The organism is Salegentibacter flavus (assembly GCF_900115145.1).
In the GTDB taxonomy this organism is placed as follows: Bacteria; Bacteroidota; Bacteroidia; order Flavobacteriales; family Flavobacteriaceae; genus Salegentibacter; species Salegentibacter flavus.
On the sequence record NZ_FOVL01000023.1, the window covers coordinates 1 to 54,864 of the forward strand.

Sequence of the window (54,864 nt, forward strand, 5' to 3'; positions counted from 1 at the left end):
AAGCGCCTACTACTCAGCGAAAAAGGAATTACCCATCGTAAGCGAAGGTGCTGGGATGTAGAGGCCGTTTTTGGGAATATTAAGCAAAATATGGGCTTCAAAAGGTTTATGCTTCGGGGAATGGATAAAATAACTACCGAAATGGGGCTTATAGCAATGGCCCATAACCTAAAGAAGTTTAGTATAGCCTAAGGGAAAAGATACTACTCCTTTTTTTCATTCTTAAAAAAACAGGAAAAACTGACCAGAGCCTACAGATCAAATAACACAAAAGAAAAAAACCGCCCAAAAATTACTTTTTAGACGGCCTCTTTTTTTATGTCTGTTTTTCAGGATCTATCCTTCAAAATCACCTTCGTCCATATCTCCGTTCCCACCATTCCTTCGCCTTTCCTGATCTCTTTTTTGCTGATTAAATCTGTAAATAAGCGATACTGTGAAATTCTGGCCCTGTCTCCATTGAAACTCACTATACCTGTCGTAAGTATCGGTAGAAGTATAAGATTCGCGCTTCCTTGAGTCAAGTAAATCTCTTACGTTTACTGATAGTGTGGCATTTTCGTTAAAAATGTCCTTACTTAAAGCAAGGTCAATAGATAATAATCCTTCTCTTCTACCTTGTATACCTTCAGATGCACCACGATAAAAGGCATTGGTTTGCCAGTCTATTTTAGCCGGTAAGGTTACTTTAGAGCTGAAACGAGCAAACCAACTGGTATTTTCGGCACCATAATCCTTTCCATTAAATTCACCTTCTGTCTCAAATTTAAAAAAGTTAAAACTACCGTTTAATCTCAACCAGCGGGCAGGATTATAAAGCAATCCTAATTCGGCTCCGGTTCTTTTATTGTTTGCCAGGTTCACAGGAATTGTCCTTATCACGTTCGTGCCTTCAATATTTTCTTCTATCCTTTCAAAAGACTCGGTTTCGTGCTGGTAATATACAGATGAAGTTAGTGTTAATTTCTCCCATCTTTTCAGGTAACCAAGGTCAAATGCATTGGAATAGGCTGGTTCTAAATTGGGATTTCCCTGAAATACATTGTTATTACTACTACGGGAAGGAAAAGGATTTATAAACCAACCTCTTGGGCGGTTTATCCTCCTGTTATAGCCTATGGTGATATTTTCTTCTTCGGCCAGTTCATAAATGAAGTTCACGGTAGGGAACAGGCCTAAGTAATTATTATCAAAATCGGTGTCTATTGGGAATCCAAATACTTCTTCCAGCTCAGCCTCGGTAAGTTCGCTATCAATTTCACCTTTTAGCTGAGTGTTTTCTAATCTCAGTCCTAGAAGGAAAGAAAATTGACCGAATTTTGATCCGTATTGAGTATAAAGTGCATTTACATTTTCAGTATAATCGAATACATTGGTAAGGTTTTCATTAAGTTCTAAATTTCCGGTTTCCGGATTTTCCTGGAAAAGCCTGTAATCGGTGATTTCATTCTCAAAGTTTCCTCGGTAACCGGCCTCGAATTGCGAGTCTTCTCCAAAAGGACGGACATAATCTGCCTGAATAAGGTACTCTTTCTGGTCTTCTGTGGTATTGATATCCTCCCCAATTAATTGTAGTTCCCGGTTTTCAATATTGTAATCTTCCTTTTCACCGATGGTGGTGAACTGAGTTTCTTTATCGGTTTCAAATTGAAAATCGGCAGTAAGTTTATGGCCCTTATCATCAAAATTATTTATGTAATTTAATGAAAACTGCCAGCTGTCATCATTTTCGGTTTGTTTTTCCTCCCGGGTTGTTCCTAAAACCTGGGTGCTGTTAATGTAGTTATCGGTAACATTTGTGGTGAGATCTTCATCCTCCCCGTAGCGATAAAAAACACTACCAGTTATAGAAGATTTTTCGGTAAGGAAATACTCCATTCCAACATTGGTGTTGAAGTTTCTATTTAGACGATCCATATCCCGGTCTTCTACAATCCTGTCAAATTCTACCCCACTGTTTTCATTATATCTGGTATCAAAAAAACCTCCCCCAGGCGCATCAAAATATCTGAAACCTGTGGTGGTAAAAAGATTGAATTTTTCGGTACGGTAATTAACATTTGCTGAAATACCGGCATTTTCGGGAGTTCCTGCATTTAAGCTTAGGGAGCCGTTAAAGCCTAAAGTTTCTTTTTGTCTTAGGATTATATTGAGGATACCTGCAGTTCCTTCAGCATCATACCGGGCAGAAGGGGAAGTAATCACTTCAACCCGCTCAATGGCATCAGCCGGTAACTGGTTCAGGACATTTGTATCACCAAAACCTGCCATGGCAGAAGGTTTACCATTAATAAGAATTCTTACGTTCTCATTCCCCCTTAGACTTATGCCTCCGTCAATATCTACAGTTACCGAAGGCACATTATTAAGGGCGTCACTTACTGTACCACCTGCCGTGGTGAGGTCTTTACCAATATTATATATTTTTTTATCCAACCTAACATCTACCTGGGTGGTTTCAGCGCGAACAACAACCTCGTCCAGATTTGAGGAGGAAATACCTAATTGGATTGTTCCCAGATCGAGGTCTGAATCTATCTTGCGATTATTGAAACGTTTGGGCTCGTAAGAAATGAATTCTATGAGAATATTATAAGTGCCTTCAGCGACTTCAATCGAGAATTTTCCGTCAACATCGGTCACCCCACCGTTAATGTCTGAAGGGTCATTCGTATTTACAATGGAGATGGTTGCATATTCCAAAGGAACTTCAAGATCGTTATCAATAACGGTCCCGGAAATAGTATGTTCAGAATTTCGTTGAGAATAGCCCTGGATACTCAGGCTTAAAAATAATAAAAGCGCTGTAAGCGACATTAAATTTTTGGAGGTCATAGAAAATTTTTGTTCTATGACTTATAAATTTCCAAATGGTTTAATGAAACACTGGTTAAACTTGCGTTAAACACTACATCTAGACCTTTAGTATTAGTGAACCATAAAGTTTAGGCCTGGGAATCAGTTTTATGCCTTTCGGGTTAAATTTTTATTGACTTTAATATATTTTTCGAACTGATCGTCTGTTAGAAACTTCCTGAGTTTCTTGTGTTCGTTGCGCTGTATGGCCTGAAGTTTTCTAATTAGGGAATCTTCATTTATGCCCGAGTTGAGTACCTCGTTTTTCCTGATGGTATAGGCGATGATTACATCCTCCATTAATAAAGTTTGCTCGTGGTCCAGGTTTAGTTCCTGCTTCCAGGTGTAGGCCAGTTCCCGGGCTATATCTTCTAATTCCGCTCTGTTTTTTTTATGAATATAGATTTGCGCATACACAAAACCGATTACCATTAATCCGGCAACGCCAATAATTGCAATTCTTTCTTGTAATTTCATTTCAGATCAGTTTATACTTAATAATAGATGCTTATTTAAAGCAACTTGTCAATCTCTTCGACAGGCCGGCCTATAACCGCCTCTGTTTCAGTTTCTACTATAGGTCTTTCAATTAATTTTGGGTTTTTAGCCATTACCGTAATTAATTCTCTGTCGCTTAGATCTTTATTTTTATAATTTTCTTTCCAGATCTTTTCGTTTTTTCTGACCAAAAGAATAGGAGCAATATTTAGTTTTTCTATAAGAGACAATAGCTCCTCTTCCGATAGCTCATCTTTTAAATATTCCCTTATTTTATATTCCTTTCCTGAAGCCTCCACTTTTTGCAGGCCTTCACGGGATTTTTTACATCTGGTATTGTGATAAATGGTAATCATTATAACTGATTTTTCTGATATTAAAATAAACAATTAATTTTAAAATAAAAACAGCCTCCACATTTCTATCAATCTATGTTCCGTTGGCCCATCATCATTAGGTAAGCCTTGAGAAAAGCATTGATTCCTCCGTTCATAACATCCTCTACATTACCGGTTTCTTCCCCGGTTCTAACATCTTTCACCAATTTATATGGGTGCATTACATAATTTCTTATCTGTGAACCCCATTCTATCTTCATCTTGGAATCTTCAATTTCCCGTCTTTGAGCTTGTTGCTTCTGAAGTTCAATCTCATATAACTGACTCTTTAAAAGCTGCATAGCTTTGGTTTTATTCTCCAGCTGTGAGCGGGTTTCAGAATTTTCAACAACAATTCCGGTGGGGGCGTGGCGCAGTCTTACTGCCGTTTCCACTTTGTTTACATTTTGCCCTCCGGCACCCGATGATCGCATGGTTTCCCAGGATATTTCGGATGGATTGATGTCTATTTCAATGCTATCATCAGCCAGCGGGTAAACATAGACTGATGCAAAAGAAGTGTGGCGTTTCGCATTACTATCAAACGGGGAAATACGCACCAACCTGTGGACGCCGTTTTCTCCTTTCAGCCAGCCAAAAGCGAACTCACCTTCAATCTCTAAAGTGACTGTTTTTATGCCTGCAACATCTCCTGCCTGGTAGTTTAGCTCCTTGATTTTGTAACCGCGTTTTTCGGCCCACATAAGGTACATACGCATCAGCATCTCTGCCCAATCGCAACTCTCGGTGCCTCCGGCCCCGGCTGTTATTTGCAGTACCGCGCTCAGTTTGTCTCCCTCTTCAGAAAGCATATTTTTGAACTCCAGATCCTCAATCAGATCGAGTGCCTGGGAATTCTTTTCCTCAACATCTTCAGCAGAAGCTTCATCTTCCTGGTAGAACTCATAGATTACTTCCAGATCGTCCACGAGGGTTTCGGCCTTCTTATAATCCTTTACCCATTTTTTCTCGGCGTTGAGTTCCTGCATAATAAGTTCAGCCTTTTTTGGATCATTCCAAAAATCGGGGGCAAAGGTTTTTTCTTCAAGATTAGTGATTTCTATTTGCTTGGCATCAATGTCAAAGATACCTCCTTAACGCACCAAGGCGCTCCCTAAGATCTTTAACCTGTTCTGTTGAGATCATGTAGTAATAATTTTAGCGTAAAAATAGAATTAAAGGCAGCTACAGGAAAGTATTTAACGATAATTTTATAGTTTTAGCTTTCCAAAAAATAATCCATATGCACCGACTTCTCATTACTTTGTTGTTCCTCAGTATCTCACAATTTGGCATTGGCCAGTTTTTATCAGAAAAAGAAAATTTAGAATCTTATGAAGGCTTTTTTGAATTTCATTATAATGAAAAGGAAGATGAGATTTATCTCGAAGTAGACAAGTTAGATACCGAATTTTTATACACCCATTTTCTCACCAGCGGAATAGGCTCCAATGATGTTGGCCTGGACCGTGGAAAACTGGGTGGAGGAGTGGTGGTTAAATTTGTGAAAGCGGGGAATAAAATTCTGCTTATTCAACCCAATCAAAAATATCGTGCAGAAACCGAAAATTCTCCTGAAAGAAAAAGTGTGGAGCAGGCCTTTGCCCAATCGGTGATCTTTGGTTTTGAGATCAAAGAGCAAAATGATGGGGTTTATATTATTGATTTTACCCCATTTTTAATGCAGGATGCTTACGGCGTTGCAGATCGATTAAAAAAAGGAGAATATGGCACCTTTAAGCTGGAAAAAAGCAAAAGCGCGCTTTCTATGGAGCACACAAAAGCTTTTCCTGAAAATGTGGAATTTGAAGCCTTGCTCACTTTTGAAGGGGAACCCAAAGGAAGAACCCTGCAAACAGTGGTTCCCGATTCTAAAAACATAAGTGTAGTGCAGCATCACTCTTTTGTGAAACTTCCCGATGAAGGCTATCAAAAAAGGATTTTTGATCCCAGAAGCGGGGCTATACACATTTCTTATCTGGATTATGCCAGCCCGGTTTATGAGCCCATTGAAAAACGCTTTGCTATAAGACATCGGTTGAAAAAAAAGGATCCTCACGCAGAAACCAGCGAGGCTGAAGAACCTATTGTCTATTACCTTGATCCCGGAACCCCGGAACCTGTAAGATCTGCCTTGTTAGACGGAGCAAAATGGTGGAATGAAGCTTTTGAAGAGATAGGTTATAAAAATGCATTTCAGGTTAAGATGCTTCCTGAAGATGCCGATCCCCTGGATGTTCGTTATAATGTTATCCAGTGGGTGCATCGATCTACCCGTGGCTGGAGTTATGGTGCGAGCGTGGTAGACCCAAGAACGGGAGAGATTATTAAAGGTCATGTAAGTCTGGGAAGTCTACGTATTCGCCAGGATTTTATGATTGCCCAGGCCCTTATGAACCGGCCTTTTGCCGAAAACGACCAGAATCATCAGAAGATGATGGAAATGGCTCTTGCCAGAATCCGCCAGCTCTCGGCCCATGAGATTGGACATACCATTGGTTTCACTCATAATTTTGCCGCCAGCTTATCGGGAAGAGTTTCGGTGATGGATTACCCGCATCCTCAATTCAGTTTAAAAAATGGAGAAATTGATTTTAGCAATGCTTATTCAACCGGAATGGGAGAGTGGGATAAGATCACTGTAAAATATTCCTATGCCGATATTCCGGAAAACACATCAGAAAGAGAATTCCTGAATTCGGTTATTGCTGAAGCCCATAATAAAGGTATCCAGTTTATTTCTGATGCCGATGCCCGGGCACAGGGTGGAGCCCATGTAAGAGCTCATTTATGGGATAATGGTAAAGATGCGGTGGAAGAGCTTGAGAAGGTTTTGGAGATCAGGAAAAAGGCGATTCAGAATTTTTCTGAAGATAATATTCGTACCGATGAACCTTATTCTGTCCTGGAAGATGTATTTGTACCGCTTTATTTCTTTCATAGATATCAAACTGAAGCTGCCGTGAAGCTGATTGGCGGAATGGATTATAATTATGCTGTAAAAGGTGGAAGTGAGAAAGTTTGGGAAACCTTGAATCCTGATGCCCAGAAAAAAGCCCTGGATGGAATTTTAAATACGCTTGAAGCTGAAACTCTTAGCATTCCTGAGTCTAAATTAGGTCTATTTCCGCCACGGGCATTTGGTTTTAACCGAAGCCGGGAATCCTTTAAAAGCAATACGGGAGTTGCTTTTGATGTTTTGGGGGCACCGGTTACTGCTGCAGAAATGAGCCTTGGTCTTTTATTACATCCGGAAAGAACAGCCAGACTCGTTCAGCAAAAAGCAGTGGATAAAAACCAATTAGGATTACGGGATGTGCTGGAAGAACTTATTTCCGGAACTATTAAATCTTCTCATCGGGATAATTACCTTAAAACCGTGCAGGAGGCCATAAATTACACTGTCTTTGAGCATTTGCTCTCATCAACAGTGAATAAGAAAGCCACTCCACAGGTAAAAGCGATAACAAATTCGGTAATAGATGATTTGGAAAACTGGCTTTCTAAACGGGAAACTGCTATGGAGAAACAAATGCTCCGGGAGATTAAGCAATTCAGAGAAAATCCAGAAGATTTCAAAATAGAAAGTACAACGCCTAAAATTCCTGATGGAAGCCCTATTGGGAGTTTTCAGTGTTTTAGTAATGAAATTTGATTGAATTGATAATAGGATTTCCGTCTGCACGGAAATGGCGAAAATGAAATGTATAAAAAGATTTCCGCCTTCGCGGAAATGACAATGGAATAATTATGAAAGAAATAGATCTAAGAAGTGACACGGTTACAAGACCAACCAGCGGGATGTTAAAAGCAATTATGAGTGCCGAAGTTGGTGATGATGTTTATAAGGAAGACCCAACGGTAAATGCCCTGGAAGAAAAACTGGCAAAAATGTTCGGGATGGATGAGGCTTTGTTTTTTCCTACCGGAAGTATGGCTAATCAGGCCGCAATAAAATTACATACCCAACCAGCAGAGCAGTTAATCTGCGATAAATGGGCGCATGTTTTTAACTATGAAGGCGGTGGGGCGTCTTTTAACAGCGGTGTTTCCTGTAAACTTGTTGACGGAGACCGCGGCATGATAACAGCGGCACAGATAGAGGAAAATATCAATCCCCCCGATTTTTATCATAGTCCGCTTACAAGTCTGGTTTGTTTGGAAAACACCACGAATAAAGGTGGCGGTGCCTGTTACGACCTGGAGGAGATCAAAGAGATTCGGAAGCTTTGCAACAAGCATGGTTTAGGACTTCATTTGGATGGCGCCCGACTTTTTAACGCGCTCGTAGCAAAAAATGAAGATCCTAAAGATTATGGGAAGTTGTTTGATACCATTTCAGTTTGTTTGTCAAAGGGGCTGGGAACTCCCATGGGTTCAGTACTTATTGGTAATAAAGAATTAATGAAAGGCGCTATGCGCGTTAGGAAAGTGCTTGGTGGCGGAATGCGCCAGGTTGGTTTTATGGCTGCTGCAGGTGTGTATGCTCTGGATCATCATATAGACCGCTTGGCTATAGATCATAAAAGGGCTTCAGAAATTGGTAAAACCCTGGATGGCCAGAATTATGTGAAGCTGGTGGAAGAGGTAGAAACCAATATCGTGATCTTTTACCTTCGGGATGGTTCAAAGGAAGAGGACTTTATGAAAGAGCTTCAGAGAGAAAATATTCGCATAAGTAATATGGGGCAGGGAAAACTTAGAATTGTCACTCACCTTGACTATTCCGAAGAAATGCATAAGAAGTTTCTTGGAGTTCTCGAGCAGATGGAACTATAGCAATCAAAAAGCCCCCGCAAATTAGCGGGGGCTTTTTTTATTAATTTAAAGAATATTTATTTAAACATATCCAGACCCGGGATATCCGGCATACCGTCTTTTGCCACGGCAGCGAGTTCGGCTTCGTTCATTTCAGAAGCGCGTTCAATCGCCTTATTTAAAGTGAGCACAAGATAATCTTCCAGTTGCTCCTTATCTTCCAATAATTCATCGGCAATGCTGATATTTTTTATTTCCCTTGCCGCGGTAATGGTAATTTGTAATAAACCATCGCTTGATTTCTCCTCAAAACTTACTGTTTTAAGTCGCTCTTTGGTTGCTTCAACTTTCTCCTGGGTTTCCTTGATCTTATTCATCATACCCATCATATCTCCAAACATAAATTCTGATTTTAATTTTTTTTATCCACAAATTTACTAAATTACCACCTTAACAGCTTAATATGAAAACATTATTATTTATTTTATTTGGAAGCCTTACATTTGCCACCGCCCAAAACAATAGTGAATTGAAACAGGAAATTTTGCCTCCCAAGGCTAAGAAAATAGCCGAGAAACTGGAATTTCATGGAGATGTAAGGATAGATGATTATTACTGGATGAACAACAGGGAAAATCCTGATGTGATTGACTATCTGAAACGTGAAAATGAATATAACGAGAAGATGACGGCCCACACCAAAGAGTTTCAGGAGAAACTTTTTGAGGAGATGAAATCCAGAATTAAGGAAGATGATAAGTCGGTGCCATATAAGTTAAATGGCTATTGGTATTTAACTCGTTTTGAAAAAGGTTATGATTACCCGATTTATTCCCGAAAGAAAGAAAGCCTTGACGCTCCTGAAGAGGTGATGTTCAATGTAAATGAGATGGCCGAAGGTCATGATTATTACAGTCTTGGAGGACTTAATGTGAGTGAGGATAATAAACTCGTCGCATTTGGAGTAGATACCGTTAGCCGAAGAAAATATACCATCCAGGTTAAAAATCTGGAAACCGGCGAAATCCTATCAGATAAAATAGATAATACCACCGGAGGCTCTACCTGGGCCAGCGACAATAAAACACTTTTTTATACCAAAAAAGACGACCAGACACTTAGGTCTTTCAGAATCTATAAACACGTTTTAGGTACCGATGCTTCTGAAGATGAATTGGTTTATGAAGAGGAGGACGAAACCTTCAATACTTATGTCTATAAGTCAAAATCCTGGGATTATATAATTATTGGTTCAGGCAGTACCTTAACTACGGAATATCGTGTTCTAAAAGCTGACGATCCTAATGGGGATTTTCAAGTTATCCAGGATCGGGAACGGGGAATGGAATATAGTATCTCTCATTTCGGAGACCATTTTTATATCCTCACCAATAAAAATGATGCCACCAATTTTAAATTGATGAAAACTCCGATAGATGCTACTTCCAGTGAAAACTGGACCGATGTAATCCCACACCGGGAAGATTTTCTTCTGGAAGACATCGACATCTTTAAGGAATATCTCGTGGTGAGTGAACGCAATAACGGGCTTAATAAAATAAGAATAATAAGATGGGATGGAGACAAGGAATATTATATTCCTTTTGATAATGAAACCTACACGGCATATACGTCTATAAATCCATCGTTTGATACCGAGATATTAAGGTATACTTATAATTCGCTTACAACTCCAACATCGGTGATAGATTTCAATATGAAAACCGGAGAAAAGACCGTTCTTAAAGAACAGGAGGTTTTAGGCGGAAAATTCGATAAAGACAATTATACTTCTGAAAGAATTTGGGCTACGGCTGCTGATGGCACAAAAGTGCCGGTTTCTTTGGTATATAGGAAAGGCCTGGAGAAAAACGGTGAAAATCCTGTGCTTCAGTATGCTTATGGTTCTTATGGTTCTACAATAGATCCTTACTTTTCTTCTGTTCGGTTAAGCTTACTTGACAGGGGTTTCATTTATGCTATCGCTCACATTAGAGGAGGAGAGTACCTTGGCCGTAACTGGTATGAGGAAGGAAAACTCTTTAGAAAAAAGAACACCTTTACCGATTTTATTGATGTTTCAAAATATTTAATCGAGGAGAATTACACTTCCAGTGATCATTTATATGCTATGGGTGGTTCTGCTGGCGGGTTATTGATGGGTGCTGTTGTGAATATGGCACCTGAACTTTATAACGGAGTGATCGCTGCAGTACCATTTGTTGATGTGGTAACCACGATGCTGGATGACAGTATCCCGCTTACTACCGGGGAATATGACGAATGGGGGAATCCCAATAATTTAGAATATTACGAGTATATGAAATCTTACTCTCCCTATGATAATGTGAAGGCACAGGACTATCCAAATATGCTGGTTACCACCGGACTTCACGATTCTCAGGTACAATATTGGGAGCCGGCAAAATGGGTGGCTAAATTGCGGGATCTGAAAACAGATAATAATAAGTTGTTGTTCCATACCAATATGGAAGCAGGTCACGGGGGAGCTTCCGGAAGATTTGAAGCTCTGAAAGAAGTCGCAGAAGAGTATGCTTTTCTTTTGGATTTAGAAGGAATAACCGAATAATTAAAAAATTTGCCTTAACTTTGACCGGTTTGCAATCTGAACTTTTTCAATTTTGAAAAATCAGTAAATTAATTTTGTAAAGAACTTCATTTATGAAAGAAGAATTGCAAGTTTATGATAACGTGTTACAATTAATAGGTAATACGCCCCTCATTCAACTTAAGAAAATCACACAAGGAATTAAAGGCGATATTTTCGCTAAAGTAGAAGGCTTTAATCCTGGACACTCCACCAAAGATCGCATCGCCTTATATATTATCGAGGAAGCCGAAAGAAAAGGCATTTTAAAACCGGGTGATACTATTATTGAAACCACTTCAGGGAATACCGGTTTTAGTATTGCAATGGTAAGCATCATTAAGGGATATGAATGTATTTTGGCAGTTAGCTCAAAATCTTCTAACGATAAGATCGATATGCTTAGAACCATGGGGGCTAAGGTTTATGTCTGTCCGGCTAACGTAGCTGCAGACGATCCGAGGTCTTATTACCAGGTCGCTCACAGACTTCACCAGGAGATTAAAGATTCGGTTTATATCAATCAGTACTTCAATGAACTGAATATGGATGCTCACTTTAGCAGTACCGGCCCTGAGATATGGAAACAAACAGAAGGAAAAATTACTCATCTTATAGCCTGCAGCGGTACAGGAGGTACAATTTCCGGAACCGCGCGTTATCTGAAGGAACAAAACCCCGAGGTTAAGGTAATTGGAATTGATGCCTATGGATCAGTGCTTAAAAAGTACCACGAAACCAGAGAATTTGATGCTGAGGAGATCTATCCTTACCGCATTGAAGGACTAGGGAAAAACCTTATTCCAACTGCTACAGACTTCGATGCTATCGATAAATTTGTTAAGGTTACCGATGAGGAAAGTGCCCACACTGCACGGGAACTTGCAAAAACCGAAGGCTTATTTGTTGGCTATACCAGCGGTGCTGCAATGCAGGGACTAAAACAACTTGCCCATGAAGGTGAATTTGATGAGAACAGTAAAGTAGTGCTTATCTTTCCTGATCACGGTTCAAGGTATATGAGCAAGATCTACAACGATAAGTGGATGAACGAGCAAGGCTTTTTTGATACGCAAAATGAAGCTGCTGCTCAGGAAATTGAATTCATAAAGTAATATTTTGATTACATACAGCACAAATATCAAGGCATCCCGGAGCACGGGATGCCTTTGTTTTTATGTTAAATAAGGTCCAAAAAATAACTTTGTACAGTTGATTCTATTTTAAGTATTTTTGCGGCTAGTTAAAAAAACATCAATGAAAGACTTATTTGATAAAATTTATAAAGATAAAGGACCATTAGGAAAATGGGCAGAGCAGGCTGAAGGCTATTTTGTTTTCCCAAAGTTGGAAGGCCCAATTTCCAATAGAATGAAGTTTAGAGGAAAAGATGTTATTACCTGGAGTATAAACGATTATTTAGGGCTATCTAATCACCCTGAAGTTCGAAAGGTTGATGCTGAGGCTGCCGCCGAATATGGTTCTGCATATCCTATGGGTGCCAGAATGATGAGTGGGCATACCAGCCTGCACGAGCGCCTGGAGGATGAGCTAGCTTCCTTTGTCCATAAACAGTCTGCCTATCTTCTTAATTTTGGTTATCAGGGAATGGTTTCTACCATCGATGCCCTTGTTTCTAAATCAGATGTTATTGTATACGATGTAGATGCACACGCCTGCATTATAGATGGGGTAAGACTGCATCTTGGGCAGCGATTTACCTACAAGCATAACGATATGGAAAGTATCGAAAAGAACCTTCAACGCGCCACCAAAATAGCTGAGCAAACCGGAGGAGGAATTTTGCTTATTTCAGAAGGTGTTTTTGGAATGCGTGGGGAGCAAGGAAGGCTTAAGGAATTAGTTGAACTGAAGAAAAAATATAATTTCAGATTATTTGTAGATGATGCTCACGGTTTTGGAACCTTGGGGAAAACCGGTGCAGGAGCTGGTGAAGAGCAAGGCGTACAAGATGAAATAGATGTTTATTTTGCTACTTTCGCCAAAGCTATGGCCAGTACAGGTGCATTTATTGCTGCCGATAAAGAAATAATAGATTATTTAAAATATAACCTGCGTTCGCAGATGTTCGCCAAATCTCTACAAATGCAACTCGTGGTTGGAGCATTGAAACGTTTGGATATGCTGCGCACTATGCCCGAACTTAAAGAAAAGCTTTGGGAAAATGTAAATGCCCTTCAAAATGGCCTAAAAGACCGCGGTTTTGATATTGGAACAACTCAAAGTTGTGTTACTCCAGTATATCTTGAAGGAAGTATTCCTGAGGCAATGGCCCTGGTTAAAGATCTTAGGGAAAATCATGGGGTGTTCTGCTCAATTGTAGTGTATCCGGTAATTCCTAAAGGAATGATTCTTTTAAGAATGATTCCTACAGCAAGTCATACTCTTCAGGATATTGAAGAGACTTTAGTAGCCTTTACTGCGATAAGGGAGCGGCTTGAAAATGGCACTTACAAAAGATTATCTGCTTCAGTTGAGGCTGCTATGGCCAGAAAATAAAAAGAGTTTAAATATTTCAACAAAAAAGGTGGCTGATCTCAGCCACCTTTTTTGTTTATTCCCGGTGATTTTTCTCATCTAATTTTCTTCATTGCTTTCGTCTTTTTCAATGAATTCGCCTTCTTCATACCGCCATCTGCTTTCTCCATCTTCTTCGATATATTCCTCATCTTTATGCATATCAATTCTATAAGATATTCCTGCTGCTACCTGCCAGCGGGAAGGGGTATCTTTAACATTGATTAGTCCCGATATATCCAGCTGAAAATCTTTTCCGATGAGATAGGCAGCGCCGCCTCTAAACAAGTCATCGGCGTAGATATCACTTACCAACCCTTGGTATTCGCCAAACACTGCAAATTTTGGAGTAATCGCGTGAGTTAGGGTGGCCATGCCCGCATAAGTAGGATATTCTTCAGTGAATTTGTCGGCAATTATATTAATTACTAAAACCCAACGGCCCCAATTATTTTGGGTAATAATAGCCGCCTTGGGGCTTATAAAAGACTCTCCCTCGAACATATAAGGATTATCCCACCAAGAGAAATTTGCGCCAGCATAAACTGAAATAGCAGGAACTAATGTTTTCCATCTAAAACCCTGGTTTGCCTTCCAGCTGTATAAGTTGGGCTTATCTTCTTCTAAGCTTCGGTATGGATCAAAAAGCAGGAATTTGGCACCAATTGTATTTTGTTTGAAATTAGCTCGCTCAAATTCTTCTTCTACTGCTCCCCTGGAGAGTAAGGTTTTTTCCTGCTGAAAAGCCCCGAAAAAGTTCAACTCCAGGATCTCGGTTAGAAATCCGAATCTAAGCCCGTAACTTGCACCCAGGATATCGGTATCTGTATAAAAAAGAGAATGATTATCGTTACCCATAAACCCACCAGCTTCCAATTGAAGGACATTTTTGCCTACAGCAAAGGCCCCTTGAGATTCCCCAGGCCTGTTGGAATTGATGGTCTCGGTATATTGGGCCCTGGTTTGAAAAATTACAGATAAGATAAAAAGAAAAGAGACCGTTGTTTTTAGCATAGCAATTGTCTTTATTAAATCAAATATAGGAGAATTTATTATTAATTTAGGATTGAAAACCTCGCGTTTGTTACGCCTAATTTTTATTTTTGCAAAAAGTAATTAAATGTTTGAAGCTTCTTTTACAGGTGTTCTGAAAACGATATTAATAATCCTGTTAGTATACTTCGGGTTTAAATTATTAATTCGTTGGTTTGGTCCATTGATCCTTAAATACTTTATGCGGAAGGTGGGCAAACAATTTGAGCAGCAATTCAATCAGCAGCAACCTTATAATTCTCAGAAAAAAGAGCCCAAGGTTAGTGTAGATAAAAAATCTAAGGAAAAGCCCAGATCCAACAAAAAAGTAGGAGAATACATCGATTACGAAGAAATTGATTAATTTCGAGCCTACTAAATTATTTTTTGATGGCTCAGTACAAGCGGTATCTTCCTCATATTCTTGTTTTATTTAGTTTCATTGTAATTTCCCTGTTATATTTCAGCCCTGTTCTTCAGGGTAAAATGATCTTTCAGAGCGATATCGTACAATATACGGGGATGGCCAAAGAGCAGAATGACTTCAGAGCTCAAACGGGCGAAGAACCCTATTGGACCAATGCCGCTTTTGGCGGAATGCCTACTTATCAACTGGGAGCTAATTACCCTCATAATTATGTGAAAAAGCTGGACTCTGTGCTGCGCTTTCTCCCGAGACCGGCAGATTACCTTTTCCTATATTTTCTGGGTTTTTACATCCTCTTACTTTGCTTGAAACTCGATTTTAGGCTTGCTTTCCTGGGAGCTCTTGCCTTTGGATTTTCAACGTATCTTATTATAATACTCGGCGTGGGGCATAATGCCAAGGCTCACGCTATTGCCTATATGCCAATGGTGCTGGGCGGAATAATCTTAACCTTCAGGCAAAAATTCTGGCTTGGAGGAATTTTACTGGCCATCTCTATGGCGCTTGAAATTGGTGCAAACCATTTCCAGATGACTTATTATTTGTTGCTACTCGTTATCGTACTCGGCATTGCTTACCTGGTTGATGCTTATAGAAAAGGCTTGGTTCCGCAGTATTTTAAGGCACTTGGAGTTATGGTTATCGCTGTAATTCTGGCCATAGGAGCCAATGCAACTAATCTACTGGCAACGCAGGAATACACCCAGTTTAGCACGAGAGGGGATACTGGCCTCACTATTGAACCCAATGGATCTGAGAAAGGTGGTAGTGGCCTTGATTATAACTATATAACTGAATACAGTTACGGCATTGTTGAAACTTTCAACTTGTTTATCCCAAGGTTTATGGGAGGCTCCAATGCTGAAAAACTTGATGAAGATTCAAACATTTACCAGGCAATAATGGAACTTGGAGCCTCCCCGGCCCAGGCTGCCGATTTTGTTAAAAACGCGCCCACATACTGGGGCGATCAACCCTTTGTAGGAGCCCCGGCATACATTGGAGCTACAGTTTTATTCTTTTTCGTTTTTGCTCTCTTTTTAATAAGAGGCCGACTAAAATGGTGGATAGTAGGCGGAAGTATTCTGGCCTTGTTGTTATCCTGGGGTAAGAACTTCGGATTTTTAACCGAATTTTTCATCGATTATGTGCCACTCTACAATAAATTCAGGGCAGTATCATCAATTCAGGTTATCATTGAATTATGTGTCCCTGTTTTAGCGGTAGTAGGACTTTCACGCTTATTCTCTAAAGAAACTTCAGCAGATAAAAAAGAATTTGCACTTAAATGGGCAGGGATAATAACCGGAGGTTTGGCCCTGGTTTTTCTCCTGTTTAAATCGGTGCTTTTTGATTTTAGCGGTGGTTCTGATGCTGCATTAAGACAACAACTCGGGATGGATTTTGTGCGGGCACTAAAAGAAGACCGGAAAGCTATTTTTACTGCCGATGCTCTCCGAAGCCTTATCCTGGTTGGATTGTGTGTTTCCCTTATTTGGTTTTATCTTAAAGGAAAACTACGGGAAAATCTGCTTGTTGGGGCCTTTGCAATCTTAATTTTATTCGATCTGGTTGGCGTAGACCGTCGCTATGTAAATAATGATGACTTTGTGAATGCCAGGCAAATGGAACAGCCATTTCAGCCAACCCAGGCCGATGAACAAATCCTTCAAGATGAATCGCATTACAGGGTGTTTGATGTGAGCGGCAGTCCATTTAACACCGGAAGAACTTCTTATTTCCATAACAGTATTGGTGGCTACCACGCGGCCAAACCGGGACGTATGCAGGATCTTTTTGACTTCTATATTTCCCAGAACAATATGGATATTTTGAATATGCTGAATGTGAAATATTTCATAGTTCCTTCTGAAGATGGAACCCCACAGACTCAGCAAAATCCAGGGGCTTATGGGAATGCATGGCTGGTGAATGAACTTGAATATGTTGTTAATGCTGATAAGGAAATTCTGGAATTGGAAAAAACAGACCTTCAAAATACTGCAATTACAGACGAAAAATTCAGGGATATAGTTTCCGGTAAAACCGAATGGAATGCCAACGGGGAAATAAGTTTGATTAGCGCGTCGCCTAATGAAATGATTTATGAATTCGAATCGGATAGCGAACAGCTGGCGATTTTTTCAGAGATGTATTATAAACCGGGTTGGCAGGCTTATATAGATGGTGAAACAGTAGAACACTTTAGGGTAAACTATGTTTTGCGGGCTTTGGAAATTCCAGCCGGAGAGCACGAAATTACATTTAGGTTTGAACCTGAAGTCGTAAATACAGGAAGTAGTATTGCTCTTGCGAGTTCTATAGTTCTTGTTTTGGCAATTCTGGGAGGTATATTTTACGGGATTCGCCGTAAGGAATAACAGATATGAAAAAGGTGCTCATCATAACATATTACTGGCCTCCGGCCGGTGGTCCCGGGGTACAACGCTGGTTGAAATTCGTGAAATATCTCAGGGAGTTTGAAATTGAACCCGTTCTTTTTATTCCAAAAAACCCTACCTATCCTATAACCGATAAAAATCTGAAAAGGGAGGTTCCCGAAAACCTTCAAATTATAAAACGAAAAATATTCGAACCTTATAGTCTTGCAGGTTTGTTTTCAAAAAAGGAAACAGAAACTATAAGTTCAGGCATAATTGCCGAAGAACAAAACCAGGGTTTGTTGCAAAGCCTGATGTTATATATAAGAGGAAATTTCTTCATTCCTGATGCTAGAAAATTCTGGATAAAGCCTTCGGTCAGGTACTTGAAAAATTTTCTGAAAACGGAAGATATCGATACGGTGGTTACCACCGGGCCACCACATAGCCTTCATCTTATCGGTCTGAATTTAAAAAAGGAATTGCCAATTCAATGGATCGCCGATTTCAGGGACCCCTGGACCCAGATTGGATATCACTCTAAATTGAAGCTCAGTAAAAATGCTCAGAACAAACATGAATTATTTGAGCGGAAGGTTTTAAATACTGCTGATAAGATTATAGTGACCAGCCATACCACTAAAGCCGAATTTGAAAGCAAAACCAAAAAACCGGTTTTCCTTATCACCAATGGATATGATGAAGTGAATTTTTCAGAAACTATCGTCCTCGATGAAAAATTCAGTTTTTCACATATTGGATCCCTTCTTTCCGGGAGAAACCCGAAATTTCTCTGGGAAAGTTTTCGGGAATTGATAGCAGAAGATGCAGAGTTTAAGAAATACTTTCAGCTTCGTCTGGTAGGCAAGGTGAGCCCTGAAGTGCTGAGAAGTATAAAGGAAAATAAACTGGAAGAGTATTTGGAATTGATACCTTATGTGAGTCACCGGGAAGCCTTGAAATTGCAGCGAAAAAGTCAGGTGTTACTGTTGTTGGAGATGAATAGTATAGAAACACGGGGCATCATCCCTGGGAAAATATTTGAATATTTGAATGCGAAAAGACCTATCCTGGCTATTGGACCGGAAAAATGGGATGTTCAGAAAATTCTGGAGGAAACAGGAGCAGGGGAGTGCTTTGAATATTCAGAGAAAGAAGCGGTGAAAGTTCAGCTTAAAAAACTTTTTTCAGATTTCAAAAATGGAAAATTAAATTCGGAACCACAGAATATAGCGCAATATAGCCGCCAAATGCTAACCGGTAAATTGGTTAACTTGCTAAGGTAAAATCACGCTATGGGTGTAATTTTAAATCAATCTTTTAAAAACCTGGTCACTACCTATGCTGGTTTTGGGATTGGAGCCATCAATACCCTTTTTCTCTTTACTTATTTTCTCGAACAGGAATATTATGGTCTTGTAAGTTTCCTGCTTTCGGCCGCTAATTTGATTTGGCCGTTTATGGCTTTTGGGGTGCATAGTACCTTAGTGAAATTCTTTAGTTTTTATAAAACGCAGGAGGAGAAAGATCGGCTGCTCAACCTGGTGTTATTCCTGCCTTTAGTGGTTTCTGCTTTTTTAGGGATTCTTGGGGTTATGGGCTACGATCTTCTGCTGAATTATTTTTCTGACGGCAACACTCTGGTTAAACCCTATATCGGGCTTATATTTCTCATTGCGGTGGCTACAGCCTACTTTGAGGTTTTCTTTGCCTGGTCTAAGGTTCATTTTCGGAGTGTCTTCGGAAATGTGATGAAGGAAGTTTTTCACCGAATTTGCATCAGCCTGCTGCTCTTAGCGGTCTATTTTGAGGTTTTAAGTGTTCATTGGTTCATCTATGGGATTGCCTTTGTTTTTGTGATCAGAAGCCTGGTAATGGCCGTGTATGCCTTCAGCCTGTACAGACCGAAGATAAATTTTCTATTTCCTGAAAACCTTTCCAGTGTCTTGAAGTATACCTCCCTTATTCTCATTGCAGCCTCTGTGGCTATGGTCTTGCTGGACCTGGACAAGGTGATGATTGAATATTACCTGCCTATAGAAAATGTGGCCATCTACGGAATAATGGTCTACATTGCTACGGTGATTTCTGTGCCACAAAAGGCAATGAATCAGATAACTCACCCGATGACGGCAGAAATGCTGAATTTAAAGGATATAGAAGGCTTGGGAAATCTATATAAGAAAACCTCGATAAATCTTCTTATAGTTAGCGGCTTGATCTTTATTCTGATAATTAGTAATGTGCAACAGCTCTATGAACTGATTCCTGAAGAATATGAACTGAGTATCCTGGTAGTTTTGCTTATTTCTCTGGTTAAGCTTTATGATAACTTTCTTGGAAACAATAACAGTATCTTATTCAACTCAGATTATTACCGCATTGTGCTTGCCATTGGAGTTTTTCTGGCAGTTTTGGCTTTTGTTTTTAATATTATTTTTATACCGCTTTATGGGATTGAAGGCGCAGCGATTGCAAGTTTCCTGGCCTTTGGGATCTATAACACCTCGAAAATTTACCTTGTTTATACCAAATTCCGGTTGGTGCCTTTTGTTTCAAAAACCTGGTTGGTAATGGCCTTTACAGTCGTGTTTAGTTTAAGCTTCTATTATTGGGAGTTTCCTTTTCATCCTTTAATAAACATAGCCCTCAAGTCTCTGCTGATCATAGGGCTCTTTTTAATATTTGCATATAAAATGAATTTTTCTCCTGAAATAAGAAATTTAATTGAAAGATTTGTAAGGAGAAAAAGCACATAAAAAGAGAAACCCCCAGGACACTTGTGATGTCCAAAGGGGTTTCCAACTAACCAACCAAAAAATTTAAATTATGAACTTTTAACCTCTACCATTCACATTTCGTGCCGAAGTGTTATTTCGGGTGGAAGTTTTTCCTCTTACGGCACCTGAGCGTGTGTTTCTCTGAGTCTTAACCGCTGCCGGTTTTCTAGAAGCCGGGGCACTGCTTTGAACTCTTGTATTTGATCTTCCTGAAGATCTTGCACTCGTGTTTCTGTTAGTCGGGGTAGACTTTGTTACATTACTTCTTCTTTGCTGAGTTGCCTGCTTTTTAACAGTGGTTTTTCTCTGCGTACTTTGCTGAGCTCTGGCATTCCTGGTATTCTTTACCTGCGCAGTTCTAGCCCGTGTTCTGCTACTTGTGGCCTGGGTGTTTGCTCTTGTTCTTGTTGGCGCTTTAGTAGCTCTGGTATCAGAACTTCTACTGGTGTTCCCACGGATCGCTTTTCCAGCAGAATTACTGCTTGACTGTCTTCTGGAGATCACAGCTTTTTCATTACTGGAAGCATTAGCTCTGGTACTGCTTTGAGCACTTCTTCGGGTGTTATTTTGGCTGGATCTGCGTGTATTTATTTTTTGTAAATCCCTTTTATCAGAAGTTCTTCTTCCGTTATTGTAGGAAACTACTTTCTGGTCAGGACGATAAAAATTCTTATTTACGTAGGTATTATAGTTGTTTGTATAATATGTGTTGTGTTGCACATAGGTTAATCGGTTTGGCTGATAGTAAGCCCTGTACGGTCTATTGAATACGATGCTTACGTGACTGTATGGCCTGCTGTAATACCTGTGCCATGGTCTGTATACGTATTGTCTGTTATAATGATTAATATATCCTGAAAAATGAGCAAACTGGTTAAACCTGTTGTACCTAACATATAAGTTTCCAACACGGGCCACTCTTCCGTTGCGGTTATAGTCGATCAATACATCTCCAGCCTGGATTATTCTTCCGTAGTAATCATAATAGATTGGAACATTCTCCACCTGGATAACCGCTCCATAATCATCATATTGAATATAGGGATCATAATTATAACCGGAGTTATAACTGATATTTACATTTGGAGTTGAGATGTTGACCACATTCGTTCTTCTGAAATTTGGGTTATAGTAGAAGTCGAATTCTCCATTAGGATAAATGGCAAATTCAACACCGTCTTCGATGAAGATAAATGAATCTGTATAGGCATTCCTGCGAAGATCTGAAGCTTCCGAGGCGGAAACTGAAATTCCGAAGAAAAGCAGACTAAAGATGAGGACAATATTTTTCATTTGTAAGGTTTTAAGTTCTGAAACCCTTATGATAGGAGTGGGTTACGACTTTAAAGTTACAAACTACGTGCCAAAGTCCGGAAAGCCCTGTTAGGCGCTGCTAGTGGGCTTGTTAATATTTGTTGCAAAACAACCAAATATTTTGATTTTCAATATTTTAAGTTGGTTTGGTGGAATCTATAATTTTTCCTTGAGGTACTTAGCGGTGTAAGATTTCTTGTTTTCAGCAACCTCTTCCGGTGTGCCGAAGGCAACAAGATGGCCTCCGTTTTCTCCTCCCTCGGGGCCAAGGTCGATCACATAATCGGCGCATTTAACCAGGTCCATATTGTGTTCAATTACGATCACAGAATGCCCTTTTTTAATCAGGGCGTTGAATGACTTAAGCAACTTTTTAATATCGTGAAAATGCAATCCCGTGGTAGGCTCATCAAAGATAAACAGGGCCTTTTCTTTGGTGTTTCCTTTTACCAGAAAAGAAGCCAGTTTAATACGCTGTGCTTCCCCTCCGGAAAGAGTAGAGGAGCTCTGGCCTAATTGCACATAGCCGAGGCCTACATCTTGTAAAGGTTTTAATTTTCTGACTATTTTTTCTTGCTTGTGCTCGTGAAAAAACTCTGTAGCATCATCAATGGTCATTTTCAAAACATCATCTATGTTCTTATCGGCAAATGTTACCTCCAGGACTTCTTTTTTAAAGCGTTTTCCGTTGCAGGCTTCACACTCCAGGTGCACATCAGCCATAAACTGCATCTCTATGGTAACTTCCCCTTCTCCTTTACAAACCTCACAGCGGCCTCCATCCACATTAAATGAAAAATATTTTGGGGTATAGTCCCTTATCTTAGACAATTTCTGATTCGAAAATAAGTTTCTAATGTCGTCGTAAGCTTTTATATAGGTTACAGGGTTGGAGCGGGAACTTCGGCCAATGGGATTCTGGTCAACAAATTCAATGCTGCCCAGGTTATCAAAATCTCCTTCTATTGCCGTAAACTGACCTGCTTTCTCTCCATAACCTCCAATTTTCTTTTGGGCAGCAGGATAAAGGATCTTCTTAACAAGCGTGCTTTTTCCACTTCCGGAAACCCCGGTTATCGCAGTGAAAACACCTAGCGGGAAGGTAACATCTATATTTTTAAGATTATTCTCTCTGGCTCCGGTGATTTTTATGTTTCTCTTGGTTTTACGCCTTTCTTCTGGCAATTCTATCTTTTCGGTGCCATTAAGATATTGTGCCGTAAGGGAGGTGGACTTTAAAATATCTTTCATTTTACCTACCGCAACAACTTCACCGCCATTCGTTCCGGCTTCGGGACCAATGTCTATAATTTCATCGGCAGCGTTCATTATGTCTTCATCATGCTCTACAACGATGACGGTATTACCTAAATCACGAAGATTTTTTAAAACCTCTATTAGATTTTCAGTGTCTTTCGGGTGCAAGCCTATTGAAGGTTCATCCAGTATATACATCGATCCTACGAGACTACTCCCAAGGGATGTTGCCAGGTTTATTCGCTGGGATTCTCCTCCCGATAAGGTATTGGATTTCCGGTTTAGGGTGAGATAATCCAGGCCTACCTGGGAGAGAAAGTCCAGGCGGTTTCTTATTTCGGTTAATAACCTTTTAGCGATTTGAGTATCATATTCATTTAGCTCCAGGTCATTGAAAAACGCTCTTACCTTATGCAAGGGTTTTTCTACAAGATCGGTGATGCTATGGCCGCCTATCTTTACATATTCAGCTTCAGGCCTAAGTCTTTTACCTTTACAGGCGCTGCATTTGGTCTTACCCCGATAGCGGCTTAGCATTACCCTGTTCTGGATTTTATAAGCCTTACTCTCCAGGAATTCGAAGAACTCGTTAATACCTTCAAAATATTCATTCCCCGTCCAGACCAGTTCTTTTTGTTCTTCTGAAAGTTCAAACCAGGGCTTGTGTATAGGAAAATCAAATTTATGAGAGTTATTTACCAACTGATTGCGGTACCAGCTCATACTTTCACCTCGCCATGGATATATAGCATTTTCATATACAGAGAGGCCGGTGTTTGGAATAACCAGGTCTTCATCAATCCCTATTACATCTCCGTAACCTTCGCATTTTGAACAAGCCCCGTAGGGGTTATTAAAACTGAAAAGATGAACATTTGGCTCTGGAAAGCTTATTCCATCCAATTCAAACTTATTACTGAAGTGACGTAATTCATTATCGCTTAATTTTTGAATATAGAGTTCGCCTTTACCTTCAAAGAAGGCCGCATCGGTAGCATCTGCCAGCCGATTATAAAAATCTTCCTCGTCTTTGGTTATTATTCGGTCAACCACAAGAAAAGTTTCCGAAGCATCTGCATGTGCCAGATCAGCTTCATCAATTCGTCTTACCTCATCTTTAATCTTTACTCTACTGTATCCCTGCTGGGCCAGTACTTTTATCTTTTCCTCCAGGGATCTGCCATTTTCCAGATGAATAGGGGAGAGCAGGAGGAGTTTTTCACCTTCTGCAAAAGACTTTACATAGTTAACCACATCGGTAACCGTATCTTTTTTGACTTCATTTCCAGAAACAGGGGAATAGGTCCTTCCGATGCGGGCAAAAAGAAGTTTTAGATAATCATAAATTTCGGTGGAAGTACCTACGGTAGACCGTGGGTTGGTAGAATTAACTTTCTGTTCTATGGCTATGGCCGGGGCTATTCCTTTTATATAATCTACTTTTGGTTTATTAAGCCTTCCCAGAAATTGACGGGCATATGAAGATAGGCTCTCCACATACCTGCGTTGACCTTCGGCATACAAAGTATCGAAAGCGAGACTGGATTTCCCTGAACCTGAAAGACCGGTTATAACTACCAGTTTATTCCGGGGAATTACTACATTGATATCTTTTAGATTGTGCAGTTTTGCACCTTTAATGATAATATTCTTTTTGGGATCAACCTTCTCTACGTCAATATTCATGCTATGTTGTATGGTCTTGAAATGCAAATGTACTCAATAAGCAGCAGGAGAAAAAGCCCCTTATTTCTTATAGTAATGTTAAAATATTAAGCTTTTGTTTGCGATTGTCGAATTTATCTTGCTATATTTGAGCCACGGTTTAACTCAAAATTATCTTGCCTATTGCATAAAGTTACTTTTAAAACTAAATAACCTAAATCTCAGGTTGCCCCTACCATCCTGAACAAAAGTAACTAATATGGAAAACCTTAAAGTAAGCGATGCTATTCTCGTGCGGGAATATCTTGGTGGAAATGAAAATGCACTCTCTAAATTAATTTCCAGGCATCAACACCGAATTTACAGTTTTATTTATTCTAAAGTATTTGATAAAGATGTTGCTGAAGACGTTTTTCAGGATACCTTTATTAAAGTGATCAATACTCTCAAAAAAGGGAAGTATAACGAAGAAGGTAAGTTTTTACCCTGGGTTATGCGGATTGCCCATAATTTGGTCATAGATCATTTTAGGAAAAATAAGCGTATGCCAAAGTTCGAAAATAAAGGCGATTTTAATATTTTTTCGGTCTTAAGCGATTCAAACCTAAATGCAGAAACGCAGTTAATCAAAGAACAAATAGAATTCGATGTACAGGAGCTTATTAAAGAACTTCCTGAAGATCAGCTTGAAGTTTTAACTATGCGGATCTATAAGGATATGAGTTTCAAAGAGATATCAGAACGTACCGGCGTTAGCATAAATACTGCCCTGGGAAGAATGCGTTACGCTTTAATCAATCTCAGGAAAATAATCGATAAGCATAACTTAATTTTAACAAATTAATCTATACTATTCCCCTTTTCATTGCGTTATCTATTTAAACCAATGCAAAATTTATAAAATGGGGAACTTTTACACAAAAAACACCTCTAAAGAGGAAAAATTGAATGATTTAAAACCTAAAAAGGAAACCTTAAATTTTCTTTTAAACTACTCAAGAGCTTTGAATATTACTAAATATCAAAGCATGAAGTTCGAGACCTTTCTTAATTAATATAATTGAGAAGTGATGTTTAAAGACCTGTCTTTAGCCTGCAGGTCTTTTTTTTATCCTATATTCTTCAAATACTACTTTATCAGACTTTTTCTGCCAATGGTTTTGGTGATAATATCTTTATCTAAATCCCAGCCCCGGGCTGGGGAATACTGCCGTCCATACCAGATGATCTGAAGATGAAGTTTGTTCCAAAGATCTTTTGGGAAAAGTCTTTTGGCATCTTTCTCTGTTTGTGTTACGTTTTTACCATTGCTAAGGTTCCAGCGGTACATGAGCCTTTGAATGTGGGTGTCTACCGGAAATGCCGGAATATTAAAGGCCTGAGACATTACTACGCTAGCTGTTTTATGTCCAACGGCAGGCAATTCTTCCAGGGCTTCAAAATCGGCAGGGACCTGCCCTTTATGTTTCTCGATAAGTATTTCTGAAAGACCGTGAATTCCCTTAGATTTCATTGGAGAAAGCCCTATAGGTTTTATAATCTCCCTGATCTCCTCCACGCTCAGTTTAATCATATCATAAGGATTGTCGGCTATTTTGAAAAGTTCGGGAGTGATTTGGTTCACTTTCACATCAGTGCTTTGAGCTGAAAGCAAAACGGCGATCAATAAAGTGTAAGGATCTTTGTGATCTAATGGAATTGGAACCTGGGGATAAATATCATTTAAGGTATCTATAACAAATTGTACCTTTTCTTGTTTGTTCATATTGCTTAATTTTACACAAAAGTAATAATTATGACAACATTGGAAGCGGGCGACAAAGCCCCCGATTTTAAAGCCGAAGATCAAGACGGTAATATTGTGCAACTTTCAGATTTTGAAGGAAAGAAACTCGTGCTTTTCTTCTATCCAAAAGCCAGTACACCCGGCTGTACTGCCGAAGCCTGTAACCTGAGAGACAACTGGGAACAGTTTCAGAAAAAGGGTTATACGGTGCTTGGAGTGAGTGCTGATTCTAAAAAACGGCAATCAAATTTTAAAAATAAATATGACTTCCCTTTTCCATTGCTTGCCGATGAGGATAAAGAAGTGATAAACGCCTATGGTGTTTGGGGCCCCAAAAAATTTATGGGAAAAGAATATGATGGGATCCACCGTACTACCTTTATAATTGACGAAGAAGGGAAAATTGAAGATGTGATCAAAAAGGTGAAAACCAAAGAACACACTGCCCAGATTCTCTAAACAGAAATAACTGTCTGGAAAGCCCAAATTTTATCTTTTTCCAGACAGTTACTTTTTAATTTTTGATAAGCTTAGCTGTTTTTAGGGTAGCAAGACTGTCACAGTTCTCGATCTGAAGCTCGAGGGTTTCAGAATTTATTTTTTCAGAAACGAGGTAAATATTACAGGGTTCAGCATCGGTATTACTTCTGCCAAAATCAACATCTCCTGTTTCCAGGATTTGGGAAACCTTAGCGGTATCAAGATTATTAGCTTCAAAATAGCTTAAAACTTCAGGGGAATATGCCCTGGATTTTGTGCGGATATTTTTTAAAACTCTGTCGGTTGGGGTATAATCACAGGAGGCTCTCTTTCCGCCCAGGAAAAAGATTAACAGAATGATGCCAAAAAACAAGCCCACAGAGAAGTAACCTATACGGTGAATTAATTTCATTGAAGATGTCTACTTGAAAATCTAGTTATAAGATTTGATGATTTATATTTTTAGAAATTCAGCCTAAAAAATGAGCAAATTGATATCTCTGTAAGAAAGATCAAACCAATCTGCAATAGATTTATTGGTCAAAATTCCGTGGTAAAAGTACAAACCATTTCTTAAACCTTTGTCAAATCTCAGCGTGTTTTCCAATCCGCCTTCATCTGCTATATGTAGCAGGTAAGGAGTGAAGATGTTGCTGATGGAAAGCGATGAAGTTCTGGCGTAACGGGAAGGAATATTAGGAACGCAATAATGTATTATATCGTGTTTGGTGAAAATAGGTTGATCGTGGGATGTTATTTCGCTGGTTTCCACACATCCCCCCATATCTATGCTAACATCTATAATTACGGCGCCTCGTTTCATAGTTTGCACCATATCGTCGGTAATAAGCACGGGAGATCGGTTTTTTCCTCTCACGGCTCCAATCAAAACATCACAACGTTTTATGGCCTTGCTTAAGTTTTTAGGCTGAATCGTAGAAGTATAAAATGTATTGCCGAGATTAGACTGTATACTCCTGAGTTTGGTGAGCGAGCTATCAAATACCTTGACGCTGGCCCCAAGGCCTATAGAAGAACGTGTGGCAAATTCACCCACAGTGCCCGCTCCCAATATCACAACTTCGATAGGAGGCACACCACTAATGTTTCCAAACATCAACCCGTTACCTTTTACATGATTACTCATTATTTCTGAAGCGATCAGGACAGAGGCCGTACCGGCAATTTCACTCATTGCTCTTACAATGGGATAACTGCCATCATCATCCCGAATGAACTCGAAAGCGAGGGCGGTAATTCGTTTTTCTGCCAGCTTCTGAAAGTATTGCTTGCATTGTGTTTTAAGCTGAAGCGCCGAAATTAATATCGTTTGAGGATTGATGAGTTCCAACTCCTCCATGGAAGCTGGTTCAACTTTTAAAATGGTAGGACAGGAGAACACCTTTTTGGTGTCTTTGGTGATCTCGGCGCCGGCCTCAGAATAATCCTTATCGCTGAACCGGGCCCATTGACCTGCACCCGACTCTATCATCACCCGATGACCATGTGCCGTAATAGCTGCTACCGCATCAGGACTTAAACATATGCGTTTTTCCTGGTATGAAGTTTCCTTTGGTAGCCCAATAAAAAGCTTTCCCTTGTTCTTGAAAATTTCCAGGGTTTCTTCCTGCGGAATGAGTTGTTCTTTGGTAAAAGGGGAGACCTGTTTTCCCATATTAAGACTTGTGAAACTTTAAGGAATTAAAATACAACTATTTTGGAGAATAGCTACAATCAAAGTTTCTGGTAGTAGTCTTCCTGAAAATACTCTTCATAATTGTCATTACGAAATTCGTGCAGATCCCGGCGATCCCTTTCTGAAATGGGGGAAACTACAGAGACATCAGTTTCTTCCAGCTCGCTTAGATCGATGCCGTAGATCCGGTCAAAGATTTTAATCCGAATTAGATAAACAATTGAAAGAATAACTATAAAGAAAGGTGCTAAATAGATTAGCTGGTTGGTGTCCATTGGATCCTGAATATTATAAAAGTCATCATATACTGTGCTTATTAATTGATAAGTATACATTGAAACTGGTACTAAAATAACGTGGTACCACCAATGTTTACAAGTGAAAAACCAGATCAACAATAAATATAAAGGTACAATTTTACCTAAATAGGTCCAGGCTGCAGCTAAGACACTTTCGTAGTAAAGACTCTCATAGGTAAAAAAAGAAGTTTCCCAAACGGAACCGTTTGGGAAAATTTCATATAGGTAAAATAAATATGGTGAAAATGCTATTGAAAGGGCAATAAGACTACCCGTTAGTAGGAACTTTGATGGCTGAGCGGTCGATCGCTTGTCTTTTGATGTCATCCGTATTATCGTTATCAGTGGTGGAAGTTACAAAAAAACTGGCTCCAAAGATTGCTGCTCCGAATAATAATGCTTTAATTTTCATAATGTATAGGTTTAGTAGTTGTTATTTCGTTTTGATTTCTGAAACAAACCTATAACATTATAAAGCACTAAAAATTAATACATTAATTGTACTTTTGCCGCCTTTTTCGGAATAAAAAACTGTAATTAATGAATTAAAATTACTATTTAGCAGTAAGTCGAAAGCCCTTATTTCATCGGTTTAAAATAAAAAATTGCTATTTCAGCTTTTAATTACCCCTGGATTTGTAAAAAAAATCTTACAACGTCTTTTGGGCAGAAAATCTAGGTCTTTAAGATTTCATTAACAAATATTTAACACTCTTAAATTTTCATCTTTTATTTTCAGCTCTATTTTTTGCCATTCCGGCTCCAGTAAATTCTCTATTTTTTGTGGCCATTCTATTAATTTCCAACCTGGGCTTTCAAAATAATCTTCAATTCCCATATCCAGGGCTTCATTTTCATCTTCAATGCGATAAAAATCGAAATGATAAATAGGACCTTCTGTGCTACTATATTCATTTACCAATGAAAAAGTTGGGCTCGACGCCAAATCTTCACTTCCAAGTGCTTTTACTAAAGCCCTAATCAGGGTAGTTTTGCCCGCTCCCATTTCCCCGTAAAATAAAAGAGTCTTGTTTTTAGCGTTCTTCAGAATATAATCAACCGCCAGGTCAATTTCATTTAGATTATAGGTTAGGGGCATAAAACCTGAACTTTTATTATTCACAAAGATAAGTAAAAACTTATAAAGCCATACAAACGGCTGATAGACACAGGATTTAATAAGTTATTTTGGGGTCATCACCACAAAAGGTATCACCATTTCTTCCAGGGATACTCCCCCGTGCTGGTAGGTATTGCGGTAATAGCTTACATAATGGTTGAAATTGTTTGGATATGCAAAGAACAGATCTCCCTTTGCGAAAATAAAAGAGCTACTCATATTTAAAGTAGGCAAATGAATGCTCTTGGGATTTTTGGCCGCCAACACATCTTTTTCTTCATAGGTGAGACTTTTACCAGTTTTATACCTTAAATTAAGACTGGTGTTTTTGTCTCCTATAACTTTAGAAGGATGTTTTACATTTATAGTTCCATGGTCAGTAGTGAGGATAAGTTTAAAACCTAACTGTTGTGCTTGTTGGATGATCTCTAATAATGGAGAATTTTTAAACCAGCTGTGGGTAAGCGAGCGGTAGGATTTATCGTTAGATGCCAGCTCTTTTATAACTTCCATTTCGGTTTTTGAATGTGAAAGCATATCTACAAAATTGTAAACCACTACGGTGAGATCATTATTCTTTTGGGTTTTGAAATTCTCCACCAGTTTCCTTCCAGCTTTTAAGCTAGTGATCTTATGATATTCGTGTTTTATGTTTAAGCCAAGACGCTTAAGCTGTTCCCTTAGGAATTCAGCTTCGTAGTTATTTTTGCCACCTTCGTCGGTATCGTTTTTCCAATACTTCGGAAAGAGTTTCTCCATTTCACTCGGCATAAGCCCTGAAAACATCGCGTTCCGGGCATATTGCGTTGCAGTAGGAAGAATACTGTAGAAAGGGGATTCTTCTGTCTTTTTATAATATGTACTTACAACGGGTTCAAAGGCTTTCCATTGATCATATCTTAGATTGTCTACCACCACCAAAAGCGTAGGTTGGTCTTTCGAAATTTCGGGAACTATCTTTTCCTTGAAAATTGTGTGAGACATTACCGGGGCATCGGCTTTTTTCTCGAACCAACCGGGGTAATTCTTATCTATGAATTTACAGAACTGCGTATTGGCTTCCTGCTTTTGTGATTCAAGGATCTCAAACATCCCACTGTCTTCAATAGTTTCTAATTGAAGTTCCCAGTAAATAAGGCGTTGGTATAATTCTGCCCATTCCTCGTAGGAATTTACCTGAGCCATATCCATCGCGATCTTCCTGAACTCCTGCTGATAATTAGAAGTTGTTTTTTCTGAAATAAGTCTCGAGTGATCCAGGTTTTTCTTTATACTTAGCAGGATCTGGTTTGGGTTCACGGGTTTTATAAGATAATCGGCGATCTTGGAGCCTATAGCTTCCTCCATAATAAATTCTTCTTCACTCTTGGTGATCATAACGATAGGGAGGTTTTCTCTTTTCTCTTTGATTTCGGCTAAGGTTTCAAGGCCGGTAAGTCCAGGCATATTTTCGTCAAGAAAAACAATATCAAAATTCTCCTGTTCAATTTGCTCTAAAGCTTCAGTACCACTCTTGCTGGTAGTAACATCGTAATTTTTATTCTCCAAAAAAAGGATATGCGGCTTTAGTAAATCGATCTCATCATCTACCCACAATATTTTGATGTTATTCATATATGTATATTTGTTTTAAATTAAAGAAAATAAGGCTTGGCATCTCAACACAAACTAAAAATATTAAACGACCCAATTTACGGATTTATTACCATCCCGAGTCAGCAGATCTTTAACCTTATCGAGCATCCATATTTTCAAAGATTACGCCGTATTTCGCAAATGGGGCTTTCTTATCTGGTTTATCCCGGGGCCCATCATACACGATTTCATCACGCTCTGGGTTGTGTACACCTAATGCAAAAAGCGGTGAGAATTCTTCGGTATAAAGGAGTTATGATTTCCGAAGCCGAAGAAGAAGCCTTGCAAATTGCTATTCTTTTGCATGATATTGGCCACGGCCCATTTTCTCATGCTATGGAGCATAGTATCGTTGAGGGCATTGATCACGAAAGTATATCATTGCTTTTTATGGAGGAAATCAACCGGGAATTTAACCAAAGTTTAACGCTGGCCATCCAGATCTTTAAGGGTGATTATGAAAGAAAGTTTTTGAATCAGCTGGTATCGAGTCAGCTGGATATGGACCGTCTTGATTATCTTAAAAGGGATAGCTTTTATACCGGTGCTGCTGAGGGTAATATTAACAGCGAACGTCTTATAACCATGCTTAATGTTGTGAACGGCGAACTAGTAGTGGAAGAGAAGGGGATCTATTCAGTAGAAAAATTCCTGGTGGCACGCCGACTCATGTACTGGCAGGTTTATTTACATAAAACCAGCCTGGTTGCTGAGCAATTGCTAATAAGGGTTTTAAAAAGGGCTAAGGAACTCATTGAAGAAGGGACAAAGTTACATGCCAGCAAGGCCCTGATGTTTTTCCTAAATAATAAAGTAACCCGGGATAATTTCGATAAAGATACCCTGGATGTTTTTTCACGTCTTGATGATTATGATATTGTAATGGCGATGAAGGAATGGATAGAATGTGATGATTTTGTTCTAAGCAACCTTTGCACGATGATCATTAACCGCGATCTGCTTAAGGTAAAAATCAAAAAGAAAAAACCTTCATCTGAGAAACTGGCTCGGCACCGGGAAAAACTTCAGAAGAAATATAATATTTCAGAAAAAGAGGCGAATTACTTTGTATTTAGGGGTGAGATCGCAAATCTGGCATATAAGACTGAAAAGAACAATATTAATATTCTCCATAAAAATGGGAAAACCAGCGATGTTGCTAAGGTTTCTGATCAGCTAAACCTGGAAGCGCTCTCTAAAACGGTGGTGAAATATTATATCTGCTACCCCAAGCCCAAACATTAAACCATTTTTTTTACTTTTGCCAGAATGAAATTTACCGCATCACAAATAGCAGAGATACTGGAGGGAAAGATCGTAGGCGATCCCGAAGCCGAAGTATCTGAACTTGCCAAGATCGAAGAAGGTGCTAAAGGAGCATTGACATTTTTAAGCAATCCAAAATATAATTCCTATATATATACTACTAAAGCTTCCATTACCATCGTAAATGAAGACTTTAAACCCGAACAGCCAATACACACAACCCTGATAAAAGTAAAGGATGCCTATAAAGCTTTCTCCAAGTTGCTGGAGTATTACAATCAGGTTAAGTTGAATAAATCCGGAATTGAGCAACCCAGTTTCATCTCTGAAGATGTGAAATACGGGGAAGATATCTACCTGGGAGCTTTCTCTTATGTGGGGAAGAAAGTGGAAATAGGTAATAACGTAAAGATTTATCCAAACGTTTATTTAGGAGACAATGTAAAGATTGGAGATAATGTTATTCTTTTTTCAGGAGTAAAAATTTATTCAGACTGTACTGTTGGAAATAATTGTGTTATCCATAGTGGGGTGATTGTAGGAGCCGATGGATTTGGTTTTAGCCCTGAAGAGGATGGGAAATACGCCAAAGTTCCCCAGATTGGAAATGTAATTATAGAAGATGATGTGGAGATTGGAGCCGGCACCACAATAGATAGGGCTACCCTGGGATCAACAATAATCAGGAAAGGCGTGAAACTGGATAACCAAATTCAGATTGCGCATAACGTAGAGATTGGAGAGCATACAGCTATTGCTGCACAAACAGGTATTGCCGGTTCTACAAAGATTGGTAAGAATTGTCTAATTGGTGGGCAGGTAGGTATTGCCGGTCATTTATATATAGGAGACCGGGTAAGAATCCAGGCCCAGTCTGGAATTGGCCGAAATCTGAAAGATGGTGAAACTTTACAGGGGAGCCCGGCAATTGGTTATAACGATTACTATAAATCTTATATACATTTTAAAAATTTGCCCAAAATAGTTGACACCATTGAGCAACTAAGGAAAAAAAATGAAAATAATGGCTGAAAAAGTTTCTAAGCAAACCACCATAAAGGAAAAAGTTTCCCTTGAAGGCGTAGGTCTCCACACCGGCCAGTCGGTAACTATTACTTTTAAACCTGCCCCGGAAAATACCGGATATGTCTTTAAAAGAATTGACCTTGACGGGGAACCAGAAGTTGAAGCAGATATTGCTTATGTGGTAAATACTCAACGCGGAACCAACCTTGAAAAGAACGGGGTATCTATTCAAACTTCAGAACACGTACTCGCTGCCTGTGTTGGACTGGAGATAGATAACCTAATAATGGAGCTTGATGCTTCTGAACCTCCAATAATGGACGGGTCGTCTAAATTTTTCGTCGAAGCTCTTGAGAAAGCAGGTATTGGAGAACTGGATGCCGAACGTGAGGAATATGAAGTCGATGAGGTAATATGTTATCATGATGATGAATCAGGAAGTGAGATTATTGTAATGCCTGCAGAAGAATACCAGGTTACTGCTATGGTAGATTTTGGCACCAAAGTTCTGGGAACCCAAAATGCCTCCATCAACCATCTTTCTGAATTTAAAGCTGAAATCGCCAATGCCAGGACCTTTAGCTTTCTTCATGAACTGGAAGCTCTTCTTGATCACGGATTGATCAAAGGAGGAGATCTAAACAATGCCATTGTTTATGTAGATAAGGAAATTGGTGAGGAAACGATGAAAAAACTCCGTGTGGCTTTTGACCGTAAAGAAATGTCGGTTAAGCCAAACGGAATCCTTGATAACCTTACTTTGCACTATCCCAATGAAGCTGCAAGGCATAAACTCCTTGATGTACTGGGAGATCTTGCTCTTATAGGGACCAGGATAAAAGGTAAAGTGATCGCCAATAAACCGGGCCATTATGTAAACACTCAGTTTGCAAAAAAGATGGCAAAGATCATCAAAGCAGCAAAAAGAAATAATGTTCCTAAGATAAATCCTGATATTAAGCCTTTGATGGACGTTAACGATATTATGAATATTTTGCCTCACAGGGCTCCGTTTCTTTTGGTAGATAAAATTTATACCTGCACTGATACCTGTGTAATAGGAATGAAAAATGTCACGATGAATGAACCTTTCTTTGTAGGGCATTTTCCCGGGAAACCTGTAATGCCGGGGGTACTTCAGGTAGAGGCTATGGCACAAACCGGAGGTATTCTTGCCTTAAGATCGGTTCCCGATCCTGAAAATTATCTTACCTATTTTATGAAAATAGATAATGTTAGGTTCAAACGACAGGTGGTACCCGGAGATACTTTAATTTTTAAACTCGAATTATTAGCGCCAATCCGTAGGGGAATCTGCCAGATGCAGGGCTATGCCTACGTAAATGGAAAATTAGCAACCGAAGCGGTTCTTATGGCGCAAATTGTAAAATCAAAATAAATATTATGAACCAACCTCTAGCATATGTGCATCCCGGAGCTAAGATTGCCAAGAATGTGGTAATCGAACCTTTTACAACAATTCATAATGATGTTATAATTGGAGAGGGCACCTGGATTGGTTCTAATGTAACTATAATGGAAGGTGCCCGCATTGGAAAAAATTGTAGTATTTTTCCGGGTGCTGTGATTTCTGCAATTCCGCAGGATAAGAAATTTGATGATGAAGACACCCTAACTGTCATTGGCAATAATACCACTATAAGGGAGTGTGTTACCATTAACCGTGGTACAACAGATCGTATGAAAACAGTGGTTGGTAATAATTGCTGGATTATGGCATATTGCCATATTGCTCACGATTGTATTGTAGGTGATAACTGTATTTTTTCTAATAACAGTACTCTTGCAGGACATATTAGCGTTGGAGATTACGTAATCCTGGCTGGAATGGCGGCAATCCAGCAATTCTGCAGCATTGGTAACCACGCATTTGTTACCGGGGGATCCATGGTTAGAAAAGATGTTCCACCATTCGTAAAAGCAGGAAGGGAACCCTTATCTTATGTTGGGATTAATTCCATAGGGCTGAGACGAAGAGGATTCAGCACCGAAAAAATCAGGGAAATTCAGGATATTTACCGGATCCTGTATCAGAAAAATTATAATAATTCTCAGGCTGTGGCGATTATTGAAGCTGAAATGGAGGCCACTGCCGAGCGGGATGAGATACTTCAATTCATTAAAAATTCACAACGGGGTATCATGAAAGGGTACGTCGGATCAAACTAATAAATTAGAATTATGGCAAATACCAGCGACATCAGAAACGGATTGTGTATTAAATATAATCACGATATTTTTAAAATTATTGAATTCCTTCACGTAAAGCCTGGGAAAGGTCCGGCTTTTGTTCGTACCAAACTAAAAAGTGTAACTACGGGAAAGGTGATTGAAAATACTTTTTCAGCAGGACATAAAATAGACGATGTAAGGGTGGAAACTCATAAATTCCAGTTCCTTTATAATGATGGGGAATTTTATCATTTTATGAATGTTGAAGACTATACTCAAATCCGGCTTCTTGAATCGGCACTGGACCAGCCTAAACTTTTAAAAGAAGGCGAAGTAGTTACGGTAATCATCAATACTGAAGATAATATGCCGCTTTCAGTAGAAATGCCTGCCAGTGTGGTTTTGGAAGTAACTCATACCGAGCCTGGAGTAAAAGGAAATACAGCTACCAACGCGACAAAACCGGCAACTGTTGAAACCGGAGCCGAGGTGAATGTTCCTCTCTTTATTAACGAAGGGGATAAGATTAGGATAGAAACCGAAAAGGGTACTTACAAGGAAAGAATTAAAGAATAAACTTAATTTTCAGATAAAAAACCAGGACTATTTGCCTGGTTTTTTCCTTTTAAACAATCTAAGATGAAATTCCCTCAAGAGCATAGTTTACAACAAATTGCCACGATCCTTGATTGTGAATTTGTGGGTGCTGAAGATTTTCCGGTAACCGGAATGAACGAGATCCACATCGTTACTCCAGGGGATATCGTCTTTGTAGACCATCCAAAATACTACGATAAGGCGCTAAATTCTGCGGCATCTGTGGTTTTGATCAATAAAAAAGTGGAAGCTCCCGAAGGAAAGGCTTTGCTGATTTCAGATGATCCTTTTCGCGATTTCAATAAGCTTACCCGGTATTTTAAACCTTTTGAAAAAGCTCCTAATTTAATTTCCGATTCTGCAAAGATTGGAGAAGGGTCCATTATTCAGCCTAACACATTTGTAGGGAATAATGTGCTAATAGGAAAAAACTGCCTTATCCATGCTAATGTGAGTATTTATGACAATACAGTTATTGGGGATAATGTGACAATTCACTCGGGAAGCGTTCTGGGAAGCGATGCCTTTTATTATAAGAACAGGCCGGAGGGCTTTGATAAACTCCTTTCGGGAGGCCGTGTGGTGATTGAGAATAATGTAGATATTGGTGCCAATTGCACAATAGATAAAGGTGTTACCGGCGATACCACTATTAGGGAAGGCACTAAGCTCGATAACCTTATCCAGGTAGGCCACGACACCGTAATAGGAAAAAAATGTCTTATCGCTTCCCAGGTTGGGATCGCGGGAGCTGTTGTTATTGAAGATGAAGTAACTATTTGGGGACAGGCTGGTTTCCGCAGTGGAATTATCGTTAAAAAAGGAGGTGTGATGATGGGCAAGGCCGGGATCACCAAATCCACCAAAGAGAATACTGTTTATACCGGAAATCCGGCAATGGAAGCCAGAGCTAAATTAAAAGAGTTGGCGCTTATAAGACAATTGCCTAAATTACTCCAGAAATTAAAATAGACTATTATGGGTTTAAGCGGAAAAGAAATTGTTGAGAATTTTTATACTTCCGATTTTTACCAGGATGAAAAGGTCCTGAGAGAATTCCTTCATCCACAGGTTGAGCTGTCGTGGTATGGAACCACCGGACTTAAAAAGCTGAATCTTGATGAGATTTCGGCCATAAGTCTTGAATTAGCGCAATCTTTCGAATCGCTAAGAGCTGAGGTTGAAACTGTGATTTCAGAGAAGGGGAAAACTGCCATTCATTTCACTTACCACGTTAGAACCATAGAAAACCCGGAAGAGGAAATGCCCCTGGCCCATTTTATGGCTATCTGGGAATTGAAAGACGATAAACTCTACCGTGGAATTCAAATAAGTCAGCTTGGGGAAGAAGTGAACGAACAACCCTGGTTATAAAATTTCTTATAGAGGATGGGTTTAGTGGAATCCATTGATAAACCTGACAATTAACTTCCAAAAAACTTTAGGTTTTATTATTAAAAACCTACTTTTGTTATCGCAAAAAATAAAATATTTATGAGCGTTTTAGTCAATAAAAATTCAAAGATAATCGTGCAGGGATTTACCGGAAGTGAAGGTACTTTCCACGCCGAACAAATGATAGAGTACGGAACCAATGTGGTAGGAGGAGTAACTCCTGGAAAAGGCGGGCAAAAACACCTTGCCCGACCAGTTTTCAATACCGTATCTGATGCCGTGAAGGAAACCGGAGCAGATGTTTCTCTTATTTTCGTGCCACCAGCTTTCGCAGCCGACGCGATTATGGAAGCTGCAGACGCCGGAATAAAAGTTATTATTACTATTACCGAAGGAATTCCCGTTGCCGACATGGTGAAGGCTTCAAACTATATTAAGGATAAAGATGCCAGACTGGTTGGTCCTAACTGTCCGGGTGTGATCACTCCGGGTGAAGCTAAGGTTGGGATTATGCCAGGTTTCGTTTTCAAAAAAGGAAGCGTTGGAATTGTATCTAAATCTGGAACTCTTACTTATGAAGCAGCAGACCAGGTTGTAAAACAAGATCTTGGAATTACTACCGCTATTGGAATTGGAGGAGATCCTATTATTGGGACCACCACTAAGGAGGCCGTGGAATTATTGATGAATGATGATGAAACCGAAATTATTGTAATGATCGGAGAGATCGGTGGTCAGCTTGAAGCTGATGCCGCTCAGTGGGTTAAGGAAAACGGTAACAAAAAACCAGTAATTGGTTTTATCGCCGGCGAAACTGCACCAGCAGGCCGTACTATGGGTCACGCCGGAGCTATTGTTGGAGGTAGTGAAGATACCGCCCAGGCCAAGAAAAAAATCCTTAGAGAGAATGGAATTCACGTTGTAGATTCTCCTGCTGAAATTGGTAAAAAAGTAGCAGAAGTTCTTAAAGGATAAGACTTCGTATTTTAGCATAAATAAATCCTTCTGTTTCTCCTGAATTAGGATGAGCGCAGAAGGATTTTTTAATGGAAAATATTTAAGCTTTTTGCTTTTATTATATTTGGAGAAATAAAACAACCAATCTTTTTATATATGAAATGAGCATAACGCGGATACGTTGCAATTACCGATGAACCCGCCTGCCGGCAGGCAGGGATATGCGAATTACATATGTCCAATGAAAAACAATAAAAACTTACATATGAAACTCTTAGAAGGAAAAAACGCGATTATTACCGGAGGTAGCCGTGGAATAGGAAAAGGGATCGCCCAGGTTTTCGCTGAACACGGTGCGAACGTGGCTTTTACTTATAATTCCTCTGCTGAATCGGCTAATGAACTGGCCAAAGAACTGAGCGGGATAGGCGTAAAAGCCAAGGCCTATAAATCTAATGCCGCCAGTTTTTCTGAAGCTGAACAACTTGTTAAAGATGTAGTCGAAGACTTTGGAAGCATAGACATTGTGGTTAACAATGCCGGGATTACTAAAGATAATCTCCTTATGCGAATGAGCGAAGAAGATTTTGATAAGGTGATAGAAGTTAACCTGAAATCAATATTTAATATGACCAAGGCGGTGCAAAGAACTATGCTGAAGCAACGCAAAGGAAGCATTATCAATATGAGTTCTGTGGTTGGGGTGAAAGGAAATGCCGGTCAGGCCAATTATGCTGCTTCAAAAGCCGGAATAATTGGATTCTCCAAATCGATGGCTCTGGAACTCGGTTCAAGAAATATACGTACCAATGTGATCGCTCCAGGTTTTATCGAAACTGAAATGACCGGTAAACTCGATGAGAAAACCGTAGAAGGTTGGAGACAGGCTATTCCCCTGAAACGTGGTGGTACTCCTGAAGATATCGCTAATGCCTGTGTTTTTCTCGGCAGCGATATGAGTGATTATATCACCGGGCAGGTTCTGCATATCGATGGTGGTATGTACACCTAAATAATTAGGAAGATAGATTTTGGAGATTTAAAAGCCTAACGGAAAAGAAATAATACTTCGTGGTTCTAATTTCTAATTTCTAACTTCGTGGCTTTTTGTTTATCTTTCTATAATGGATCTTAACAATATCATTTTGATAACCCTGGCTGCAATATTTGCGCTGGGGTTTTCTTTTTTTCAGTATTTATTCCGCAGGAGAAAAAACCACCGCGAAAAATATATTTTTTTTGGTTTGCGGGCTTTAATTGTTTTCATTCTTCTGTTGTTGCTAATTAATCCAAAGATCACCACCACTACTTATCAGGTAGAAAAACCAAACCTAATCCTCGCGGCCGATAATTCTGCATCGATTGCTTATCTAAACCAAGGCGATACACTTCGGAATTTAATAAACAGCCTGGAAAACAATAGGCGTCTTCAGGAGCGCTTCGATATTTCCAAACTCAGTTTTGGCAGGGATATTCAACTAAACGATAGCCTGAGTTTTAGCGAAACTCAAACCGATATAAATAAAGCTTTAAGCAAAGTCAGGGATTTATTCCGTAGTAAAAATACGGCTGTGGTTCTTTTAAGCGATGGAAACCAGACCCTGGGGCGTGATTACCGATATTTTAAAAGCAGTCCCGGGCAATATGTGATGCCTATGGTTTTAGGCGATACCGCCAGCTATGCCGATCTTGAAATTAATAGGCTTAATGTTAACCGCTATGCTTTTCTGGATAATCGTTTTCCTGTCGAGGTTATTATTAATTATACCGGGCAAGAGCCTGTTTCAACTCGTTTTGAGCTGCGTTCTGGAGAATCTGTATTGTATACTCAGGATTTAAACTTAGGCCCCGAAAGCACTTCAGCAATTATTAATACCACCCTTCCTGCCAACCGGCTTGGGGTGCTTACTTATGAAGCGGTAATTGCTCCGCAGGCTTCAGAAAAGAATAAGGAAAACAACCACCGCAAATTCGCAGTGGAAGTTATAGATGAACGCACCCGGGTTTTGTTGCTTAGCGATATTTCCCATCCCGATCTGGGCGCCATTAAAAAATCGATAGAGAGCAACCGGCATCGCGAGTTGGAAATTAAATTTGTGGGAAAGGATAATTATGTTTTACAGGATCACCAATTGGTGATGCTTTATCAGCCCAACGCGGGTTTCCGGGAAGTCTTTGACGAATTGAAATCTGATAATATAAGTAGTTTCATTATCACCGGAACTAAAACGGATTGGCGCTTTCTTAATTCCCGGCAGGATTTATTTAACAAAGATTTCACCGCTCAACCTCAGGAGATCGAGGCCTTATTTAACCCTGATTTCTCCCGTTTCCAGTTTAAAAATATAGGTTTTAATGATTTTCCACCTCTTCTGGATATGTTTGGGGAAATTGCGCCTAATGGATTGGATCCTCTTTTATTTCAAAAAATCGCAAATGTAGAAACCATGCAACCTTTACTGGCCATAGCCGAAAGTCGGGAAAATAAAATCGGTGTATTATTTGGGGAAGGGATCTGGCGCTGGCGGGCTAAGGCCTGGAGGGATAGCGGTTCTTTTGAGGCCTTTGACGATTTCCTTGGTAAGATCATACAGAACCTTGCCTCTCAAAAACAGCGTGAGCGCCTCACAGTAGATTACGAATCTTTTTATTACGGAAATGATCTGATAACGCTCACCGCAAGATACTTTGATGAAAATTATATTTTCGATCCCGGGGCGACTCTTTCTATAAGGTTAGAAAATACCGAAACAGGGGATACAATGCAGAACGGTTTGGTTCCCGGAAACAAGTCTTACGTTCTGGACCTGGAAAACCTTCCGGAAGGAGAATATAAATTTATGTTAAAGGAGGAAAATACGGAGATTAGTAAAACCGGAAAATTCACAATTGTTGCTTCATCGGTTGAAACTCAATTTGCATCTGCCAACCTGGACAAGCTTCAGTTCTTTGCGAAAAACAATAATGAAGAGGTTTACTATGTCAACAATTCTAAGGCTTTAATCTTCCGCCTCCTAAATGACGAAAACTTCATTCCTGTACAAAAAAGCCATCAAAAAAACGTACCTTTGGTGAACTGGTATAATCTTTTGTTTTTGCTGGTTGCTTTGCTCGCAGCAGAATGGTTCTTCAGAAAATATCGGGGTCTAATTTAAAATTCAAAATAATAGATGGAAAAATTACCTAAAATTGGTTTACCGATCATTATCGGTATTGTGTTATTAATAATATTCATTTCAAAATCTACCGTGACTATTGGGGCGGGGGAAGCCGGTGTGCTTTACAAAACTTTTGCCGGCGGAGTTGTTACCGATGAACCCCCTCTAAATGAAGGATTTCACCTGGTAGCTCCCTGGAATAAGGTGATTGTTTACGAGGTGCGTCAGCAATCCTTAGAAGAATCTATGACGGTTTTAAGCTCTAACGGGCTTGAGATTAGAGTTGATGCTTCAGCCTGGTTTCAACCAACATACAGCGAACTGGGTAAACTTCATAGTGAAAAAGGAGAGGCCTATATTCAACGTTTGCTTCAACCGGCAATTAGATCGGCATCCAGAGCCGTAGTTGGGAGATATATTCCGGAGCAATTATATTCCAGTAAGAGAGAAGCAATTCAAAAGGAAATTCTGGAAGAAACAAGGATACTCTTAAAGGATCAGTATGTACAAGTAAATGAGATTCTGGTTCGCGATGTGGCATTGCCTGAAAATATTAAGGATGCGATAGAACGCAAACTTCGCCAGGAACAGGAATCTCTTGAGTATGAGTTTCGTTTAACTAAAGCTACACAAGAGGCCGAGCGCCAACGTATTGATGCTGAAGGTAAAGCCAGAGCGAATGAGATCCTTAACGCATCGCTTACTCCAAATATCCTGAGGGAAAAAGGAATACAGGCTACCGTGGAACTTGCTAAATCCAATAACGCCAAAACAGTTATTATTGGTGGAGGTGAAGATGGGATGCCCATTATATTAGGAAATAATTAATCAAACAATTCATAAAATTTGATGTTGCTCTTTTGTGAATTAAATTTTATGTTTTAAGTTTGTTTCCACAATGAGAACAATTCAATTACATCATCATCATTTTTACCCCCACGCTCAGGCGAGGTAACTTTGATATGTAGTAATTTCACATATTTTAAAAACCCGTTTGAGTACTTCAAACGGGTTTTTTGTTTTTTAAAACCTCCTGTTTGAAGACCTTAAAAGATTATATCAAAAACTAAATTAATAGAAAATGAATCAGGAAAAATTAAGGATCGCCATTCAGAAATCAGGAAGACTAAATGAAGATTCCCTCAAAATCTTAAAAGAAGCGGGTATTTCCATAGACAACGGAAAAGAACAGCTAAAAGCTACCGCCCGTAATTTCCCGCTGGAGGTAATGTATCTCAGGAATGGTGATATTCCCCAGTATTTACGTGACGGAGTGGTAGATATAGCTATTCTTGGGGAAAATGTACTTGTTGAAAAAGGTAAAGATATCATTCGCGGAGAAAAGCTGGGATTTTCAAAATGTCGTGTATCTATTGCCGTTCCAAAATCAATGAAATATAAAGGAATTCAGGATCTGGACGAAAAAAAAATCGCGACTTCCTACCCAAATACAGTAAATGAATTTCTTGCTAAAAAAGGGATTTCTGCAGAATTGCACATCATTAATGGCTCAGTAGAGATCGCACCAAATATTGGACTGGCCGACGGGATTTGCGATATAGTTTCCAGCGGAAGCACCTTATTTAAAAATGGACTGAAAGAAGTGGAAGTAATGCTGAAAAGCGAAGCTGTGTTGGCTATTTCACCTAAAATTTCTGCGGAAAGAAAAGCGATTCTGGAAAAACTACAATTCAGATTAAAATCGGTATTGAATGCCCGAACTTCTAAATATATTCTTCTGAATGCGCCTAACGAGAAACTGGATAAGATCATAGAACTGCTCCCCGGAATGCGTAGCCCTACGGTATTACCGCTTGCCGAAGAAGGTTGGAGCTCCATTCACACGGTAATTAATGAAGAACGATTTTGGGAAGTAATCGATGAGCTTAAGGAAAACGGTGCCGAGGGAATCCTTGTAGCTCCTATTGAAAAAATGGTAATATAAAGCTTTGAACAATGAAAAGATTCAATAATCCCGCCCGCGAAAAATGGTTAGAAATTCTGAAACGTCCAACCCAAAGTCTGGAAGATGTTGAAGAAATCGTAAAACAGGTTTTCTCAGAAGTAAAAACAAAAGGCGATCTTGCCGTCGCCAAGTACACCGAATTATTTGATAATTTCAAATTAAATGATCTCAGAGTCTCCAGGGAAGAAACTGAAACCGCTATAGAGGAAGTTTCTGAAGAGCTTAAGGAAGCTATTAAACTAGCAAAATCAAATATTTCTAAATTTCACAAAGCCCAGAGTACAGAAAGAGTTTCAGTAGAAACTTCTCCTGGAGTGGAATGCTGGCAGGAAAAAAGGGCTATTCAAAAGGTGGGGCTTTATATTCCTGGTGGAAGCGCGCCCTTGTTTTCAACCATATTAATGCTTGCTGTACCGGCTTCCATTGCCGGTTGCAAAGAGATCATATTATGTACTCCTCCCTCAAAGGACGGAAAAATAGATCCTGCTATCCTTTACACAGCTGAATTATGTGGGGTAACTCAAATTTTCAGGGTAGGGGGCATTCAGGCAATTGCCGCAATGACTTTTGGTACCGACAGTATCCCCAAAGTATATAAAATCTTTGGACCGGGAAATCAATTTGTAACTGTAGCCAAACAATATGCTACCCGATATAACGTGGCTATAGATATGCCTGCAGGCCCTTCAGAATTATTGGTGGTAGCCGATGATTCAGCCGATGCAGGCTTTGTGGCTTCCGATTTGTTAAGCCAGGCCGAGCACGGCGCAGATAGCCAGGTAGTTTTGGTTTCAACCTCTGAAGCCTTGCTCGATGCCGTAAAAGTTGAAATTGAAAATCAGCTCGAAGAACTGCCCCGAAAGGCTATAGCTCAGCAAGCCATTGAACACTGCAGATTTATCTCTATGAAACTGGATGAAACAGCTTTAGATCTTATTAATTATTACGGACCTGAACACTTTATCATTTGCACGGAAAACGAGGAGTTTTATTCCGAAGGTATTGAGAATGCAGGGTCTGTTTTCATAGGAAATTATGCACCTGAAAGTGCTGGAGACTATGCATCGGGGACAAATCATACCTTGCCTACTAATGGTTATGCAAAACAATACAGCGGCGTAAACCTTGACAGTTTTATGAAGGCGATGAGCTTTCAGAAAATTTCTGTTGAAGGCATCCAGAAAATTGGTCCCGCTATAGAACTAATGGCTGAAGCAGAAGGTTTGCAGGCCCACAAGAATGCGGTAAGTTTGAGGTTGAAAAATTTGAAGAATAAATAATGGCAAATTTTGATCTAAATAGGTTGGTGAGACCTAATGTCGCAAAGCTTAAACCTTATTCTTCGGCAAGAGATGAATATAAATCGGAAGGAGAGGAGATGATCTTTCTCGATGCGAATGAAAACCCTTTTCCGAGCGATGTTAACCGTTATCCCGATCCGCAGCAACGTAATCTAAAAACCGAATTATCAAATATTAAAGGCATAGCTTCAGAAAATATCTTGCTTGGAAATGGGAGCGATGAAGTTTTGGATCTATTGTTTCGTGTCTTTTGTGAGCCGGGAAAAGACAATATCATCACTTTACCACCAACCTATGGGATGTATTCAGTTTTGGCAGGCATTAATGATATCGAAAACCGGGAAGTTTTGCTGGATAATAATTTTCAGCCGAAAGTTTCAGAAATTCTTGGGAAGGTTGATGAAAATTCCAAGATCATCTTCTTATGCTCGCCTAACAATCCTACCGGGAATTCTTTTTCTGAAGAAACAGTAGAGGAAATCCTGCAAAATTTTAGCGGATTGGTAGTGATCGATGAAGCTTATATCGATTTTTCAGAAAAGGAAAGTTGGGTTCAAAAGCTTAATAATTTTCCGAACCTTGTGATCCCACAAACTCTTTCAAAGGCTTACGGACTTGCAGGAATACGATTGGGAATTTTATATGCTTCCGAAGAGATTATTACTATCCTTAACAGGATCAAGCCCCCTTACAACGTCAATCAATTAACCCAGCAACGAGCGCTAGAGGAATTGAAAGATCAGGGAAAGATCAATTTGCATGTAGCAAATATTTTACAAGAAAGGGCGGGTTTATTTAAGGCTCTTGGCGAAACAGAAATTATCGAAAAAATATATGAATCAGATGCGAATTTTATTTTAGTGAAAGTTGATGACGCCGATAAAAGATACCGTCAACTTATTGAAAAAGGGATTGTAATAAGAAACCGAAGCTCCCAGCCGCTTTGTGAAAATACCTTGAGATTAACGGTAGGGACTGAATTAGAAAATAAAAGACTGATTCAAGCTTTTAAAGAATTAATAAGCTAAGGAGTAAGCTAGGAGTTGGATCTCCGCCTTCGCGGAGATGACTAAAATTATATTATGAAGAGAGTATTATTTATAGATCGTGATGGCACTTTGGTGCTTGAGCCGGAGGACTATCAGGTAGATAGCCTGGAGAAACTGGAATTTTATCCGGAAGCATTTTATTATTTATCCCGTATTGCCCGCGAGCTCGATTACGAACTCGTGATGGTGACCAATCAGGATGGTCTCGGAACTGAAAAATATCCGGAAGAAGTCTTCTGGCCAATTCAGAATTTTATTCTGAAGAGTTTTCAAAATGAAGGCGTAGAGTTTAAAGAGGTGTTGATGGATCGCACTTTCCCTGAAGAAAATTCACCTAACCGAAAACCCAATATCGGTTTGCTTGAAGGGAAATATCTGGGAAATTCTGAATATGATCTTGAGAATTCCTTTATGATCGGCGACCGACTCACCGATATGGAATTCGCACTAAATTATGGCGGAAAGGGAATCTTTATAGATATCCACGAAGACTTGGGCAGTGAGGAAGTACAGGAGAAAATGGAAAAAGTTGAGAAGGTCATTTCCTTGAAAACTTCCAATTGGAAAGAGATCTATGAATTCCTGAAGCTGGAAGCCAGAACCGCTGAGATCTCCAGGAAAACCAATGAAACCGATATTTTTATCAAAATAAATCTGGACGGAACAGGGAAATCGGATATTTCCACCGGACTGGCATTTTTCGACCATATGTTAGACCAGATCGCCCGTCACGGCCAGATGGATATGCAGGTGAAGGTAGCAGGTGATCTGGAAGTCGATGAGCACCATACTATTGAGGATACCGCAATCGCTTTGGGAGAAGTCTTCAGCAAGGCGCTCGGAAATAAGCTGGGAATAGAGCGCTACGGTTTTTGCCTTCCCATGGATGATTGCCTTGCACAGGTGGCCATAGATTTTGGCGGAAGAAACTGGTTGGTTTGGGAAGCAGACTTTAAACGCGAGATGATAGGAAAAATGCCCACAGAAATGTTCTATCATTTCTTTAAATCCTTCACCGATGGAGCTAAAGCAAATCTTAACATCAAAGCCGAAGGCACCAACGAACATCATAAAATCGAGGCGATCTTTAAGGCTTTTGCTAAAGCGATTAAAATGGCTGTGAAACGGGATGCTGAGAAGATGATTTTACCATCAACCAAGGGAATGTTATAGGCCCCCTAACCCCCGAAGGGGGAATTATATAATATTATCAAAAATGAGGAAATGAATAATAAATTTCAGAAAACTTCCTCCACTTCCGATAGTTATCGGGACGGAGGAAATAAAGGGGGTATTGTAATAGTAGATTACGGAGCAGGAAATATTCAGAGCATCAAATTTGCGATTAAACGCTTAGGTTTTGATGCGGTCCTAAGCAGTGATACAGAAGAGATCAAAGCGGCCGATAAGGTTATTTTTCCCGGAGTTGGAGAAGCAGGAAGTGCAATGAAAATGCTGAAAAGCACCGGCCTGGATAAAGTCATTCCTGAATTGAAGCAACCGGTACTTGGAATATGTCTTGGAATGCAGCTTATGTGCAGGCATTCAGAAGAAGGGGATACCGAAGGTCTGGGTATTTTTCACGCCGATGTGGTGAAGTTCAATAACGGACTAAAAGTTCCGCAAATCGGCTGGAACCGGATCTACGATTTAAAATCCAATCTTTTTGATGGAATCAAGGAACAAGAATTCGTATACCTCGTGCATAGTTACTATGTCCCCGAATGCGCTGAAACCATCGCTTCCACCGAATATGGAGTGGAGTACACCACCGCTATTCAAAAAGATAATTTTTACGGAGTGCAATTTCACCCTGAAAAAAGCAGCGATGCCGGGGAGAAAATTCTCGAGAATTTTTTGAAAGCCCCTAATCCTGAAAAGAAGGAGTAAAATTCAGGTGTAATGAAATATATTTTGAAAAAATTTAACTGACAACTCATAACCCATAACTCAGAACCGATAAAATGAGAATTATACCGGCTATAGATATTATTGAAGGAAAATGTGTAAGGCTTTCCAAAGGCGATTATAACACCAAAAAGATTTATAATGAAAATCCGCTGGAGGTGGCGAAGAATTTTGAGGCTCACGGGATTCAGCATCTGCATTTGGTGGACCTAGATGGGGCTAAATCAAAGCATATTGTAAATCATAAGATCCTGGAGCAGATTACTTCAAAAACCGGCTTGAAAGTGGATTTTGGAGGCGGATTAAAATCTGATGAAGATCTGCGGATCGCTTTTGAAAGTGGAGCTAACCAAATCACCGGTGGAAGTATTGCCGTAAAGGATCCGAAAACCTTCAAAAGTTGGATCGAGAAATTTGGTTCAGAAAAGATCATACTTGGTGCCGACGCCAACAATGAGAAGATCGCGGTAAGCGGTTGGCAGGAAGAGTCGGAGTTGGAGCTGATTCCTTTTATTCAGGAATATCAGAAGGAAGGTGTGCAATATGTAATCTGTACCGATATCTCCAAAGACGGAATGCTGGAGGGGCCTGCTTTTGAACTTTATAAAAGAATTCTGGAACAGACTAATGTCACTTTGAGCGGAGTCGGGAAGGAGCATAATACCATTAAATTGATCGCTTCGGGTGGGATCTCAGAATTTGATGAACTTCCAAGGCTGGCCGAACTGGGCTGTGAAGGGACCATAATAGGAAAAGCGATTTATGAAGGTCGCATTCAGCTAAAAGAATTAGAAAAATATATAATTAAAAATTAATGGGTCCCACCTTTTAAGGAAAGGAGCTCTAAAAATAATTGTAAATGCTTACAAAACGAATCATTCCCTGCCTGGATATTAAAGACGGAAGAACCGTAAAAGGCGTGAATTTTATAGACCTTCGGGACGCTGGAGATCCGGTAGAATTGGCTGAGCTCTACGCCAAATCCGGAGCCGACGAGCTGGTTTTTCTGGATATTACGGCTACTGAGCAGAAAAGGAAAACCCTGGCCGAAATGGTGAGAAAAGTGGCTGAGAAGGTTAATATTCCCTTTACTGTTGGCGGCGGGATATCTTCGGTAGAAGATGTGGATATTCTTTTGAAAAACGGGGCCGATAAGGTTTCTGTGAATTCATCTGCGGTGAAAAGGCCGGAGCTTATCAATGAACTTTCAGCTAAATTCGGGAGTCAGTGTATTACTGTGGCTATAGATGCTAAGCAGGTGAACGGGGAGTGGTTGGTGCATCTTGTAGGAGGAAAAGTGCCTACCGATCTTAATTTGTTTCAGTGGGCCAAAGAAATGGAGGAAAGAGGCGCAGGGGAAATTTTGTTTACCTCGATGAACAATGATGGGACCAAGACCGGATTTGCCAATGAAGCCCTGGCGGTATTGTCTTCAGCATTGAAAATCCCCATTATTGCTTCAGGTGGAGCCGGGAATATGCAACATTTCACCGATGTCTTTTTAAAAGGAAAGGCCGATGCCGCCCTGGCAGCTAGTGTTTTTCATTTTAAGGAGATAGAAATAAAAGATTTAAAGGAAGAATTACGACGAAACGGAATTGAAGTAAGACTCTAAAACAATAAAAATGAATATAGATTTCAATAAAAACCAGGACGGACTTGTGCCAGCGATCATTCAGGATGTGAGCACTAAGAAGGTGTTGATGCTGGGATATATGAACGAGGAGGCTTTTTTAAAAACCAATGAGACTAAAAAAGTGACCTTTTTCAGTAGGAGTAAAGATCGCTTGTGGACCAAAGGGGAGGATAGTGGAAATTTCCTGAACCTGGTTGATATAAAGAACGATTGTGATAATGATACCTTGCTTATTTCGGTGATTCCGCAGGGGCCAACCTGCCATAAGGGAACTGACACCTGTTGGGGGGAAGATAACGAACCTAATTTCGGGTTTCTAAGCAATCTGGAAGGTATTATCGAAAAGCGCAAACGAATGAGCGAGGTGGAGCCAGAGTTGCGTGAGGACAAAAAAAGTTATGTGGTTTCCCTTTTTGATGAGGGCATTAATAAAATCGCTCAAAAAGTAGGAGAAGAAGCGGTGGAAACTGTGATTGAGGCCAAAGATGATAATGATGAGCTCTTTTTGAATGAAAGCGCCGATCTTCTATTTCATTATCTTATCCTGTTGCAGGCTAAGGGATTTTCTTTGAAGGATATTTCCAAAGTACTGGAGGAACGGCATCGCTAATCGTTCCAGCTTCCGAATTTTCCCGATTGGTAATCTTTATAAGCCTGGTTGATCTCTTCTATAGTATTCATTACAAAAGGGCCACGGGCCACTACCGGCTCATCAAATGGCTTGGCGTGACCGAAAAGCAGGGTGGAATCCTCTATAGCTTCAATTTGTAACTCTTCAGAATCATTTCCGAAATCGACCAAATGTAGCTCCATTGCTTGCTGATTATTTACTTGAAGCTCTCCCTTGATTACATAAAAGAAAATATTGTGGATTGCTGGCACCTTCAGTTGAAGTTTAGCTCCTTTTTCCAGGAAAAGCATAGCTAAATTAATGCCGGTTTCAGGTTGAAATGCGCCTTTGGTTCCCAGAAATTCTCCCGAAACAACCTGGGCTCTGCCACCATCAAATTCCTTTATAGGAATTTTATTTTTCTGAATACCTTTATACCAGGGTTCGGTCTTTTTTAGTCTGGCCGGTAAATTCACCCAAAGTTGTAATATCTCCAGGTCTCCACCCTTTTCTTTAAATTTTTCAGAAGAAACTTCTGCGTGTATGAGTCCGCTGCCGGCGGTCATCCACTGCACTCCTCCTGCACCGATTATACTTTCATTTCCTCCGGAATCTTTGTGCGAGATATCTCCATCCAGAATGAAGGTTACGGTTTCCATTCCACGGTGTGGGTGCGGTCCGAAGGGCAATCCTTTATTGTTGGGTTTATAGGTTTGCGGACCGTGATGATTTAGAAAGATGAAAGGATCTATCATATCTATGCTGCCGGTAGGCATTGGCGAATACGTGATAAGTTCACCAATAGGACGGTATTCAGCTTTGACGATCTTTCTAATACTTCTCATAATATCACTTATTACGAACGTATATAAGTTTGAATCGACTGTTTTGCCCTGAACGCGATTCTACTTCAAATTTTGGAATAGAGCTAATAAGCGGGGTGAGTTTTTCATAACCATAATTACGGGAATCGAAGTTTGGTTGTTTTTTCTGAAGCAAACTTCCAACATCGCCAAGGAAAGCCCAGCCATCTTCATCGGCTACATCAGATATTGTAGCTGAAATAAGTTTGATCACTTTCGGGGTGATTTTATCTACGTTTTTCTTCTGGCGCTTTTTACCGCCTTTACCGTTTTCATCCGGTTCTTTTTCCTCACTGTCTTTAAGAATTTCCAGGTAGATAAACCTGTCACAGGCAACAATAAATGGGTCTGGGGTTTTCTTTTCTCCAATCCCGTATACCTTCATTCCTGCTTCGCGCAAGCGAGTGGCAAGTTTGGTGAAATCGCTGTCACTGGAAACCAGGCAGAAACCATCTACTTTACTCGAATACAGAATATCCATCGCATCGATAATCATCGCTGAATCGGTAGCATTCTTTCCCTGAGTATAAGCATATTGTTGGATAGGGTTTATCGCATTTTCCAGAAGGACTCCTTTCCACTTTGCAAGGTGTGGCTTAGTCCAGTCGCCGTAAATTCTTTTTATGGTAGGATTGCCGTATTTGGCGATCTCTTCCATCATTTCTTTGATATATGCAGAAGGGATATTGTCCCCATCTATTAGTACTGCAAGATTGTGATCCATATTTAATTTTGAAATTATTTATAAAGGTACAAAAAAAGGCCGCCCCGGGACTTTAGAGCTTCGGGGCGGCAGGAAAAAAATATTTTAACTTTTAGCTATAACGAAAAATTGCATTCATTTTAGAACTATTTTCCGGCATTTGTTCTTCATCAAGGAGGAATACATTTCCTCCCTGATTGAGTACATTCCGGGCTGCCCAGTTCATAAGGGAGAAATTCCCGTTGCGCTGGCCTTCCTGGATATCCACCTTCATCTTATCTTCATTATAGGTGCCCCAAATTTCCGCATTTCTGTCAAGAAACAAGGTATCTACTTTACCTTGGTGAACCCCCGGTAGAATATCGTGAATGCTAACTGCCGTTTTTCCATTCTGATCATGAAACTGGTTTAACTTGTCGCGCTTTTGTTTTTCAAAGAGTGGCTCTATGGTTTCCCAGGCGCGTTGGTGTAAGCCAAGCATATCGGTGTCCTTTGGATTTCCGGTAACAGCTTCCGGATATAAATTATCATAAGTGTTGGCTTCCTTGTAAATTGGGAAAAGATAATCCTGACAAGCAACCAGCAATGGTAATTTTTCTTCCTGTAAAAGGGAATGTAATCCCTGATCTACAGCTCTGAAAAACCTAAAGATCTCATTTTTGCGTTCCCGATCGGCGCCTGCATGGCCATGCATAGCCTGTTGTCCCATGGAGCTGGCGCTACTTTTTTGCTGAAGGCTCTTTTCTTCATAATCATAACCCACTGTGTCCTCCAGACGTGCAGGTGTAAGATCATCTATTTTTACCGGTGTGATACTATACTTTGAAGCTTCAAAAAACTCTACATTCTCCACCTGAAGCGATAACAGATAAAATCTGCCGTCTCCAGAGAACAAAGGCACTAAAGGTTTTAAATAGAATTCCCTGTTTATATAATAATGGGTATCGAATTTTAAAGGGAGAGTGAATTTTCTGAAAAAATCTTCTGCGACATAGATTGCCAAACCATCAGACTGGTGGCGCCAAAATCCCTTGTCGTTTAATAATTCCTGAATGGGCTCGTCGAGCTTTTCAATTTTATCTTTGGAAACTTCTTTTTTCTCTAGTTTATTTTTAATTTCTTTCCACAGGGATTTCAAGTGGGTCTTGCTTTTTTCCTCCAGCACATCCTTGCCTGCACGCTCTGTAGGAATAAAAATAGAAACACTTACTTCATTATTAAATCCTGCTAATTCCTGAAACTCTTTTTCACTTATTAATGACATAATTTCATTTTTATTGGTTAAAACCTCAGGAGGAAAAATCTTTAGTTTTTCCTCGTATTTTTGTAGATAAAACTTAATGATAATATAAGCCGATTTGCCGTGATATCAAAGGTTTTATATCAAGGCTAGTGCTAAATTTTTCTTAAGAATTACCTGACCGGTGCACTGAGATTAATTTCTTCCTAAGGAATTGGGGTTACGAAAGCTTGGTTTAAGTTGTGATTTAATGAGCGCCTTCAGGTTCTACGTGTATCAGCACATCAAAAATTTCGGGAAGCCGGGAGAGAAGTTTATTTTTTACGTTATGGGCAATATCATGGCCTTCTTTCACTGTAATTTCTGCGTCTACTATTATATGAAGGTCTACGTGAAAATGCATCCCGGTTTTGCGAACAAAACATTTTTCGGTTTCCAGGACTCCCGGTACTTTTTCGCTGGTTTCCCTTATATCCTCTATCATTTCATCGAACATATGTTCATCCATGACTTCTCCCAGGGCGGGCCGCAAGATTAAATAGGCATTATAGAGAATAAATCCTGAAGCTAGTAAAGCCGCCCAGTCATCGGCTGTTTCGTAGCCCGGGCCCATAAAAATCGCAATCGAAATTCCAATAAAGGCCATAAGTGAAGTGATCGCGTCACTGCGATGATGCCAGGCATCAGCTTTTAAAGAAGTACTTTTGGTTTCGTCTCCTTTTTTTGAAAAGAACCGGTAAAAAACTTCTTTGATAATCACGATTACTGCGAGAACGATGAGGGTGTAGCCCGCCGGAGTTTTATGAGGGGTTCTAATATGCTCTATGCTCTCATAAGCGATCACGGTGGCTGACACAACAAGAAAACCTACCACAGCGAAAGTGATTAAAGGTTCGGCTTTTCCGTGGCCGTAGGGATGATTTTCATCGGGTGGTTTACTGGAATACTTCAAGCCAAGCAAAACCAGAAAAGATGAAAAAACATCGGTTGTGGACTCTATTCCGTCGGCAATTAAGGCATAGGAATTTCCGAAGATTCCGGTGATGAATTTGGCAATGGCCAGCACTGCATTACCCGCAATACTCAAATAAGAGGCTTTGATGGCTTTTTGTGTGTTTTTGTTCATCGGGAAATTTCATTACTGTCCAGTTAAAATAGACTGAGTGACAGTTGGTTATAATCAAGTTCTTTGACATTACTATAATCTATATTCATAAAAAGCTCATTTATAGAGGTTTTATCTAATAATGAGATGCCCAAAACCTGTAATATTTCGTAGGTTGAATGCTGCAATTTCAGTTTATCTGCCACAATAGAGACCAGACAGTAAGCACTTATCGCACAATAAATCTGGATTTTTACGGCATTTTCAGATGTTCCCCAGAAGGATTTTATTTTCAAGTGTTGTTTGACCCATTTAAAGAAAAGTTCCACCTGCCATCTTTTTTTGTACAGTAAGGCAACCTCCTCGGCAGTAACCTTCATGTTG

Annotated in this window: 50 protein-coding genes and 1 pseudogene; 31 read left to right on the plus strand and 20 right to left on the minus strand. The window is 39.8% G+C overall.

Annotation, left to right across the window (positions count from 1 at the left end; translation table 11 throughout):
• The coding region (locus BM266_RS14545) for a transposase (RefSeq protein ID WP_139220664.1) at positions 1-192 on the plus strand (192 nt) is incomplete at its 5' end.
• Between the two features lie 144 nt (positions 193-336).
• Here BM266_RS14545 and BM266_RS14550 read toward each other — a convergent pair.
• From BM266_RS14550 to prfB, 4 genes are all read right to left on the minus strand, one after another.
• Positions 337-2,835, minus strand: a complete 2,499-nt coding sequence (locus tag BM266_RS14550; protein WP_093410982.1) for a TonB-dependent receptor — start codon at positions 2,833-2,835, stop codon at positions 337-339.
• A 129-nt stretch (positions 2,836-2,964) separates the two neighbouring features.
• Positions 2,965-3,333, minus strand: coding sequence for a hypothetical protein (locus BM266_RS14555; protein WP_093410984.1), 369 nt, complete (start codon positions 3,331-3,333; stop codon positions 2,965-2,967).
• Positions 3,334-3,368: 35 nt separating this feature from the next.
• Complete coding sequence (locus BM266_RS14560; protein ID WP_093410986.1) at positions 3,369-3,710, minus strand: ArsC/Spx/MgsR family protein; 342 nt, start codon at positions 3,708-3,710, stop codon at positions 3,369-3,371.
• Positions 3,711-3,778: 68 nt separating this feature from the next.
• A protein-coding gene (prfB, locus tag BM266_RS14565; protein ID WP_139220665.1) for a peptide chain release factor 2 occupies positions 3,779-4,877 on the minus strand; the annotation gives its coding sequence in 2 pieces (ribosomal slippage) (positions 3,779-4,813 and positions 4,815-4,877; 1,098 coding nt in all).
• Positions 4,878-4,974: 97 nt separating this feature from the next.
• Here prfB and BM266_RS14570 point away from each other — a divergent pair.
• Both BM266_RS14570 and BM266_RS14575 read left to right on the plus strand, forming a co-directional pair.
• Positions 4,975-7,386 carry a zinc-dependent metalloprotease gene (locus tag BM266_RS14570; protein WP_093410990.1) on the plus strand — a complete coding sequence of 804 codons (2,412 nt, stop codon included), beginning with the start codon at positions 4,975-4,977 and terminating at the stop codon, positions 7,384-7,386.
• A gap of 95 nt (positions 7,387-7,481) precedes the next feature.
• A complete protein-coding gene (locus tag BM266_RS14575) occupies positions 7,482-8,510 on the plus strand; it encodes a threonine aldolase family protein (protein ID WP_093410992.1) in 1,029 nt (342 codons plus the stop codon).
• A 56-nt stretch (positions 8,511-8,566) separates the two neighbouring features.
• Here BM266_RS14575 and BM266_RS14580 read toward each other — a convergent pair whose 3' ends face one another.
• The gene (locus BM266_RS14580; protein WP_093410994.1) at positions 8,567-8,890 is read right to left on the minus strand and encodes a YbaB/EbfC family nucleoid-associated protein; all 324 of its coding nucleotides are present in this window, start codon (positions 8,888-8,890) and stop codon (positions 8,567-8,569) included.
• 62 nt (positions 8,891-8,952) lie between these two features.
• On the opposite strand from BM266_RS14580, the gene BM266_RS14585 reads away from it, so the two are divergent.
• The 3 genes from BM266_RS14585 to BM266_RS14595 all read left to right on the plus strand — a co-directional run bounded on the left by BM266_RS14585 (position 8,953) and on the right by BM266_RS14595 (position 13,617).
• Positions 8,953-11,079: a S9 family peptidase gene (locus tag BM266_RS14585; RefSeq protein ID WP_093410996.1), complete on the plus strand. Its 2,127-nt coding sequence runs from the start codon at positions 8,953-8,955 to the stop codon at positions 11,077-11,079.
• Between the two features lie 92 nt (positions 11,080-11,171).
• On the plus strand, positions 11,172-12,212 hold the full coding sequence (locus tag BM266_RS14590) for a cysteate synthase (protein WP_093410998.1): 1,041 nt from the start codon (positions 11,172-11,174) through the stop codon (positions 12,210-12,212).
• 142 nt (positions 12,213-12,354) lie between these two features.
• Positions 12,355-13,617: a cysteate-C-fatty acyltransferase gene (locus BM266_RS14595; RefSeq protein ID WP_093411000.1), complete on the plus strand. Its 1,263-nt coding sequence runs from the start codon at positions 12,355-12,357 to the stop codon at positions 13,615-13,617.
• 78 nt (positions 13,618-13,695) lie between these two features.
• Here the strand turns inward: BM266_RS14595 and BM266_RS14600 are convergent, their stop codons facing one another.
• Positions 13,696-14,649 (minus strand): transporter, encoded by a 954-nt coding sequence (locus tag BM266_RS14600; protein WP_093411002.1) that lies wholly within the window; start codon positions 14,647-14,649, stop codon positions 13,696-13,698.
• Between the two features lie 106 nt (positions 14,650-14,755).
• Here BM266_RS14600 and BM266_RS14605 point away from each other — a divergent pair, with 106 nt between their 5' ends.
• The 4 genes from BM266_RS14605 to BM266_RS14620 are packed head-to-tail and all read left to right on the plus strand — an operon-like array spanning position 14,756 to position 20,234.
• Positions 14,756-15,031, plus strand: coding sequence for a DUF4834 family protein (locus BM266_RS14605; protein ID WP_093411004.1), 276 nt, complete (start codon positions 14,756-14,758; stop codon positions 15,029-15,031).
• A 26-nt stretch (positions 15,032-15,057) separates the two neighbouring features.
• On the plus strand, positions 15,058-17,475 hold the full coding sequence (locus tag BM266_RS14610) for a YfhO family protein (protein WP_093411006.1): 2,418 nt from the start codon (positions 15,058-15,060) through the stop codon (positions 17,473-17,475).
• A 5-nt stretch (positions 17,476-17,480) separates the two neighbouring features.
• Positions 17,481-18,761, plus strand: a complete 1,281-nt coding sequence (locus BM266_RS14615) for a glycosyltransferase family 4 protein (protein WP_093411008.1) — start codon at positions 17,481-17,483, stop codon at positions 18,759-18,761.
• 9 nt (positions 18,762-18,770) lie between these two features.
• A complete protein-coding gene (locus tag BM266_RS14620; RefSeq protein WP_093411010.1) occupies positions 18,771-20,234 on the plus strand; it encodes a polysaccharide biosynthesis C-terminal domain-containing protein in 1,464 nt (487 codons plus the stop codon).
• Positions 20,235-20,312: 78 nt separating this feature from the next.
• On the opposite strand, the gene BM266_RS14625 is transcribed toward BM266_RS14620, so the two are convergent.
• Together BM266_RS14625 and uvrA are read right to left on the minus strand one after the other, a co-directional pair.
• Entirely contained in the window at positions 20,313-21,548 is a 1,236-nt protein-coding gene (locus tag BM266_RS14625; protein ID WP_093411011.1) for a hypothetical protein, read from the minus strand.
• A 177-nt stretch (positions 21,549-21,725) separates the two neighbouring features.
• Entirely contained in the window at positions 21,726-24,512 is a 2,787-nt protein-coding gene (gene uvrA / locus BM266_RS14630; RefSeq protein WP_093411013.1) for an excinuclease ABC subunit UvrA, read from the minus strand.
• Between the two features lie 238 nt (positions 24,513-24,750).
• Between uvrA and BM266_RS14635 the strand changes: the two genes are divergently transcribed.
• A complete protein-coding gene (locus BM266_RS14635; RefSeq protein ID WP_093411014.1) occupies positions 24,751-25,335 on the plus strand; it encodes an RNA polymerase sigma factor in 585 nt (194 codons plus the stop codon).
• Positions 25,336-25,620: 285 nt separating this feature from the next.
• On the opposite strand, the gene BM266_RS14640 is transcribed toward BM266_RS14635, so the two are convergent.
• Positions 25,621-26,256 carry an endonuclease III domain-containing protein gene (locus tag BM266_RS14640; protein WP_093411016.1) on the minus strand — a complete coding sequence of 212 codons (636 nt, stop codon included), beginning with the start codon at positions 26,254-26,256 and terminating at the stop codon, positions 25,621-25,623.
• 30 nt (positions 26,257-26,286) lie between these two features.
• Between BM266_RS14640 and bcp the strand changes: the two genes are divergently transcribed.
• Positions 26,287-26,736, plus strand: a complete 450-nt coding sequence (gene bcp / locus BM266_RS14645) for a thioredoxin-dependent thiol peroxidase (RefSeq protein ID WP_093411017.1) — start codon at positions 26,287-26,289, stop codon at positions 26,734-26,736.
• Positions 26,737-26,791: 55 nt separating this feature from the next.
• Here the strand turns inward: bcp and BM266_RS14650 are convergent, their stop codons facing one another.
• The 6 genes from BM266_RS14650 to porX form a co-directional block, all read right to left on the minus strand.
• Positions 26,792-27,169, minus strand: a complete 378-nt coding sequence (locus tag BM266_RS14650; RefSeq protein WP_093411019.1) for a DUF4258 domain-containing protein — start codon at positions 27,167-27,169, stop codon at positions 26,792-26,794.
• A 63-nt stretch (positions 27,170-27,232) separates the two neighbouring features.
• Positions 27,233-28,432 carry an alanine dehydrogenase gene (locus BM266_RS14655; RefSeq protein ID WP_093411020.1) on the minus strand — a complete coding sequence of 400 codons (1,200 nt, stop codon included), beginning with the start codon at positions 28,430-28,432 and terminating at the stop codon, positions 27,233-27,235.
• 59 nt (positions 28,433-28,491) lie between these two features.
• Positions 28,492-28,788, minus strand: coding sequence for a hypothetical protein (locus BM266_RS17420; protein ID WP_245760463.1), 297 nt, complete (start codon positions 28,786-28,788; stop codon positions 28,492-28,494).
• Between the two features lie 232 nt (positions 28,789-29,020).
• The gene (locus BM266_RS17165) at positions 29,021-29,164 is read right to left on the minus strand and encodes a hypothetical protein (protein ID WP_175494817.1); all 144 of its coding nucleotides are present in this window, start codon (positions 29,162-29,164) and stop codon (positions 29,021-29,023) included.
• A gap of 282 nt (positions 29,165-29,446) precedes the next feature.
• Positions 29,447-29,851, minus strand: a complete 405-nt coding sequence (gene tsaE, locus BM266_RS14665) for a tRNA (adenosine(37)-N6)-threonylcarbamoyltransferase complex ATPase subunit type 1 TsaE (RefSeq protein ID WP_093411024.1) — start codon at positions 29,849-29,851, stop codon at positions 29,447-29,449.
• Between the two features lie 84 nt (positions 29,852-29,935).
• Complete coding sequence (gene porX, locus BM266_RS14670) at positions 29,936-31,486, minus strand: T9SS response regulator signal transducer PorX (RefSeq protein WP_093411026.1); 1,551 nt, start codon at positions 31,484-31,486, stop codon at positions 29,936-29,938.
• A gap of 36 nt (positions 31,487-31,522) precedes the next feature.
• On the opposite strand from porX, the gene BM266_RS14675 reads away from it, so the two are divergent.
• From BM266_RS14675 to hisIE, 19 genes are all read left to right on the plus strand, one after another.
• Positions 31,523-32,752 (plus strand): HD domain-containing protein, encoded by a 1,230-nt coding sequence (locus tag BM266_RS14675; protein WP_093411027.1) that lies wholly within the window; start codon positions 31,523-31,525, stop codon positions 32,750-32,752.
• A 24-nt stretch (positions 32,753-32,776) separates the two neighbouring features.
• A complete protein-coding gene (lpxD, locus tag BM266_RS14680; protein ID WP_093411029.1) occupies positions 32,777-33,805 on the plus strand; it encodes a UDP-3-O-(3-hydroxymyristoyl)glucosamine N-acyltransferase in 1,029 nt (342 codons plus the stop codon).
• A complete protein-coding gene (locus BM266_RS14685; RefSeq protein ID WP_093411065.1) occupies positions 33,798-35,198 on the plus strand; it encodes a bifunctional UDP-3-O-[3-hydroxymyristoyl] N-acetylglucosamine deacetylase/3-hydroxyacyl-ACP dehydratase in 1,401 nt (466 codons plus the stop codon). The genes lpxD and BM266_RS14685 overlap by 8 nt, the downstream gene beginning before the upstream one ends.
• A 5-nt stretch (positions 35,199-35,203) precedes the next feature.
• Complete coding sequence (gene lpxA, locus BM266_RS14690; RefSeq protein WP_093411031.1) at positions 35,204-35,989, plus strand: acyl-ACP--UDP-N-acetylglucosamine O-acyltransferase; 786 nt, start codon at positions 35,204-35,206, stop codon at positions 35,987-35,989.
• A gap of 12 nt (positions 35,990-36,001) precedes the next feature.
• Entirely contained in the window at positions 36,002-36,568 is a 567-nt protein-coding gene (gene efp / locus BM266_RS14695; protein ID WP_093411032.1) for an elongation factor P, read from the plus strand.
• A 63-nt stretch (positions 36,569-36,631) separates the two neighbouring features.
• Positions 36,632-37,561 carry a UDP-3-O-(3-hydroxymyristoyl)glucosamine N-acyltransferase gene (locus BM266_RS14700; RefSeq protein ID WP_093411034.1) on the plus strand — a complete coding sequence of 310 codons (930 nt, stop codon included), beginning with the start codon at positions 36,632-36,634 and terminating at the stop codon, positions 37,559-37,561.
• A gap of 6 nt (positions 37,562-37,567) precedes the next feature.
• Entirely contained in the window at positions 37,568-37,963 is a 396-nt protein-coding gene (locus tag BM266_RS14705) for a nuclear transport factor 2 family protein (RefSeq protein ID WP_093411036.1), read from the plus strand.
• Between the two features lie 120 nt (positions 37,964-38,083).
• A complete protein-coding gene (sucD, locus tag BM266_RS14710; protein ID WP_093411037.1) occupies positions 38,084-38,959 on the plus strand; it encodes a succinate--CoA ligase subunit alpha in 876 nt (291 codons plus the stop codon).
• Positions 38,960-39,206: 247 nt separating this feature from the next.
• Positions 39,207-39,953, plus strand: a complete 747-nt coding sequence (fabG, locus tag BM266_RS14715; protein WP_093411067.1) for a 3-oxoacyl-[acyl-carrier-protein] reductase — start codon at positions 39,207-39,209, stop codon at positions 39,951-39,953.
• A gap of 112 nt (positions 39,954-40,065) precedes the next feature.
• Positions 40,066-42,096 (plus strand): hypothetical protein, encoded by a 2,031-nt coding sequence (locus BM266_RS14720; protein ID WP_093411039.1) that lies wholly within the window; start codon positions 40,066-40,068, stop codon positions 42,094-42,096.
• 15 nt (positions 42,097-42,111) lie between these two features.
• Positions 42,112-42,927 (plus strand): prohibitin family protein, encoded by an 816-nt coding sequence (locus BM266_RS14725; RefSeq protein ID WP_093411041.1) that lies wholly within the window; start codon positions 42,112-42,114, stop codon positions 42,925-42,927.
• A 253-nt stretch (positions 42,928-43,180) separates the two neighbouring features.
• Positions 43,181-44,044 (plus strand): ATP phosphoribosyltransferase, encoded by an 864-nt coding sequence (gene hisG, locus BM266_RS14730; RefSeq protein ID WP_093411043.1) that lies wholly within the window; start codon positions 43,181-43,183, stop codon positions 44,042-44,044.
• A gap of 11 nt (positions 44,045-44,055) precedes the next feature.
• Positions 44,056-45,345 carry a histidinol dehydrogenase gene (gene hisD, locus BM266_RS14735; protein WP_093411045.1) on the plus strand — a complete coding sequence of 430 codons (1,290 nt, stop codon included), beginning with the start codon at positions 44,056-44,058 and terminating at the stop codon, positions 45,343-45,345.
• Positions 45,345-46,394: a histidinol-phosphate transaminase gene (hisC, locus tag BM266_RS14740; RefSeq protein ID WP_093411046.1), complete on the plus strand. Its 1,050-nt coding sequence runs from the start codon at positions 45,345-45,347 to the stop codon at positions 46,392-46,394. Before hisD ends, hisC begins: the two co-directional genes overlap by 1 nt.
• A 54-nt stretch (positions 46,395-46,448) precedes the next feature.
• Positions 46,449-47,588 carry a bifunctional histidinol-phosphatase/imidazoleglycerol-phosphate dehydratase HisB gene (gene hisB, locus BM266_RS14745; RefSeq protein WP_093411048.1) on the plus strand — a complete coding sequence of 380 codons (1,140 nt, stop codon included), beginning with the start codon at positions 46,449-46,451 and terminating at the stop codon, positions 47,586-47,588.
• Positions 47,589-47,639: 51 nt separating this feature from the next.
• Positions 47,640-48,305, plus strand: a complete 666-nt coding sequence (gene hisH / locus BM266_RS14750) for an imidazole glycerol phosphate synthase subunit HisH (protein ID WP_093411049.1) — start codon at positions 47,640-47,642, stop codon at positions 48,303-48,305.
• A 74-nt stretch (positions 48,306-48,379) separates the two neighbouring features.
• A complete protein-coding gene (hisA, locus tag BM266_RS14755) occupies positions 48,380-49,138 on the plus strand; it encodes a 1-(5-phosphoribosyl)-5-[(5-phosphoribosylamino)methylideneamino]imidazole-4-carboxamide isomerase (RefSeq protein WP_093411051.1) in 759 nt (252 codons plus the stop codon).
• 44 nt (positions 49,139-49,182) lie between these two features.
• Complete coding sequence (hisF, locus tag BM266_RS14760) at positions 49,183-49,938, plus strand: imidazole glycerol phosphate synthase subunit HisF (protein WP_093411052.1); 756 nt, start codon at positions 49,183-49,185, stop codon at positions 49,936-49,938.
• A gap of 10 nt (positions 49,939-49,948) precedes the next feature.
• Positions 49,949-50,569 (plus strand): bifunctional phosphoribosyl-AMP cyclohydrolase/phosphoribosyl-ATP diphosphatase HisIE, encoded by a 621-nt coding sequence (hisIE, locus tag BM266_RS14765; protein ID WP_093411054.1) that lies wholly within the window; start codon positions 49,949-49,951, stop codon positions 50,567-50,569.
• On the opposite strand, the gene BM266_RS14770 is transcribed toward hisIE, so the two are convergent.
• The 5 genes and pseudogenes from BM266_RS14770 to BM266_RS17655 form a co-directional block, all read right to left on the minus strand.
• Complete coding sequence (locus tag BM266_RS14770; RefSeq protein ID WP_093411055.1) at positions 50,566-51,414, minus strand: pirin family protein; 849 nt, start codon at positions 51,412-51,414, stop codon at positions 50,566-50,568. The two genes, hisIE and BM266_RS14770, sit on opposite strands and share 4 nt — an antisense overlap.
• Positions 51,415-51,418: 4 nt before the next feature.
• Positions 51,419-52,156 (minus strand): NYN domain-containing protein, encoded by a 738-nt coding sequence (locus tag BM266_RS14775; protein WP_093411057.1) that lies wholly within the window; start codon positions 52,154-52,156, stop codon positions 51,419-51,421.
• A 91-nt stretch (positions 52,157-52,247) separates the two neighbouring features.
• Complete coding sequence (locus BM266_RS14780; RefSeq protein WP_093411059.1) at positions 52,248-53,399, minus strand: baeRF7 domain-containing protein; 1,152 nt, start codon at positions 53,397-53,399, stop codon at positions 52,248-52,250.
• A 223-nt stretch (positions 53,400-53,622) separates the two neighbouring features.
• On the minus strand, positions 53,623-54,501 hold the full coding sequence (locus BM266_RS14785) for a cation diffusion facilitator family transporter (protein ID WP_093411061.1): 879 nt from the start codon (positions 54,499-54,501) through the stop codon (positions 53,623-53,625).
• 211 nt (positions 54,502-54,712) lie between these two features.
• Positions 54,713-54,864 (minus strand): annotated as a pseudogene (locus BM266_RS17655) (transposase); the annotation flags it as partial.

Excerpts from the sequence above, each read along its gene's own strand:
- BM266_RS14635 (WP_093411014.1), top strand. The coding sequence starts at position 24,751 with ATGGAAAACCTTAAAGTAAGCGATGCTATTCTCGTGCGGGAATATCTT.
- BM266_RS14705 (WP_093411036.1), top strand. The coding sequence starts at position 37,568 with ATGGGTTTAAGCGGAAAAGAAATTGTTGAGAATTTTTATACTTCCGAT.
- BM266_RS14775 (WP_093411057.1), bottom strand. The coding sequence starts at position 52,156 with ATGGATCACAATCTTGCAGTACTAATAGATGGGGACAATATCCCTTCT.
- hisB (WP_093411048.1), top strand. The coding sequence starts at position 46,449 with ATGAAGAGAGTATTATTTATAGATCGTGATGGCACTTTGGTGCTTGAG.
- BM266_RS14560 (WP_093410986.1), bottom strand. The coding sequence starts at position 3,710 with ATGATTACCATTTATCACAATACCAGATGTAAAAAATCCCGTGAAGGC.
- BM266_RS14650 (WP_093411019.1), bottom strand. The coding sequence starts at position 27,169 with ATGAAATTAATTCACCGTATAGGTTACTTCTCTGTGGGCTTGTTTTTT.
- BM266_RS17165 (WP_175494817.1), bottom strand. The coding sequence starts at position 29,164 with ATGAAAATTAAAGCATTATTATTCGGAGCAGCAATCTTTGGAGCCAGT.
- BM266_RS14655 (WP_093411020.1), bottom strand. The coding sequence starts at position 28,432 with ATGGGAAAACAGGTCTCCCCTTTTACCAAAGAACAACTCATTCCGCAG.
- hisH (WP_093411049.1), top strand. The coding sequence starts at position 47,640 with ATGAATAATAAATTTCAGAAAACTTCCTCCACTTCCGATAGTTATCGG.
- BM266_RS14610 (WP_093411006.1), top strand. The coding sequence starts at position 15,058 with ATGGCTCAGTACAAGCGGTATCTTCCTCATATTCTTGTTTTATTTAGT.
- hisIE (WP_093411054.1), top strand. The coding sequence starts at position 49,949 with ATGAATATAGATTTCAATAAAAACCAGGACGGACTTGTGCCAGCGATC.
- BM266_RS14685 (WP_093411065.1), top strand. The coding sequence starts at position 33,798 with ATGGCTGAAAAAGTTTCTAAGCAAACCACCATAAAGGAAAAAGTTTCC.
- lpxD (WP_093411029.1), top strand. The coding sequence starts at position 32,777 with ATGAAATTTACCGCATCACAAATAGCAGAGATACTGGAGGGAAAGATC.
- BM266_RS14640 (WP_093411016.1), bottom strand. The coding sequence starts at position 26,256 with ATGAACAAACAAGAAAAGGTACAATTTGTTATAGATACCTTAAATGAT.
- BM266_RS14625 (WP_093411011.1), bottom strand. The coding sequence starts at position 21,548 with ATGAAAAATATTGTCCTCATCTTTAGTCTGCTTTTCTTCGGAATTTCA.
- BM266_RS14555 (WP_093410984.1), bottom strand. The coding sequence starts at position 3,333 with ATGAAATTACAAGAAAGAATTGCAATTATTGGCGTTGCCGGATTAATG.
- BM266_RS14550 (WP_093410982.1), bottom strand. The coding sequence starts at position 2,835 with ATGACCTCCAAAAATTTAATGTCGCTTACAGCGCTTTTATTATTTTTA.
- porX (WP_093411026.1), bottom strand. The coding sequence starts at position 31,486 with ATGAATAACATCAAAATATTGTGGGTAGATGATGAGATCGATTTACTA.
- BM266_RS14575 (WP_093410992.1), top strand. The coding sequence starts at position 7,482 with ATGAAAGAAATAGATCTAAGAAGTGACACGGTTACAAGACCAACCAGC.
- hisA (WP_093411051.1), top strand. The coding sequence starts at position 48,380 with ATGAGAATTATACCGGCTATAGATATTATTGAAGGAAAATGTGTAAGG.
- BM266_RS14615 (WP_093411008.1), top strand. The coding sequence starts at position 17,481 with ATGAAAAAGGTGCTCATCATAACATATTACTGGCCTCCGGCCGGTGGT.
- fabG (WP_093411067.1), top strand. The coding sequence starts at position 39,207 with ATGAAACTCTTAGAAGGAAAAAACGCGATTATTACCGGAGGTAGCCGT.
- hisC (WP_093411046.1), top strand. The coding sequence starts at position 45,345 with ATGGCAAATTTTGATCTAAATAGGTTGGTGAGACCTAATGTCGCAAAG.
- efp (WP_093411032.1), top strand. The coding sequence starts at position 36,002 with ATGGCAAATACCAGCGACATCAGAAACGGATTGTGTATTAAATATAAT.
- BM266_RS14725 (WP_093411041.1), top strand. The coding sequence starts at position 42,112 with ATGGAAAAATTACCTAAAATTGGTTTACCGATCATTATCGGTATTGTG.
- BM266_RS14585 (WP_093410996.1), top strand. The coding sequence starts at position 8,953 with ATGAAAACATTATTATTTATTTTATTTGGAAGCCTTACATTTGCCACC.
- BM266_RS14780 (WP_093411059.1), bottom strand. The coding sequence starts at position 53,399 with ATGTCATTAATAAGTGAAAAAGAGTTTCAGGAATTAGCAGGATTTAAT.
- BM266_RS14595 (WP_093411000.1), top strand. The coding sequence starts at position 12,355 with ATGAAAGACTTATTTGATAAAATTTATAAAGATAAAGGACCATTAGGA.
- BM266_RS14770 (WP_093411055.1), bottom strand. The coding sequence starts at position 51,414 with ATGAGAAGTATTAGAAAGATCGTCAAAGCTGAATACCGTCCTATTGGT.
- uvrA (WP_093411013.1), bottom strand. The coding sequence starts at position 24,512 with ATGAATATTGACGTAGAGAAGGTTGATCCCAAAAAGAATATTATCATT.
- lpxA (WP_093411031.1), top strand. The coding sequence starts at position 35,204 with ATGAACCAACCTCTAGCATATGTGCATCCCGGAGCTAAGATTGCCAAG.
- bcp (WP_093411017.1), top strand. The coding sequence starts at position 26,287 with ATGACAACATTGGAAGCGGGCGACAAAGCCCCCGATTTTAAAGCCGAA.
- sucD (WP_093411037.1), top strand. The coding sequence starts at position 38,084 with ATGAGCGTTTTAGTCAATAAAAATTCAAAGATAATCGTGCAGGGATTT.
- BM266_RS14590 (WP_093410998.1), top strand. The coding sequence starts at position 11,172 with ATGAAAGAAGAATTGCAAGTTTATGATAACGTGTTACAATTAATAGGT.
- tsaE (WP_093411024.1), bottom strand. The coding sequence starts at position 29,851 with ATGCCCCTAACCTATAATCTAAATGAAATTGACCTGGCGGTTGATTAT.
- hisF (WP_093411052.1), top strand. The coding sequence starts at position 49,183 with ATGCTTACAAAACGAATCATTCCCTGCCTGGATATTAAAGACGGAAGA.
- BM266_RS14600 (WP_093411002.1), bottom strand. The coding sequence starts at position 14,649 with ATGCTAAAAACAACGGTCTCTTTTCTTTTTATCTTATCTGTAATTTTT.
- BM266_RS14785 (WP_093411061.1), bottom strand. The coding sequence starts at position 54,501 with ATGAACAAAAACACACAAAAAGCCATCAAAGCCTCTTATTTGAGTATT.
- hisG (WP_093411043.1), top strand. The coding sequence starts at position 43,181 with ATGAATCAGGAAAAATTAAGGATCGCCATTCAGAAATCAGGAAGACTA.
- BM266_RS14580 (WP_093410994.1), bottom strand. The coding sequence starts at position 8,890 with ATGTTTGGAGATATGATGGGTATGATGAATAAGATCAAGGAAACCCAG.
- BM266_RS17420 (WP_245760463.1), bottom strand. The coding sequence starts at position 28,788 with ATGTATACTTATCAATTAATAAGCACAGTATATGATGACTTTTATAAT.
- BM266_RS14720 (WP_093411039.1), top strand. The coding sequence starts at position 40,066 with ATGGATCTTAACAATATCATTTTGATAACCCTGGCTGCAATATTTGCG.
- BM266_RS14570 (WP_093410990.1), top strand. The coding sequence starts at position 4,975 with ATGCACCGACTTCTCATTACTTTGTTGTTCCTCAGTATCTCACAATTT.
- BM266_RS14620 (WP_093411010.1), top strand. The coding sequence starts at position 18,771 with ATGGGTGTAATTTTAAATCAATCTTTTAAAAACCTGGTCACTACCTAT.
- BM266_RS14605 (WP_093411004.1), top strand. The coding sequence starts at position 14,756 with ATGTTTGAAGCTTCTTTTACAGGTGTTCTGAAAACGATATTAATAATC.
- hisD (WP_093411045.1), top strand. The coding sequence starts at position 44,056 with ATGAAAAGATTCAATAATCCCGCCCGCGAAAAATGGTTAGAAATTCTG.
- BM266_RS14700 (WP_093411034.1), top strand. The coding sequence starts at position 36,632 with ATGAAATTCCCTCAAGAGCATAGTTTACAACAAATTGCCACGATCCTT.